The following is a 44836-nucleotide window of genomic DNA, read 5'->3' on the forward strand; positions in this document are numbered from 1 at the left end:
GGTGCCGTTTGTCTTTGACGCGGCGATGAGCACAATCCCCGGCAACAAGCTCAGCCTGGCCAACCGCCTCAAATCGCAGCTCATGCCCGGCTGGGTGGCCGCACCTGACGGCACCCCGATCATGGAGTACTCACCTGCTCCCCCGCTCGGGGCGGACGGCATACCGCAGGCCTACCTCCTCCCCCTCGGCAGCACTCGCGAGCTGGGATCGCACAAGGGGTACGGCCTCATAGCGATGGTGGACATTCTCGGTGGCGTACTGTCCGGCGGCGGGTACGGTCTTGTGCCCGGCCGGCCGAACTTCGGCCACTATGTAGCCGCCTACAGTATCGAAGCGTTCATGGATACGCTGGAGTTCAAGGACAAGATGGACGAGTTCCTCACGATGCTGAGGACGACGAAGACCGCTCCCGGCCACGACCGTGTGATTTACGCCGGCATCCTGGAGGCGGAGGCGATGGCCGACCGCAAGGCCAACGGCATACCCTACCACCCCGAAGTGATTGAGTGGTTCAAGGGCATCTGCAGGGAGCTGGGGATTGCGTACAACCTGACCTAACGCGTATCGCTCTTACCTCAAGGCCCAAAGGGCCGTAATGGCTCAGCCCAGGGAGGAGCCTCGTAGGCTCCGCGAAGGGGCGACCCTTTCGCTCCTAACCCAGGGCTACTGAGTCATCCCGGCCCGTTGGGCCTTGAGAGACTTACTTGGGAGACGCACCCTCTTGAACCGCCCGCTGAAGATCACTCTCATTGCCGCCGCCTCGCTGGCCGCGCTGCTGAGCTGTGGCCTCCTCGCGGGGGCGTGGTACGTATCGGGCATCCTCAAGCACGACGGGCTGATCGTGAGGGATGGTCCGCCAGTGTACGACCTCGCGGTGGTAGCCGTGGACACTGACTCTATACGCCTTCGCACGTCCGAGCTGACAGGCGACGCCATCCGGTGGAAGACTGCGGGCGAATCGGGCTTCAGGGAGAGAATGACTACGGCAGGGTTCGGGACGATTCTTGAGCTCACCGACTCCGAAGTTGAACGAGAATTCGAGCAGGTGCACGGAACGTTCGAGCCCGGAGACCGGGTCCGCATCGATAGGTTCACATACGACAACGATCCCCTGACGGCGCTTGGACTGGGGTACCAGGACGTCGAGTACGCGTCACCATTTGGCAGCTTCCCCGTGTGGTACTTCCCCGGGAGCCGCGACACGTGGGTCGTATTCGTCCACGGCAGAACGGCCAACCGCGAGGAGGCCTACCGCATGCTCCCGACTGTGCTGGACATGGGCTTCCCGGCTCTGGTCATATCGTACCGCAACGACCCCGACGGCATCGCCACCGAGAAGCGCCTCTACGAGTTCGGCCAGACGGAGTGGGAGGAGCTCGAAGGCGCAGTGAAGTACGCCACAGACAATGGCGCTGAGGATGTGGTGCTCGTCGGCTTCAGCATGGGCGGAGCAATAGTGACGAACTTCATGTACCAGTCCGACCGCACGAAGGACGTCCGCGCTCTGGTCATGGACTCGCCGATGCTCAACTTCAACGCGACTGTGGACAAGGGAGCGGAGGACCGCGGGCTGCCGGGGCCGTTCGCCTGGCTCGCAAAGTACGTGGCGCAGGTGCGGTTCGGCGTGCATTGGGGAAAGCTGGACTACCTGAGGGACGTGGACAGGCTGGAGGCGCCGATCCTCCTCTTCCATGGCGACGCGGATGAGACGGTGCCAAAGTCCACGAGCGACGCGCTGGCGGCGGCACGGCCGGACATCGTGACATACATCGAAACGCCCGGCGCGACGCACGTGGGGTCGTGGAACGTGGACAGAGCGCGGTACGAGGCGGCGGTGCGGGAATTCCTCAGCAAACCGTAGCCCGCGCGATTCATCGCGCCTGTTTCGTTCACAAGCCATGGCCGTCAGCAACCCGGGCGCGATGAATCGCGCGGGCTAAAACATCCCCTTCACCCCCACCACCACCTGCTCCTTTGCCACCGCCTCACCTTGGCCGTCCTTGCGCGCTTTGACCTCAACGACGCCCTGCTTGAGGTTGCGCGGGCTGACCACCAGACGTACCGGCAGGCCGATAAGGTCCGCGTCATTGAACTTCACGCCGGCGGACTCCACGCGGTCGTCATACAGCACCTCGACGCCTGCGGCCGTTAGCTCCCTGTAAAGCGCGTCCGCCGCCTCGGCCACTTCCGGCTTGTCGACGTTGAGCGCCGCCAGGTGGACCTGCCACGGCGCGACCTCGCGGGGAAAGACAATCCCCTTCTCGTCATTGTTCTGCTCTATCGCCACCGCCAGCAGGCGGCCGACTCCGATGCCGTAGCAACCCATGATTATGGGGTGCTGCTCCCCGGCGGCGGACTGGTCGGCGAAGACCGCGTTGAGCGCGTCTGAGTAGCGCGTGCCGAGCTTGAAGACGTGGCCGACCTCTATTCCGCGCTTCGTCGCAAGCGGGCCGCCGCACCTAACGCACTCGTCGCCCTCGCGCGCCTGGGCGATGTCTGCGATCAGGTCTACCGTGAAATCGCGATCGAGGTTCGCGTTCCTGATGTGGTAGTCCGGCCTGTTCGCGCCAACGACCCAGTTGGCGCCGAGCTTAATCGGGTCGTCCGCGATGACCCGAACGCCTGCCACGCCGACCGGCGACGCCGAACCGGCGACGATGCCGTTGGCCTTCACCTCTTCCGGCAACGCGATGCGCAGGTCCCTCACCTTGAGGGTGTTCTTGAGCTTGACCTCGTTAATGTCCAGGTCGCCGCGTATGACCACGAACGTGAACTTTCCGTCCGCCATGTAGAAGACGGCCTTGAGCGTCTTCATCGTCTCTATCTCCAGGAACTCCGCGAGCTCGTCTATCGTCTTCAGCCCCGGCGTGTGCACGTCCTCCAGCTTGCGCGGGCGCTCAATGAAGTCCGGCGGCGGCTTCACGAACGAGGCCTTCTCGGCGTTGGCGGCGTAAGAGCACCGCCCGCAGACGATCAGTGTGTCCTCGCCAGCGTCCGAGAGCGCCATGAACTCATTCGAGTCCTTGCCGCCGATCGCGCCTCTGTCCGCCTCTACCATAATAAAGTTGAGGCCGCACCGCCTGAAGATGTTGTTGTACGCCTTCACCATCGCCTGGTAGGTCGTATCCAGGTCCGCCCAGTCCGCATGGAAGCTGTAAGCGTCCTTCATGTCGAACTCGCGGACGCGGATGAGGCCGCCTCGCGGGCGCGGCGCGTCGCGGAACTTCGTCTGTATCTGGTAGAGCGTGAGAGGGAGGTCGCGGTAGCTGCGGACGTTCGCCCGCACCATCATCGTCAGCACCTCCTCGTGGGTGGGCGCAATGACGAGGGGGCGCTCCTTGCGGTCCGTGACCTGGAAAAGGTCCGGGCCGAACGCTGCCGTCCTGCCGGTCTGGTCCCATATCTCGCGGGGCTGAAGCGTGGGCATGCGCAGCTCCTGCCCGCCCTCGGCGTCCATCTCCTGCCGGATGATCTCCTCGATCTTGCGGAGGGAGCGCCACGCCAGCTGCAGGTAGCTGTAGACGCCGGAGGCGACCTGGTAGATGCCGCCCGCCCGCAGCATGAGCTTGTGGCTGGTTAATTCTGCCTCCGCCGGCTCCTCCCGCAGAGTCTTGCCGAAGAGTTTTGACAGGCGCATTGGCGTATGACCTCGTGCCGACGACGAATTGGTTCAGAGCAGTCTGCAACGTATGGAAGCGGTTACGCGAGGGAGCGTCCGAAATAGCCGGTGGCCAACCCCCTGCCACCCTGAGCGACAGCGAAGGGTCTAAGAACCGCACCTGGGATAGTGACCGCTATGACCTGCTACGCTCTTAGACCCTTCGCTGTCGCTCAGAATGGCAAATTGGGGTATTTATTCCGATGGTACCGTGGCCGCAGACGCAAAAAAGAAGCGGCCCATGGTGATGACAACATGGACCGCCGTGAATCTAGCGACTGACTACTTCGCGGCCGTCGCCAGCTCCCCTTCCGCCTTTTTGACCTCTTCCATGAGCGCCGTCAGCATGTCCGTCTCTTCCACGATGCGGGCCTTCTGGCCCTTGCGGAAGATGATGGCGCGGCCTGCCCCTGCGGCGATGCCCACGTCCGCGTCCTTCGCCTCGCCCGGGCCGTTAACCTCGCAGCCCATCACGGCCACCTTGATTGACGTCTTCGTGGTCTTGAGAAGGTCGCCGACGGTGTTGGCGAGCCTGCGGATGTCCACGTCGGCGCGGCCGCAGCTCGGGCAGGCGACGAGCACGGCGCCCTGCTTGCGGAGCTCCAGCGACTTCAGTATTTCGAAGCCGGTATAGACCTCTTCCTTGGGGTCGTCGCTCAGGGAGACGCGAATGGTGTCGCCGATGCCTGCGTACAGGAGCGTGCCCAGGCCGATGGCGCTGCGGATGCTGCCGGACTTTGCCGTGCCGGACTCCGTGATGCCGAGGTGCAGCGGGTACGGCACCAGGTCGGCCATGCGTTTGTAGGCCTCGACGGTGGTATCGATATCGAACGCCTTGAGCGATATCTTGATCAGGTCGAAGTCGAGCGCCTCAAGCAGGCCGATCTCCCAAAGGCCCGTCTCGACCATGTGGTCGACGACGTTGTACTCGCCCTCGACGGCGTCGCCGGCTTTCTTGAGCTTGTTCACTCCGTCGGTGTGGCGGGACTGGCCGCGCGCCTTGCCAATGCTGCCCACCGGAGGCAGGCTGCCGAAGTTGACGCCGATGCGGATAGGCACCTGGCGGGACTTTGCCTCGCGGACGACCTCTTTGACCTTTTCCGGGTCGCGGATATTCCCGGGATTGAGGCGGAGGCAGTCCACGCCGCTCCGGAGCGCCTCGAGGGCGAGCTGGTAGTGGAAGTGGATATCCGCCACGACAGGGATTTTGACCTGCTTCTTGATATCCGCCAGCGCCTTCGCGGCCTCCATGTCCGGCACGGCGCAGCGGATGATCTCGCAGCCGACCTCCTCCGCGCCCTTTATCTGGGCGACCGTCGCGGCCACGTCGCGCGTGTCGGTCTTGGTCATCGACTGGACGGTGATGGGCGCGCCGCCGCCGACCTTTACGCTGCCCACCTGTATCTGCTTGCTGATTCGCCGCTTTCGCACGATTGGACTCCCAGTTTGTCTTCGGCTTAATCCCCTTCCCTCTCAGGGAAGGGGCAAGGGGTTAGGTTGTCTTACCTCAGGAAACTTTCGCCGTTGATAATCTTGATTATGTCCCTGTAGCTTATCACCACGATGAGACCAATGAGGACGATAAAGCCGACCATGTGCACGAGGCCCTCGCGCTCGGGCGAGATGCGCTTGCCGCGCCGCACCCACTCTATCACAACAAACAGCAGGCGGCCGCCGTCCAGCGCCGGAATCGGCAGCACGTTGATGATGCACAGGCTGATGCTTAGAAGCGCCATGAGCTCCAGGATTGGCATGAGGCCGCCCACTTCTGCGACTTCACCGGTCACCTGGGCGATGCCGACCGGCCCGGCAAGGCCGGGGTCAGGGCCGCCTGCGAACCACTGCGTGAAGCCGTTCTTGGTGAGGACAATTACTTCCCACACCTGGCCGAACGCCATCGGGACCGATTCCCATATTGGGAAGCTCTCCTTCACCATGTGCACATTCGCCGTGCCGATCCTGACTCCTACGGCGCCTTCCTTCCACTTGTTGCCGAGCTTGACGTTCGGGTTGAGCCGCTGGGCTTCAACCAGCGGTATTTGCGTGGCCGGGTCGGTCACGGTCTCAACAACAGTCCTGGTCGGCGGGTTGAGCCTCGGAACAACAGTTACATTCTCTACCGGCGCGGTGTCCGGCGAGAACGGCAGGCCGGAGACGATGACGGTCCGGCGCACGGTGAGCTGGACTTGCTTGCCGAGGTTCGAGTTGATGACCTGGGCAAGGTCTATATGCGTCTTCACAGGCGCGCCGTTGGCCTCCAGGACTACGTCCTGGGACCGCAGGCCCGCCTGATGGGCAGGAGAGTTGGGTTCGACGCCGGTGATTACCACTGTGCCGACGGGGACATCGTGCGGGAGAGTAAACAGGGTCGTGAAGACGACGATGGGAAACAGAAAGTTCATAAATGAGCCGGCGACTAGCACCACGGAGCGTTTCGCCGGGTGCTGGCGCGCAAAGCTCTGGGGGTCGGTTGGGTCTTCTTCCCCGGCCATCTTGACGAAGCCGCCGAAGGGCAGCCAGTTCAGGGAGTAGATCGTCCCGCGGTAGGTGAAACCTACCATCCGCAGCGGGAAGCCGAATCCGAACTCCAGGACCTTGATGCCGAAGAGCTTGGCTGTGACGAAGTGGCCCAGCTCATGTATAAAGACCAGGAAGCCAAGGACAGGAAATATAAGGAGCCACGACGGCAGGCCAAAAAGCAATTATGCCTCCTCCACTACCTTGCGCACCCGTTCCCGCCCAATGGAGGCCGCCAGGAGCACGTCCTCTATCGACGGGTCATCACACGACTCGAAGTCCCACAGCGCCTCCCGGATGACACTGTGAATGTCAAGAAAGCCTATTTTCCGGGCGAGGAACATGTCCACAGCCGCATCGTCCGCGCCGCAGAGCGCCGCCGGCCAGGTGCCGCCCCGCTTCGCCACCTCGATGGCAAGCTCGAAGCACGGGTAGCGCTTCGGCCTCATTTCCTGGAACGTCAGCGCCGCCGAAACGACAGGGTTAAACCTGGTGATGTTCTTGTTGTACACCCTGTCCGGGTAGAGGAGGGCGTACTGGATGGGCAGCCGCATGTCAGGCGGGCTGATCTGTGCCTTCACGGAGCCGTCCACGAATTCCACCATGGAGTGGATGAGGCTCTGTGGGTGAATGACGACTTCAATCTGCTCCCACGGCACTCCGAAAAGGTAGTGCGCCTCTATTACCTCAAACGCCTTGTTCATCAGCGTCGCGGAGTCGATGGTGATCTTTTTGCCCATCGTCCACGTGGGGTGCTTGAGCGCCTGCTCGGGGGTAACGGCGGCGAGCTGCGCGGGGTCCAGGTTTCGGAACGCGCCGCCGGACGCCGTAATGATCAACCTGGATATGCTCATATCCTCGCCGCGCAGGCACTGCCAAATGGCGTTAGGCTCGCTGTCCAGCGGCAGGATCTGTACGTTTCGCCTGCGGGCGAGCTCGGTCAGCATGCCGCCAGCGAGAATTATCGACTCCTTGTTCGCAAGGGCGATGTGCTTGCCGGCGTTGATGGCGGCGATGGTTGGTGCAAGAGACACGTCGCCTACGGTGGCGGTGACAACCGTGTCCACTTCCGGGTCGCGGACCATTTCATCGAGGGTGGACTCCCGCGAGCCGTTGAGAAAGAGGGGGGCTTTCTCGTCCCGCGAGCCTTCGCAGCTGACGAGCCTGGGCCGGAACTCCCGTACCTGGGACTCCAGTGTGTTGAGGCTCCTCCGCGCCGCCAGGCCGACCACTCGGAACCTGTCCGGGAATGTCCTGACGATATCGAGAGTCTGGGTGCCGATGGAGCCCGTGGAGCCGAGTACGGCCAGTCCCTTAGCTATGGTGCCCATATGACAAAATAATACACCACGACCAAATTGAAGACAATTGAATCCAACCTGTCCAGGACTCCCCCGTGGCCGGGCATAATCCGGCCAGAGTCCTTCACGCCCGTAATGCGCTTTAGCCTTGACTCCGCCAGGTCCCCGAGCTGGCCCCACACGCCCATCACAGCGCCGAGCGCGACGGCCGACAAGGCAGGTACTTGCAAATCGAGCGCGTACATGGCCGCAACGGCCGCGAGGACCGCGCCGGCGAATCCGCCAAATGTTCCTTCCCACGTCTTGCCCGGGCTTATTTTCGGCGCCATTTTGTGGCGGCCGATGGCGCGCCCGACAAAGAACGCCGCCGTGTCAGTTGCGAACGTAACGGCGATGAGGAAGAAGACCCATTCCATCCCCTGGTCGAGGCCCCGGAGCAGCGGCGCGTGGGCGAGTGTACCGCCGACGTACAGCACAGCACCAACCGTAGCCCCGACGCCCCGGAGGCCGATGTTCACGCCTTTCATCAGCCTGAGGAGGGATATGGCCGCTGTTGCGCCAAGGGCTGCGAGCAATGCCCCGTACACCGTTCCCTGGTAGTCAGAGGCGTACAGGTAAGCGGTCCATACGAGCGCGACCGCCCATAGGCCGGAAATGAAGTCGGATGCGCGCCATCCGATGTTTCGCGCCATACGGGCCGCTTCAAACGCCCCCAGGCAGGCCGCAAGGGCTACCAGGAACGCGAACCATGCCCCACCGGCCAGGACGGCCACAGCAAGCACTGGAATGCCCACGGCAGAGGTCAGAAGACGGGGCTTCAGGGTGCCCTTCTTTGCGGGCGCGGGGAGAGGAGCGGATGGGGCCGGAGTGGCTGGAGTCATCTGTCGCTATCGGGCGGCGTCATTACCTTGCCGAAACGGCGTGTGCGGCGGCTGAAGGCCACGAGTGACCGGGTGACCTCTTCCTCATCGAAGTCCGGCCAGAACGCCTGGGTTGTATAGTACTCGGCGTAAGCGGCCTGCCAGATGAGGAAGTTGCTGAGGCGCATCTCGCCGGCTGTGCGAATTATGAGGTCCGGGTCTGGAAACCCGCCCGTATACAGGTAGCTGCCGAACAGCTCCTCAGTGATGAGTTCCGGCCGAATACCGTCCTGGACTACCCGACGAATTGCATCAAGAATCTCCGCCCTGCCGCCGTAGTTGAAGGCAACGCCTAGGGTGAGGCTGGTATTGTTCTTTGTGAGGGCCGCAGCGTCGTCGATCGCCTCGCGGAGGTCAGGAGGAAGGTCGTAACTGCGGCCGACGTGCCGTATGCGGACGCCCTCCGCGTGGAGCGGCTCGAGCTCCTTCTTGATGGTGTCCCTGAGAAGGTGCATGAGGGCGTTCACTTCGTCCTGCGGGCGGTTCCAGTTCTCCGTGGAGAAGATAAACAGGCTGACGTATTTCACGCCGTAGCGGGCGAAGTGGCGGAGGACGCGGCGGATGTTGTCCGTCCCGGCGCGGTGTCCATCTGTGCGAGCGAGGCCGCGTGCATTGGCCCAGCGACCGTTACCGTCCATGATAATGCCGACGTGGGCGGGCACTACCGGGAGGGGAACGATCTCTGCCTGGCTGCTGCCGCTTCGAGGGGACTGGGCCTTGAAGGGCTCCGGGCTCAAACCGCCATCACCTCGGCCTCTTTGTCGTGTCGTATCTTGTCCAGCTTCGCGATGTAGGAGTCGGTCAGCTTCTGGAGCTGTTCCTGGGAGCGGCGGCTGTCGTCCTGGGAGAGGGACTTGTCCTTCTCCATTTTGCGGATCTCTTCGAGGGCGTCCCTTCGGATGTTTCGAACGGCTACGTGCGACTCCTCGGTCTTCTTGCCGACCACTTTGACCAGGTCCTTGCGCCGCTCTTGCGTGAGAGGGGGCATCGTCAAACGGATGATTGCGCCGTCGTTGCGGGGGGTGATGCCAATGTCAGACTTCATGATCGCCTTTTCGATGGCGGCTAGGGCTGTCTTGTCCCACGGCTGGATGGCGATTACCCGGGATTCCGGCACGGAGATGGTGGCCACCTGGCTCAGGGGCGTCGGGGCGCCGTAATATTCGACCGGTATGCTTTCCACCAGTGCTGCGCTTGCGCGGCCGGTTCGAATGGAGTCCATGTCCTTTGACAGCGACTGGACCGATTTCTTCATCCTGTTCTCGGCTTCAGCCATCACTTCTTGCGTAGTAGGCATTTGAACATCCCCTGAGATTCACAGGGCCCCGATTAACGGGGCCCCGGATAAACTCTTTCGGAATTGCGGTCCGCTACGGCACCTTCTCCGCCACCAGTGACCCCAGCCTCTCGCCGCTGAGAATCCGCCTGAGATTGCCCTGGGCGAACAGGTCAAAGACCACGATAGGCATCTGGTTATCCATGCACAGCGAGAGCGCTGTGGAGTCCATGACTCCCAGCCTTCTCTCCTGGACGTCCCGATAAGTGAGGAACTCCAGCTTCGGCGCCGTTGGATCTTTTGCCGGGTCCGCGGCGTAGACGCCGTCCACCGCATGCTTGGCCATCAACAGCACCGATGCGTTAATCTCGATGGCCCTCAGGGCCGCTGCTGTATCAGTCGTCATGAACGGGTTGCCGGTCCCGCATGCAAATATCACTACCCTGCCGGTCTCAAGGTGGTGGATCGCCCTGCGCCGGATGAACGGCTCCGCCATCTGCTGGATGAGCAGGGCCGACTGCACCCGGGTCTCTACTCCGTAATTGCGTTCAAGCACATCCTGGAGCGACACGGAATTCATCAGAGTCGCCAGCATACCGGCGTAGTCGGCGGTGGCGCGGTCCATCCCGACCTGCGCCTCGGCATCAGCGCCGCGCCAGATATTGCCGGCCCCAACGACTATGCCGACCTGTACGCCCATGTCGGCGATGTCTTTGACCTGGGAGGCGATGTAATAGATAGCCTCCCGGTCTATGCCGAATCCCCTGTTGCCCTTGAACGACTCTCCGCTAAGCTTGAGCAGAACTCGCTTATACTTTGCGCCGTTTGTGGTCACTACCTATTCTCCGATGGAGAACCGGGTAAACCTTCTGACGCGGACATTCTCTCCAACCTTGGCCACTACCTCGTTGATGAGGTCCTGCACGGTCTTCGAGGAGTCTTTGATAAAAGTCTGTTGCAGCAGGGCGACCTCTTGAGGCTTGGCTGTGTCGCCCTCAGGGATCAGCGCCTTGTCTATGTAAAGCGGCGACATCGCAGCGACCTGCATGGCGATATCGTGCGCGAGCTGCTTGAACTGCTCCGTCCTGGCGACGAAGTCGGTCTCGCAGTTGATCTCGACGATGGCGCCAACGCGGCCACCACTGTGAATGTAGCAGTCAACCAGGCCGTCTTTGGCATCGCGGCTCGCCTTTTTGGCGGCCGTTGCAACGCCCTTGGCCTTCAGGATCTCCTGGGCCTTGGCGATATTGCCGTTCGCCTGCGCCAGGGCCTTCTTGCAGTCCATGATACCGGCGCCGGTAAGCTCCCGGAACTCCTTTATCTGATCGAGAGTCGCTTCCACTAAAAAGGGTCCTCCTACTGCTGCTGAGCGCCGCGAGGGGCCTTTCGCCTGTTCTCGGCGGACTCTTCATCTTCTTCGAATGAGATATCGGCGGCCTTGGCTGCCATGGAGCCGGGCTGGGGCCGGTCGGCGTCGCCGGGGGCAGCGGTTGTGTCCGACACAACCACGTCCCTGCGGTTTGTGCCTTCAATTACGGCGTCGGCCATGCGGCCAGTGACAAGCCGGATAGAGCGAATCGCATCGTCGTTCCCGGGGACAGGGTAGTCTATGTACGTAGGGTCGCAGTCCGTGTCCACGAGGGCGACGATCGGCACGCCCATGCGGCGGGCCTCTGCGACGGCGTTTGACTCTTTGCCCACATCGATGATGAACAGGGCCCCGGGCATGGAGGTCATCTCCTTGATACCGCCGAGGTACTTGTTCAGCTTCTGGATCTCTTCCTCAATTCCCTGGGCCTCTTTCTTGGAGAGGACATCGAGCTCGCCCTTGGCCTTGCGCTGCTCCAGGTTTACCAGATAGTCGATGCGCGACTGGATTGTGGTGAAGTTGGTAAGCGTGCCGCCGAGCCACCGCGTGTTCACGAAGAAGGAGCCGCTGCGCTGCGCCTCCGCCTGCACGGTGTCGTGGGCCTGCTTCTTGGTACCCACAAAAATGACCTTCTGCCCGCTTGCGGCAACCTCTTCCACAAACGCCCCCGCACGCTCAAGGTACTGGAGCGTCTGCTGAAGGTCTATAATGTGGATGCCGTTACGATGGGCAAAGATATACTGCTTCATCTTTGGGTTCCAGCGCCTGCGCTGGTGTCCAAAGTGAACGCCGGCCTCCAGCAAAGACTTCATCGTGATCTGAGTCCTTACCGGCTCTGCCCTGGTTTCCTCCAACTGTTGCACCATTTAGTCTGTTCACCCTCCTGCATTTCAGGGGCACAAATATCCTTCGAATACGAAACTGTATTCGCCGCAGTGCAGTATAGCACAGCGGGGCGCGCTGTGCTACAATCTTACGAAATAAACATAAAAGCAATGGGATGGTGCGTTTTTCGCATGGGACTGGACAAGAGCGTCAAGGACACGGTTATCGGCGATTTCAAGGCCCGCGATGGCGATACAGGCTCGACCGAAGTGCAGGTTGCTCTCATCACCAAGAGGATTGAGACGCTGAACAACCACCTTCGGTCCCACAAGCACGACGAAGCCACTCGGCGAGGCCTCTTCAAGCTGGTCGGCCAGCGGCGAAGGCTCCTGCGTTACCTGAATGCGGAAGATGTGGGGCGGTACCGCTCCCTCATTGCCAAGCTGGGCATACGCAAGTAGCACCCCTGCCCCCACCATCCGCGGGGCTACTTTGTCGCACCCAACCAGGAGGCTTTCTTTTCCAATGGTGTCTTCTTTTCAACGCCAGATAGGTAGTGACGTCTTCAATTTGGAGACCGGACGCCTGGCGCTACAGGCCAACGGCTCCGTCCTCGTTCGCCATGGCGATACAGTGGTCCTCGTAACCGCCACGATGTCCAGACCTCGTGAAGGGATAGATTTCTTCCCCCTCACCGTGGACTTCGAAGAGCGGATGTATGCCAAGGGCAAGATCCCCAACATTTACTTCCGCAGAGAGGGGCGACCGAGCACCGAAGCAACGCTCACCGCCCGCCTGACTGACCGACCGATTCGCCCGCTCTTCCCCAAGGACTTCCGCAACGAGGTCCAGATCATTATTACGGCTCTATCCACAGATATGGAGAGGCCGCTTGATATCGTCGCAATGGTGGGCGCGTCAACAGCTCTCAGCATATCGGACATCCCGTTCAACGGGCCGATCGGCGCGTGCCGCGTGGGCTACGTGAACGGCGAGTTCGTTGTCAACCCCACCTACCAGCAGATGGAAGAGAGCGAGCTGGACCTTATCGTCGCCGGCAGCCGCAATGGCGTCATCATGATCGAGGCCGGCTCATACGAGTTCCCGGAAGACCTCATGCTGCAGGCCGTCGAGATTGCCCAAAAGGCGAACCTTGAGGCAATAACCCTCCAGGAGGAGATGGCGGCGGCGGTCGGCAAGGCCAAGTCGTCCTACACTCCCTTCGGCCCGACGCCTGAGCTTGAGCGACTGGTTGCCGAGAAGGTCGGCACGCGCATCGCCGACGCTTTTGTTCGGGGCACAACCAAGGCCGAGCGCAACACGGCAATGGACAGCATCAAGCAGGAGTTGCTTGAGCAGTTCCAGGACGAGTACGAGCCGAAGAGTATCTCCGGCGCCTTCGAGGCGTATACGGAGAAGGAGTTCCGAAAGCGCGTCCTGGAGCACGGTGAAAGGCCTGACGGTCGCGGCGTCAAGGAGATTCGCCCCATTTCAGCGGACGTTTCACTCCTCCCCCGCACGCACGGCAGCAGCCTGTTCCAGCGCGGCGAGACCCAGGTCCTGGGTATTACCACTCTCGGCTCGGTTGGCGACGCGCAGAGGGTCGACGACCTGTTCCATCCCCCGGACTCCACGAAGCGCTTCATGCTCCACTACAACTTCCCGCCATACAGCACCGGCGAAGTGAAGCGCATCGGATCACCGGGCCGCAGAGAGATCGGCCACGGCGCGCTCGCGGAACGCGCGATCGAGCCCGTCCTTCCGAACGAGGACGAGTTCCCGTATGTCATACGCGTCGTTGCCGAGTGTCTCGGTTCCAACGGCAGCACCTCAATGGCCAGCACCTGCGCGGGCACGCTCGCACTTATGGATGCCGGCGTCCCTATCAAGTCCCCTGTCGCGGGCATCTCCATCGGCCTGATCACCGGCGAGGACGGCAAATTCACCACCCTGACAGACATCCAGGGCATGGAAGACCACTACGGCGATATGGACTTCAAGGTCGCCGGCACGGCCCACGGGATCACCGCCATTCAGCTAGACATCAAGTCCCAGTACATCACCCTGGCAGTCGTGGAGGCTGCGCTGTCCCAGGCGAAAGAGGCGCGAGACTCCCTCCTCGGGATCATGAAGAAAGCGATTGAAGCGCCGCGCTCGGACATAAGCGAGTTCGCACCGCGCATGACGCGCATCAAGATCCCGGTGGAGAAGATCGGCCTCGTCATCGGCCCGGGCGGCAAGATGATCCGCGCGATTATCGAAGAGACGAAGGCGACGGTCGACATTGAGGACGACGGCACGGTGACTATCGGGTCCACCGACAGGCTGGCCGCCAAGCGCGCAGTGGAGATCATCGAGGGCCTGACCCGCGAGGCGAAGGTTGGCGATATCTATACCGGCAAGGTTGTCCGCACCACCAACTTCGGAGCCTTCGTAGAGATCTTCCCCGGCCAGGACGGCATGGTCCACATCAGCGAGCTTGCCGACTACCGCGTTGGGGCAGTCGAGGATATCGTCAAAGTCGGCGACGATGTAACCGTCCAGGTTATCAACGTCGATCCCAGCGGCAAGATCGCACTCTCCCGGCGAGCGCTGCTGGAGGGCGACGGCGCCAAGGCCCAGGGCGAGGCCGCCGGCGACGGCGCAGAGGCCGGACATGGTTCCGGGTACAAGCCGCGTCCTCAAGGCGGGGGCGGACAGGGCGGCGGCGGACGGCGTGATGACCGCAGAGGCCCTCCCCGCTCAGGCGGCGGCGGGCGCCCAGGCGGCTTCGGCGGAAGGCGCTAGCCCACAGGGCTGAACACACGATACACATGACCGGGCGGGAAGCTTTTCCCGCCCGGTCCTTTTTTTCAGCGAAATTACCGGTCGGTAACGGGAGATCGACTAGTCCTTCAAGACTATTCAAGACAGTCACAAAAGACAGTCAACATTTTCGCCGAGAATCCTAATATAAGCGGAGTACTTTGCCGGAAGTAACGGAGGTCTCCGTGGGCACGGGTGCGGACCGAAATCAACACAAACGGTCGCAGGATAGCCTTGTCGAACCAGCCAACGCAGCCGAAGATGTTAACTCGGCGACCGGCGCCGCTTCGCCGCCGCATGCCAAGCCGCCTCCCGTGCCGGGGGAAGTCCCCGTGCGCATCAACTTGCGCGCCCGCTTCCCCTCTGCCGACCGCCGCACAGGGATAGACCAGGAGCTGGGCTAACTCGCCGCCAGGTCTCCCTCGGATGCCGTCCCCTGCCCGCCCAGCTACTACCCTTTACTTTCCATTGCCATTACCTTACTCTCTCTTTGCTCAATTTAGCCGCGGCACGCATGCATTGCAGGGGCCGCATAGATTACCCCCTCAAGGAGAGGGCAATGTCACCAACAAAGGTCGTAATTCAAGGCGTCCTCGGTAAGATGGGACAGGAGGTGCTCAAGGCGGTCTCGAAAGAGCCGGACATGAGGCCCCACGGTGCGGTGGACACCAACGCCGGGGCCGGCACTATAGCGCTCCCATCCGGCAGCGACTCTATCCCGTTGTCGCGGTCGATCGCAGACGTGCTTGAGGGCGCAGATGTGGTCGTCGACTTCACAAACGCTGAGGGCGCCATGCAGGCAGTCCGCGCCGCCGCGCCCCGGAAGGTCAACCTGGTTGTCGGGTCTACCGGCTTTGCAAAGGCCGACTACGAGGCCGTAGGCGCGCTTGCGAAGCAGCATGGCGTCGGCATCCTCATCGCGCCCAACTTCACCATCGGCGCAGTGGTAATGATGCACCTCGCGAAGATCGCCGCGAAGCACTTCGAGTACGCGGACCTCATAGAGTTCCACAGCGAGATGAAGCTGGACTCCCCGTCCGGCACAGCAGTCGCGATAGCCAACGCGGCGGTGGACGGCCACGGCGGCCCCTTCAAATCGCCGGAATCGCACAAGGAGCTCGTCAAGGGCGCGCGCGGCGGCGTTCAGGGCGGGATAAACATACACGCCGCCCGCATGCCCGGCACCGTGGCGCACCATTCGCTCGTTTTCGGCCACACCGGCCAGACGCTGACGATACGCCATGACTCGATCAACCGGGAGAGCTTCATGCCGGGAGTTATGCTGGGCATACGGCAGGTCCTCAAGACCCCGGGCCTGACTATCGGCCTGGACAAGTTCCTGGGACTCTAGGCTGGATTTGCCGGGGGATAGTCGCTATCATTTCTGTTAAATCGTAGCGGGGAGGAGAAGCCGCACGGCGGCTTTCGAAGACCATCGTGAGAAACTGTCGCATTGCAGTCGTGGGCGCAACCGGCGCCGTGGGCCAGGTCTTCCTGGATATCGTTCAGCAGCGCAAATTCCCCGCCAGCCAGATAAGGCTATGCGCGTCCGCCCGGTCCGTCGGCAAGAAGGTCACCGTCAACGGCGAGCAGATCGCCATCGAGGTGGCCACCCCCAAGCTCTTCAGCGAGGTGGACATCGTCTTCATCGCCGCCGGCAGCGACATCAGCAAAGCGATGGCGCCCATCGCAGTTGAAAAGGGCGCGGTCGTCGTCGACAAAAGCTCGGCCTTCCGCATGGACCCGAACTGCGCGCTCGTAGTTCCCGAGGTGAACGGGGACGACCTCGTCGGCCACAAGGGCATCACGAGCGTCCCCAACTGCTCCACGACGCCCCTGGTCATGGTTCTCAAGCCCCTGAACGACAGGCTCAAGGTCAGGCGCGTCATAGCGGACACTTACCAGTCCGTTTCCGGCACAGGCGTTGAGGCCATTGATGAACTCCGGACGCAGACTGCACAGATCGTGAAAGGCGAGCCTGTGACGAAACAGGTCTACCCGCACCAGATAGCCTTCAACCTCTTCCCGCACATTGAGACGTTCAAGGAGAACGGCTACACGACGGAAGAGATCAAGATGACGATGGAATCTCGCAAGATACTCCACCTGCCCAACCTGGCCGTCTCCGCCACCTGCGTGCGCGTCCCGGTCATGGTCAGCCACAGCGAGTCTGTGCACATAGACTTCGAGGGGAGGATCACCCCTGACGAAGTGCGAAAGATCCTTTCGAATGCGCCCGGCATCAAGGTCGTGGACGACCCGTCGAAGGGCGTCTACCCCACCCCGCTCATGGCGGAGGGCAAGGACGAGGTCTTCGTCGGCCGCATCCGGGAGGACGCCTCCAACCCGAACGGCATCGCCATGTGGCTGGTCTCAGACAACCTCCGCAAGGGAGCTGCCCTCAACGGCATCCAGATTGCAGAGGAGCTTCTGCGCAGGGACCTGGTAGGCCGGAAGGCGCGGGTGTAGGGTACGGGGTACGGGGTACGGAAGGGGTCATGGCATGGTCCGAAGCCCCTGCCAAAGCATCAGTTCCGTTGTAACAGTCGTCAAATCGACGCGCCAGCGCTTTCCACACCCGCCGGGCACGCCGCCATAATCGCCGCACAGGAGACTCCCATGGAAATCGGCAGACTTCTCACCGCAATGGTCACCCCGTTCGCCGACAACGGCGATGTCGATTACGGCCAGGCGCGAAAACTCGCGAAGGCGCTTGTAAAGTCCGGCAGCGACGGCCTCGTCATCGGCGGCACAACCGGCGAGGCCCCGGCGATGTCCGACGAAGAGAAGCTGAGGCTATTCGGCGAGGTCAAGGACGCCGTCGGCGTCACCGCGACCGTCATCGCCGGCACGACCGACAACAACCACCGCCGCTCCATCGAGCTGTCGCAGGAAGCGGAGAAGCTCGGCGTCGACGGCCTGCTCCTGACCGTCCCCGCCTACAACAAGCCCTCCCAGGACGGCCTGTACCACCACTTCAAGGCCATCGCCGCCGCAACGCGCCTTCCGGGAATCCTGTACAACGTTCCCGGCCGCACTGCGCTCAACATGACCGCGGCTACAACCCTGAGGCTGGCGCAGATCGATAACATCATCGGCATCAAAGAGGCCTCCAGCGACGCCGACCAGATCGCCCAGATCATCGACCAGGCCCCGCCGGGGTTCAAGGTCTGGTCCGGCAACGACAACGAGACATTCTCGATCATGTGCACTGGCGGCTACGGCATCGTCAGCGTCGCCTCCAACATCATCGGCCTGCAGATCAAGGGGATGATGGACTGCATCGTCGAGGGCAAGGTGGACCAGGCCGCCAAAGAGCACCTGCGGATGCTCCCGATCTTCAAGGCGCTCTTCTGGGTCACCAACCCCGTCCCCATCAAGTACGCCGTCAACCGCGCCGGCTTCCGCGCCGGCCCCGTCCGCCTGCCCATGTACGCGCCGGACAAAGACTTCAACACCCGCTTCGACGCGGTAATGGACAAGTACAAGATGGACGTCATGGGGTAGTAGTCCGATAGCGGTCGTATGATGGTCTGGTAACGGGTGACCTGGGCTTGAGGAGGAGACCATGCAGACCAAACTGACAATTCACCTCGATGAAGACCTGATCAAGTACGCAGAAGAGTACGCCAAGGAACACGGTACGTCTGTGTCTGAAATGGTCGCGGCATATATCGCGGTACTAAAGTCACGCCCAGAAAAGGCCCACTTAGACCTCCCAGAGGTGGTCAAGCGGCTTCGCGGCGCTGCAAAAGGCCCCGCTGACGAAGAAGACTACTACCGCTACCCGGAATCCAAGCACAGGTGAAAGTAGCTTTCGACACCAACGTCGATTTGGACGTCCTCCTGGACCGGTCACCGCATTCCGAAATTGCCTCGCAGTTGTTCGCGTATGTGGCCCGTTCCGAAATCACCGGCATCTTGTCGGCCACCTCGATAACGACCATACACTACGTATCTTCAAAGAACGTGGGTAAGTCCGGAGCCGACAAACTCGTCGAGTCTTTGATAGGAACGTTTGAAATCGCCGAGGTTAATGACGACGTTATCCGAAGTGCATTGAAGTTGAGTTTTGCCGATTTTGAGGATGCGGTCTTACACGAAGTAGCGCGGAATTGCGGTGCTGACGCCATCGTCACAAGAGACCCGAAGGGGTTTGCTAAAGGTTCGATTAGAGCATTTCAGCCGCAATCTCTGCTGGTGCTCCTGGAAAGCGGCGTGATCAATCTGTAGAGGCCTGACGAGGACCGGCTCACTCCAGAAACCCTTGCTCCCGCAGCCGCCTTATGCTCTGGTCCAGCGACTCCTCCAGTTCCTTCTCTAGCCCGTAGTAGTCCACTACTTGCATCGCCGCCAGGAGCAGGCCTTTCACCTCGCCAGCCAGCTTCACGCGGTCCGGCCCACCGTACTTATGGCGCTTGCTGCCGCTCCCCTCGAAGTGGTTCACCTGCTGCGCCAGCTCGCCGCCCTCTTCCAGTATGCGAGTCATTATTTGGAACGGGTCTTTGCCGTTCGGGAACCGCCGCTCGAGGCCCTGGTTGACCAGCTTGACCTTGTCGAACATACTTACCCCCTGATTGCCGTAAAACAAAAGCGCCGAGGCTCTTCACCCCGGCGCTTCTCTCTTCCGTCTTTACCCTAAACCCCAAACTCTACACCTTCATGAGGTCTCTAACCATAACTGTCTCGTCGCGGTGGGGGCCGGTGGAGATGACGTCTATGGGGACGCCGACCAGCTCTTCAAGGCGGTCAACGTAGCGGCGGGCGTTCTTGGGGAGGTCCTCCAGGCGGCGCGCGCCGGCTGTGGGTGTGTCCCAGCCCCTGTGGTTCTCGTAAATCGGCACGCAGCGGCTCAGCTCCGTCGCGCTGCCGGGGAAGTCATGCACGATCTCCCCGTCCAGCTCGTAGCCTACGCACACCTTGATAACATGGTAGATGTCCAGCACATCCAGACGCGTGAGAACGATCGATGTGTACCCGTTGATGCGGCTGCTGTAGCGGCCGGTGACGGCGTCGAACCAGCCCACGCGGCGCGGGCGGCCCGTGGTGGCGCCGAACTCCTGCGCGCGGTCCCGAATCGAGGTGCCCGTTGCGTCCAACAGCTCGGTCACGAAGTTCCCGCCGCCGACACGGGTGCTGTACGCCTTGTAGACGCCGACTATCGAGTTAATCTGCCGTGGCTGCAGGCCAAGCCCGGTAAGGGCGCCACCGATAGTCGGCGAAGACGAGGTCACAAACGGGTACGTGCCGTGGTCGATATCCAGCATCGCGCCCTGTGCGCCCTCAAGGAGCACATTCTTGCCCGTATCCGCCGCGTGGCTGACGATGTGCTCGGCCGGCCCTATGTAGGGGGCAAGTTTGGACGACCACGCCTTGCACTTGTCTAAGACATCTTTGAGGTCTACAGCCTTGTGGCCGTACACCTTGGTGATGATTGCGTTGTGGTGGCTGAGCACGCTCTCAAGCCGCGGCAGCAGGCTCTCCAGGTCCTTCAGGTCCGCCGCGCGGATGCCGGTGCGAGCGGCCTTGTCCATGTACGCAGGTCCGATCCCGCGTCCTGTAGTGCCTATTGCGTCCTTGCCCTTCGCCTTCTCAGAAAGCTGGTCGAGAAGGACGTGGTACGGCATGACAATGTGGGCGCGCTCACTCACGATCAGTCGGCCGGTGACATCCACGCCCTTGGTTGCGAGGCTTGAGATCTCGTGGAGGAAGACGTCGGGGTCGACGACGACTCCGTTTCCGATGATGCCGAGGGTCTGCGGCCAGAGGATGCCGCTGGGCACGAGGTGAAGGACCAGCTTGCCCTTGTCCGTGATGATTGTATGGCCGGCGTTATTGCCCCCGGAAAACCTGGCGACAATATCGGCATTCCTGGAAAGGAAGTCTACGATCTTTCCCTTTCCCTCATCGCCCCACTGGGCGCCCAAAACGGCACTGACCGTCATCACAACTCCCCTTGATTCGAAGTTGGCGCAACTGTCCTGATTTTGACCTTCGCGAGTATATCATAAACGGCAGCAGCGGGCAGTCGGATAAGGCAGTAGTTGGTAGTAGGTAGTTAGTAGTTGGCCAGACCAAATTCGATCGGCTGTTGGCTTGGCTGACTACCTACTACCAACTACTAACTACCCGCCACCGGCGATCTGGTCCGTCTTCGCGGCCATGATGAAGTCGTTGCGGTGGAGTCCCTTGATCTTGTGCGTCCACCAGCCGACGCCCACCCTACCCCACTCCACCACGAGGCGCGGGTGGTGGCCCTCCTCTTCGGCGGCCTGGCCCACCTTGTTGGCAAATGCCAGCGCCTGAGCGAAGTCTTTGAACTTGAACGTGCGCTCAAGGTGCTTAACGCCCTGCTCCTCGGTAAGCTCCCAGTTGGGCACCAGCGGCTTCAGCTCAACGATTTCCGCATCCGTAACTTTCGGTGAGTCCCTCCTGCATACACCGCATTTCTCGCGCCAGAGTGTCATATACAGGCCTCCTGGGGACCGGGATTGACCGGTTGGTCAACATAAATATCCTAGCACAGGTAGTAGAGTCAGTTGGAATGTGTTGCTATACTCGGTTAGAAGCGAGTTCCCCATCCTCTCAAGCTGCAACTTCCAGGAGGCCCCATTGAAGGTACGAAAGGCTGTAATCCCCGTCGCAGGCTTCGGCACGAGGTTCCTGCCGGCAACGCGCGCCGTGCCCAAGAACCTACTGCCCGTGCTGGACACACCCGTGATCCACTTTGCGGTGGAGGAGGCGGCAAAAGCGGGGATAGAACACATCGTCCTCGTCATGTCTCAGCGTCAGGAAGCGATGGGCTACTACTTCGGCAAGTACACCGAGCTGGAGCTGGCACTGGAGAAGAAGGGCAACAAGGCGATGCTGGAAAAGATGCTCGCTATCCCGAAGATGGTGGAGATCAGCTATGTCTACCAGCACGAGCAGATGGGCCTTGGCCACGCCGTGAAGACTGCAAAAGCGGTAGTGGGCAGGGAGCCGTTCGCCGTGTTCCTTCCAGACGACATCATCTGGTCAGAGAAGCCGACTATCGGATCGATGATCGATCTCTACAACCAGTACCAGTCAATCGTCCTGGCTATCAAGCAGGTGCCGGACGAGATGGTGCCTAACCTGGGGATCGTCGCCGGCAATCAGATCGCCGACCAGGTGTACCAGGTGACGAAGATGGTGGAGAAGCCGAAGTTGGCGGACGCTCCGTCGAACCTGGCCATAATCGGACGGTACGTTCTCCCGCCGGAGATATTCGACGTGCTGGACCGCACGAAGCCGGGCGCCATCGGCGAGATACAGCTAACGGACGCAATGGCCACGCTTATGTCCTCCACCGGCAAGGCCTACGGCTACAAGTTCCACGGCGCACACTTCGATACCGGCGTTCCGCTGGGCATGCTCAAGGCCTCCGTCTACGCCGCCATGAAGCGGGAGGACCTGGCCCCGCAGCTCAAAGAGTGGCTGAAGAAGTACCAGTAGTAAGTAGTGGGTAGTTGGTAGTTGGCCAGACATACAGCCGGCTGTTGGATTGGCCAGCTACTAACTACCTACTACCAACTACCATCCCTCTGTGTTACCCTTTCGCCCAGCCCTTCAGCGACGTTCCCAGGAGGCCTCATGCGACTTATTCTAGCCGGCTGCGAGTACTCGGGGACCACTACCCTTGCCTACCGCCTCCGCGACTGGATCCACACGGTCATCGGCGGCAACGTCAACCGGATCCACGACCACTTCAAGATACCTTACACGTTTGTCCATATGCCTGAGTACACTCCCACCCCGGACGCTACTCCGGACGAGGTGAAGAGCTTCCTCTCGCTCAGCCCGCGCATAATGGATACGGTGATGCGGCATAACTGCGTTTACCACTCCAAGGCCATCAAGGGCATGGAGGACAAGATCATCATCGGCATGCACATCGATGAGCTTGTCTACGGCCCTCGCTATTTCAACTACGGGCAGGCAGGCACGAATGGGGACAGGCGGGCGTTCGGCCTGGGCATCGAGCGGACGGTCCTGGCAGAGGCCCCTGATACCATCCTGGTCCACGTTCACGCCACCCCGGATGTGATCGCAAAGCGCATGAGGCAGAACCCCCACCCGAACGGACTTGTGAAGGAGAATGACATCCAGTTCGTCCTGGGCAGGTTCGCGGAGGAGGTCGGCCACTCCGTGCTTCGTCGGAAGATTGCTCTGGATACGAGCACGATGTCTGTGGAAGAGACCTTAAACGAATTCGTTCGCAAGGTTGAGCCGCTCATGGCGGACAACGATCGGCGGCGAATGCTCCTGCGCCAGGTCTGGCTCAAAGACGGCGCCGCGGCCGGGAAGTAGGTGCGCCAGTGAGACTGCTAATTGTCGGCTGTGAATACTCCGGCACCACCACGTTCACCTGGCAGGTGATGACGTGGGCCAAGAAGCACCTGGGAGCGCCGGACCTCGGCCCCCACGACCACTTCAAGTGGCCGCACATCGCACATCCAAAGGCCTCGTCCACCGAAGCGCACGACAAGTACTTACACGATTGGGAGGCCGGTCGCGGACCGGACCCCACCACCCACGCGCTAACGCTGGAAGAAAAGATGCAGCTTTTGGACCTCCCGCCGACGATCCAGGAGATGTTCATGCGCTACCTGATCCAGTACCACCTCCAGGACGCCTTCTACTCCGACCCGGACATGGTGATGGTGGGCATGCATTTCGACGAGGCAATCTACGCGCCGCTCTTCTACGGCTACGGCGCCGTTGGACAGTACGCGGCCCGTAACCACGAGTCGCGAATCGTGGAGCAGCGCCTTTACGACGTCGCGCCGGACCTGGTGCTTATCCAGGTCAAAGCGACTCCAGAGACGATTGCGAAGCGGCTAAAGGCAAAGCCACACCCGCACGGGATCATCAAGGAGAAGGACATCGAGCTCGTCCTTAAACGGTTCCAGCAGGAGTACGAAGACTCGTCAATCTACCGCAGGTTCACAATCGACACGACGAGGGCGTCACCTGCTGAGTGCCTTGAGCAGTTTGTGGAGAACATGAAGCCGCTCTGGACCGAGTCGGACAGGATGCGGATGATGGCGCACAGGGAGCTTGCAAAGCAAGGGTACGGGGTGTAGAGATGCGACTGCTGATAACCGGCGCCGAATACACCGGCACAACGACCCTCTCGTGGGCGATTGTGGAGTGGATGCGGGAGAACATGGGTGTTGCCAACCTGTGGACGCACGACCACTTCAAATGGCCCCACCTGTCGCATCCCCGGGCGAGGTCTGCTGCGCACCAGGACGAGATGTATGCGGACTGGCTGGCGGGGAAGGCCGAGGACCCCACGCGCCTTGGCCTTACGCTGGAAGAGCAAAAGAAGATCATGGCGCTCAGCCCGCGGCTGAGGGAGATGTTCCAGCGCTACCTCGTCAGCTACCACGTGATGCCGGCCTTCTTCCAGGAGCCGGACTACATAGTCATTGGCATGCACATTGAAGAGGCGGTCTACGCGCCCATGTACATGGGGTACGGCCGCAATGGGGAGTACGGGGACCGCGCCGAGATGGCCATGGACGTCGAGCAAGCGCTATTCAAGTACGCCCCGGACCTGGTCATGGTAATGCTGAACGCCTCGCCGGAGGTCGTCTCGAGCCGTATGAAAGCGACGCCCCACACCAACTCGATTGTGCCAGAACGCGACGTGCCCACCGTTCTGCGCCGGTTTGAAGAGGTATACGCAGCCTCTTCCATCCACCGGAAATTCAAGATCGACACGAGCAAGGCGACCGTGCAGGAGTCGCTGGCCGAATTCCTTCAGAAGATGGAGCCGCTGTGGTCTGACACGGACCGCCTCCGGATCATGTCCCACAAGCAGCTACGGAGATTCGGCCACAAGGTGTAGGGCATCGTACGCGCGTGTAGCTGCACACCATGCTGTGCCCGGTATTAATGCACAGCATGCTGTGCAGCTACACAGATACCTCGACTTCGTCTACCCGCTCCTGGTGCCGTCCGCGTCCACCTCGTCCGCCCCGTGAGCGCCACCGTTCTGCGACGTCATGACGCCGGGCAGGTTCTTGAGGGTCTTGATTATGTCTATGCCTGTGAGCGACTCCACGAGAGCGGGCAGCTGAGCGATCGTGTTGGAGACGTCGCGCGTGACCTTGCTCGCGCCCGCACCGTCACCGTTACTGCCTCCATTGCTAATTACGACAATGCTGTCCGTCTTTGCCAGTGGCTCAGCGACGGCCTTTGCGAGCTCAGACAACGACTGGAAAATCTGTTGGACCAGGGCCGCCTGCCCGTACTCCTTCCAGGCCTCGGCCTTCTTCTGCATCGCCTCGGCTTCTGCGAGTCCTCTCGCACGGATGGCGTCCGCCTCCGCCTCGCCGCGCAGGCGAATGGCGTCCGCGTCTGCCTGGCCGTGCAGGCGTATCGACTGGGCCTGGGCCTCCGCCTCTGCGATCGCCCGGGCCTTGTTGCCCGCGGCGAGCGCCTCGAGCTGGTACTTTTCTGCATCGGCGCTGATCTCCACGCGCCGCTTGTTGCCCTCGGCGACGATCATCAGCTTGTCGCGCTCCGCCTCCGCCGGCCTTCTGACCGTTGCATCCAGCTCGCGTTGCCGGCGCAGTATCTCCTGGTCCTGTATCTGAATCTGCTTCTGGCGTTCGACAACGTCGATCTGCAGCTCTTCGGACCTGATCGTCTGCTTCGTTTTCGCCGCCTGGAGCTGGTACGCCAGCTCGGCCTCGACCTTGCTGGCGTTTACCTCCTGGTCGTACGAAGCCTTCTGCGTTGAGAAGTCCTTCTGCGATTCAGCGATCTGCGTGTCGGCAGCGAACTTGGCCGCCTGGCGCACCTGCTCGGCCTGGGCGGCCTTGATGCCCGCGTCGCGCGCGGCCTCAGCCTCGCCGATGGCGGCATCGCGCTTCACCTCCGCGGTGCGCTTCTTGCCCAGCGCCTCCAGGTAGCCGTGGGAGTCCTGGATATCGTGGATGGTAAAGCTCACGATCTCCATGCCCATATTGGTCATGTCGGTGTGGGCAACTTCGCGCACCTTGTCGGCGAATGTGGCGCGGTCGCGGTAGATCTCCTCAACCGTCATTGTGCCCAGGATGGCGCGCTGCTGGCCCTCAAGGGTCTGCAGAGCGATGCGCGCGACTTCCTGCGGGACTTGCCAAGAAACTGCTCCGCCGCCGTCCTTATCGCCTCCTCGCTCCTGCCAACCTTCACCTGCGCCACGCCGTCCACGGAAACCGCCACGCCTTCTTGAGTGTAGACGCGCTCGGTGACGACGTTCAGCGTCATAACCTCCAGCGACAGCACCTGGGGCTTCTCAAGGATCGGAATGACAAATGAGCGGCCACCGACCTTGATCTTCCGCAGTTTTGTACCGCCGGATACGATCAGGGCCTCGTTTGGACCTACCTTGTGAAAACCGGCCATCGTGCGTCTCCTTCTGCCAGATTAGGGCTTGCCTTGCGGGAGCCTGGGCTCCTTGACCATCCTCTCAACCTTCAGGACGTCGCGGTAGACGCCTGTTACCTGGATATGCTCGTCCTTGGGAATGAAACCCTCGGTGTAGTCCGCCGCCGCTACGTACTCGCGACCGTTGACCATTACCTTGCCGGAGGGACGCAGGTCCGTTAACGATATGCCCCATTCCCCAATGATCTCCAGTTCGGAAGGGTCAATGTTCCCCGTGTTGCTGCCGACGTCCTGCCTTGCGAACCTGAAGAACACGGCGAAAGTGGTCAGCGCGATTGCCGCCATGGCGCCGATTATCCACAGGCTTACGCGGAGGCTTGGCTCAGGGAAGTCCGGGGCCGAAAAGTAGCCGCCGAACAGGAGCAGCCCCCCGAGGACCAGGGCAACCACGCCGCCGACGCCGAGGACCGTGTGGCCGTCGATGTGGACTTCGAGGTAAAAGAGGACCATTGCGAAGACCAGAAGACCCACGGCTATCCAGTTTACGGGGAGGTTGCCGAAGCCGACCAGCCCCAGGGCGATGCATATGCCGCCGACAATTCCCGGGCCGATCAGACCCGGCGTGGCGATCTCGATGATGATGGCAACGCCGCCGATCACGAAGAGCAGAAATGCGATGTTAGGGTTCGCGAGGAAGCCGATGATGTTGTCCAGTATCGTCGGCTCGACACTGCTGATACTCGCTCCCGCGACGCTCACCGTCACCTCGCCCGAGGCCGTCCGCGCCGTGCGCCCATCGACCAGCGCCAGCAGCTCGTTAAGGTCGTGGGCGGTGAAGTCGATGATCCCGGCGTCCAGCGCCTCGGTGGTGGAGAACGACCACGCGAGCGAGACCGTCTCCTAGAGCGCGGCACCGTTTCGGCCCCGCTCCTGAGCTATGCTGCGGATGAAGGCGCGGGTGTCCTCGTTTACCTTCCGGCCGAGTGTTCCCTCAATGTCGCCCCCGTCGCCGTTTATGGGAGATGCTGCGCCAATGTTGGTGCCGGGGGCCATAACGGCGAAATTGGCGGCGGCGGTAACGAATGTGCCGGCGGATGCTGCCTGCGCCCCGCCGGGTGCCACGAAAACCGCCACCGGAACATCGGAGGCAAGTATGGAGGCCACGATATCACGTGTCGAGACGACAAGGCCGCCGGGCGTGTCCATCTGGATGACGACAAGGCGCGCGTCCTCGGACTCTGCGCGGTCTATGCCCCGCGCAACGCGCTTGGCGACCATGGAGTCTATTGGGCCGTCTATCTGAACGAGATACACGGTGTTGGTGGCAGTGGAGGATGTCGCCGCGCCGATGAAGACCGAGAGCAGGCCCAGGGCAAACGCAAGGAGCCCTGTTTTCCTGACCATGACGCGCTCCTTTCCGGTTGTTTCGCAGGGTGCCGGCGGCCATCCGCGTCGGCCGTCCTGCATGTTGTCCATAATATTCATGGATGATAGCGAAAAGTCGCTGCAACGCGCATCACATGACGCTGTGATTTCGAAACGCGCCGGACATGAGCCTTATTACACGGGGCTGTTATTCGGCGCGGGCGCCTGTGCCTGAGTAACCATGAGTCGCACTGTCCGGATTTCATCGAAAGTATACGTTTCACCAAGCAGCTCCCGCACAGGCGTGAGCGTCGGAGTCCCGGTGGTCTTGAAAGCCTCCACGATCCGCGTGACCCGGTCCCGGGGTGGCAGGAGGTGGTCGATGCGGACCTGCACACCCTGCCTCACGAGCGTCTCCAGGTGCTCCATGATGGTTGCCGGGCTTCGCCCCCGCCGCGATGCGACTTCCTGTATGGAGAGCCCCTGTTCGATCAGGGCCCGCGTTTCCATGTGCCGTTCGCTGGGCCCGGAGTCCGGGCGTCCCTTTCGCTCCGGTCTGGAGCGGTTGGGACGCTCCTGCAGGCCGTGCTCGGCGGCGTAGCGGCGTATCTCGCCTAAAAATGCGTCGCCAAGCTGCGCCAGCTTCTCCCGGCCCACGCCGCTGATCATCGCAAAACTGTCATGGCTTTGCGGCACATAGAAAGACATCTGCTGAAGGGCCACGTCTCCAAAGATGACGAATGGGGGAACACCACGCGACTCCGCTATCTGCTTTCGGAGGCTCCGCAGGCGCTCGAACAGGCCGCGGTCGAAGGCGACCTCCGCCACGGGCGCCGCCGAATGCGTCGGGGCCTGGCGGGGGCGGACCAGGACCATTCTTTCGCGATTCTTCAGGAACGACCAACCGGACGATGACACTCTGAGGACCGGGAACTCGTCCGCGCTCTTTTCCAGGATGCCCTTGCGGAGGAGCTGCTGGACAATCGTCACAAGGTCTTCCCTTGAAAAGTCCTTCACGATGCCGTAGACCGACAGCTGGTCGTGTCCAAAGTCCCGTATCTTCTTCGTGTTGCCGCCGCGCAGGACGTCTATTACGTGGACAGCGCCGAAGCGCTCGCCGGTGCGGACGACGGCAGAGACCACCTTCTGGGCGATCTCGGTGCCGTCGAACTCCTCGGCAGGGGCGAGGCACACGTCGCAAGACTTGCAGTTATCCTGGTCGTAAGTCTCGCCAAAGTACTCCAGCAGGTACGCCCGGCGGCACGACGTAGACTCTGCCAGCCTGACCATCTGACCCAGCTTAGCGCGGGCGTTTCCGCGCTCCGCTGGATCCTCAATCCGGTCGATGAAATACTCATGCTTCGCGCTGTCGCCATATGAGTAGAACAGCAGGCACTCGGCCGGCAGGCCGTCGCGCCCTGCGCGGCCGGTCTCCTGGTAGTAGCCTTCAAGGCTTTTGGGCAGATCGTAGTGAACCACAAGTCTCACATCCGGCTTATCGATGCCCATGCCGAACGCGATGGTGGCGACGACTACGGGCACCTGGTCGCGGATGAACTTTTCCTGGTTGTCCTGGCGTACGGCGGCGTCCAGCCCTGCGTGGTAAGGCAGGGCGTTGTGCCCGCGCGCGACCAGGTCGGCGGCGAGCGCATCGGTATCCTTTCGGGAGAAGCAGTAAACGATTGCGGGCTCACCCCTGTGTTTTTCCAGGAGCGTGAGGAGCGTGGTAAATGGTTCTCGCTTCGGGACGACCTCATAAGAGAGGTTGGCCCGGTTGAAGCTGGACTGGAAGGTGCGGGCCGCGCCGATTGCGAGCTGTTCGATGATATCGTCGCGCACGCGAGGAGTCGCGCTGGCGGTGAGAGCTGTAACGGGCACCCGCGGGAACTCGTCTCGCAGCCCCTTGAGGTTGCGGTAGTCCGGCCGGAAGTCGTGGCCCCACTCGGAGATGCAGTGCGCCTCGTCGATGGCGACGAGGCTGATTTTAATCGCCCCGAGGAAGCGCCTGAAGTCGGGGATGGCGAGGCGCTCGGGAGCGACGTACAGAATCTTCACCCGCCCCGCCATTGCCCGTCGCTGGACGCCGGCGATATCGGCCGCGCGCATCGTGCTGTTCACGAACTCGGCGGCGATGCCGTTCGCCTTCAGCGCGTCCACCTGGTCCTTCATCAGCGATATCAGCGGCGAGACGACGATGGTAACACCATCCAGGCACAGCGCGGGAAGCTGGTAGCACAGCGACTTGCCGCCGCCGGTAGGCATGAGGACAAGCGCGTCTTTGCCGGCGAGGACGTGGCCGATAATCTCTTCCTGTAGCGGCAGAAAGCGGTCATAGCCGAAGTGGGACTTGAGGGCCGAGAGGATGTCGTGTGCGGAGACCGGCATAGGACCCTCCCGGCAAATTCAGGGGCAGGGACGACGTTTCGATTAGAACGCAAATATACCTGAATCAGAACAAACAATCAACCTGCCGATTTGCGCGCTTTCTTACGGGCGGGCCTGACATCGTACTCCGCCTTCGACTCCGCCACCATAGAACGCTTCACCGGCGCTACGCCGTCCAGCCGTGCCTCGATCTCATCCAGCCGCCGCTCTATCCGCGCCTGCACGTCCCCGCGCGAAAGTATGTCCACCACATACTGGTTGAGGCTCACATCCTGCTTCTTCGCAGCCTCCGCCAGCGACCGGTGGAGGGACGTCGGCACGCGGACGTTGAACTTGCCGCTGTACTCCTCGGAGTAGGAGGGTTCAGGAATGTCGTGGCCACGTTCGTATTCGACCTCTATCCAGAGCTCCCGGGCTTCTCTGGCCATTTGCGGGAGCTCCTCAAGACTATCTGCCTGCGTAAAGCAATTGGGCAGGTCAGGAAAAACGACAACGTACGCCCCGTTTGGCTGGTCCGGGTCGACAACAACCTCAAAGGGATAGTTGAGCTTCAGATAGTAGTCGAGAGGCTTTCGGTCCAGAGACGCCTTCTTAAGCATCTTTCCCGTCCAGAATCACCGACTTGATAAAAAGAGCCAGGTACGGCCGCGCCACGTACCTACCCGACTGGAGAGGAACCGGAAGTGTCCTCCGTCCAGGCTTGGTAAACGCAACGTGGCTGCCTCGCTGTCTCTCCATGGTCCATCAGAAGTGTTCCATAACTTTACGAACATCTTCGAAGTCCATATCGGGAGGCTTTGACATCAGCCTCCGTATTAGCTTCTCAATCTGCGTCATTTCGCCTCGCTTATAGTACCACAGGCGGTACTAGTTCGCACTCTGTTCTATTGCTTGCCCAGGCTTGCCTCCACCATCTCAATGAGGTCCTTCGCCTGCTTTTGCTGGGCGTTGGGGTTGGACTGGATGCCCTCGTTGAACATCTGGAGGCAGAAGGGGCAGGAGACGCCGACGGTGTCCGCCTTCGTCTCCAGGAACTGTTCAGTGCGAACGTGGTTGACCCGCCGTCCCCTGCTCTCCTCTATCCACATGTGGCCGCCGCCCGCGCCGCAGCAGAAGCCGCGGTCCTTGCACCGCGTCATCTCCACCAGCTTCAGGCCGGGAATGACGTTAGCAATGTCGCGCGGGGCGTCGTACACGCCGTTGTGGCGGCCCAGGTAGCAAGAGTCGTGATAGGCCATTGTCGTGTTCAGCTCGACGACCGGTTTGATCTTCCCCTGCGCGATTAGGCCGGCGACGAACTGGGTGTAGTGGACGACCTCGTAATTGCCGGCCAGGTGCGGGTACTCGTTCTTGATGACGTTGAAGCAGTGGGGGCAGATAGTGACGATCTTCTTGACGTTGTACTGCTTGAAGACCTCGATGTTCTGCTGGGCCATCGTCTGGTACAGGTACTCGTTACCCATGCGCCGCGCCGGGTCGCCTGTGCACTCCTCTTCGTTGCCTAGAATGGCGAAGTCCACGCCCGCGCGCTTGAGGACGGACGCCATCGACCGCGCGATCTTCTGGCTGCGCTGCTCCAGCGCGCCGGTGCAGCCGACCCAGAACAGAATCTCCGCCGTTGGGTGGTCTGCCAGCGTCTTGATTTCGAGGCCGTTCGCCCAGTCGGTGCGGCTGAAGGTGGTGCCGCGCCATGGGTGGCCACGTTGCTCCATATTCATCAATGCGTTCATCGCCGTCTCCGGCATCTCCGACTTCTCCATCACCAGGTGGCGGCGCATGTCGATGATGCTGTCGATGTGCTCCACGCCAACGGGACACTCCTGCTCGCACGCGCCGCAGGTGAGGCAGTCCCACAGCGCCTCCGGCTGCACGAGACGACCGATAAACGGCGTCGGCCCGGGTCCGCCTTCATAGTTCTTGAGGATTCGCCCGCCTTCCTCGATAAGCTGATCCTTGAGCCCTTCGGCAACGTGCATGGGTGAGAGGATCTTGCCGCTGATATTGGCCGGGCAGCTATCGGTGCAGCGGCCGCAGACGGCGCAGGCGTAGCCGTCCAGGAGCTGCTTCCACGTGAACTGCTTCACGTTCTCCGCGCCGAAGGTGTCCATCGTCTCAAGGTCTTTCGGGGTGGAAAGCGTGCCCATCGGCGCAAGATCGCGCATGAAGAAGCTCAGGGGGGTCCCGAGCAGGTGCATGTGCTTGGACATGGGTATGTAGACCGCGAACCCGAGGATGATCCCCAGGTGTGCCCACCAGGCGACGGCGTGGAGCGTCCCGGCGGCGCCATCGCTCAGGACGCCGCTCAGCGCCTCTCCTATTGCGTGGCCTACGATGGTCTTTCCTGCCGGCCCGGTCCCGCCGGATGCGACGTAGAGCGCGTCGGTCAGGAGCGTCAGCACCATGAGCAGCGTTATGAGTCCCAGAATGATCGCGGCTTCGGGCTTCTGTGTGAGATCAAAGGAAAGCCGCCGCGGGGTGAAGACCCATCGGCGCAGCGCCGCCCACCCCAGGACGATCAGGAACCCGACTGCAAGAAGGTCAAGGTAGGTCGCGTACAGGCGTACGCCGGTTTCGGTGAGCAGGGTGCGGGAGAAATCCGGCCATAGGGAATCGGCGAAGATGAATATGGCGTAGCTTAGCGAGAACGAGAGGAAGCCCCAGAAGATGAAGAAGTGGGCCAGCCCTGCCCTGTCGCGCTTGATGTCCGTGCGCTGCAGCACCTTCTTCTGGCCGAAGACGAGCGGCATTGCGCCGAGAAAGCGCTCCATTGGCCGGTCAAAGCGCCCGGAAGGCTCGCCCAGCAGGATCAGCTTCACGACGCGCCCGTAAAGCACAATGCCGGCAAGGCCGAACATCAAAACAGTGAGCAAATAGACGCCTGCCCATGTGGGTACGAGGCCGAAAATTTCACCTGGAGGGACCACGGGTTACACTCCATCGCTGGACTATGGGGGAGAGTGTAGCATAGGAGCGGGCGGAGAGGCTAAACAGGCGCTAGCGGAACACCGCGAGCACGGCCGCGGCGGTGCCGAGCCACAAAACGACGGAGATGATCAGCGGCTTGTCTGTGATTATGATGTCCTCGGGGTTTTCGCCCACGCCTCGCGCGTGCACCAGATACAGGTACCGGAAGAGGCCGTAGACTACGAATGGGATGGTCAACATCATGGCATGATTGGCCGGCAGGTTCGACGCCGTGAAGGTGTAAAGCGTGTAGGCCAGCAGGGTGGACGGGGCAACGATGGCGATGAACTGGTCCAGAAGGTGTGGCGTGTACATCTCGAGTGTCTGCCGCTGCTTGCTCGCGCCCTCCCCGGCCGCAACCAGCTCGCTGCGGCGCTTGGCCAGCGCGATCAACAGCGCGCCCAGGCCCGTGCAGGTGTACAGCCATGGCGATATCGGCACCTGGAGGACGGCGGCGCCCGCTACGGCGCGAAGGACGAATCCGGCGCTGATTGCAAACACGTCCAGCAGGACCACGTGCTTGAGCCACAGCGAGTAGGAGAACATGAGCACAAGGTATCCAAGGGCTACCCACGCGAACTCCATCGCCAGCAAGAAGGAGAGTGCGACGCTCGCCACTGAAATAATCACCGCGGCCGCCAGTGCAAGCGAGACCGGCACCCGGCCCGAGGGTATTGGCCGGAAGCGCTTCTTAGGGTGCGCGCGGTCCTTATCGACATCGAGAATATCGTTGACGATGTAGACGGCGCCGCTGATCATCGAAAAGAGGACAAACGCCAGGAACGTCCGTATCACCAGGTTGGCCATAATGGCCGGAACGGACGGGTCCCAGTGCTCATCGATCGTGAAGAAAAGGGCGAAGAAGACCAGCAGGTTCTTGGTCCACTGCTTCGGTCGCATCGTGAGCAGCAGTCCGGGAAGGATGCCGACCAGCGATGGGGATGATAGAGGTGCAGAGGCCGCAGCTTCTCGCTCGGAAATATCCATGAACCGATGATACGGCTGCCCTCACTGACAGTCAACGCAACGCTAGCCTCTTCTCCTCCCGGCCGTTCGGCCTACTCCGGCGAATACGCCCGCCTGCCCGCCGTACCCGCCGCTCAACCATATTTCACGGACCCGGATGGCGAGACTCGTGTCAAGAGAAAATTCACGATTATTCCGAGACTTCTCCTCTTGCTGGTTCGTAGCTGCGCCACTGCTATAATGTTTGCCCCTGCCAGGCCAATCTTTTACACTCAATTGAGAGTAAAATGGGCTTGTAACGGTATGGGGTATGGTGTCGGTAGGCGCCTGCCTCGAATTGATTTCCGCTCTGCCCGGAGGTCCCGTGTCGTTCACTCACCTGCATGTCCACACTGAGTACAGCCTCCTGGACGGCCTGTGCTTCTTGGACAAGCTGGTGGACCGCGCAAAGCAGCTTGGAATGAACGCCCTCGGCATGACCGACCACGGCGGCCTCTACGGCGCAATCGACTTCTATCGCATTGCCAAGAAGGCGGGGGTCAAGCCGATCATCGGCTGCGAGATGTACGTCGCCCCCGGCAGCCGGCACGACCGGACGTCGCAGGAAAAGCCGTACCACATGACGGTGCTGGCGCACAACAACACCGGCTACGCCAACCTCGTCAAGCTCGTCACAAAGTCGCACCTGGAAGGCTTCTACTACAAGCCCCGCATAGACCGCGAGCTCCTGGAGAAGCACCTCGAAGGCCTGATCATCCTCTCCGGCTGCCCCAGCGGCGAGGTGCCGCGCCTGATTACCCACGGCCGCATGGACGAGGCGAAGAAGGTCGCCGCCTGGTACCGCGATCGCTTCCCGGCCTACCACCTTGAGCTGATGGAGCACACCGGCGTGCCGGAGCTCCCGGAGATCAACAAGGGCCTCCTGGAGATCAACAAGAGCGTCGACATCCCCCTGGTTGCTACTAATGACGTGCATTACATCAACAAAGAGGACGCCCGCCTGCAGGACATCCTCATCTGCATCCAGACGAACACCAACGTCAATGACCCCAAGCGGATGCGGATGGAGGACGACTCTTACTACCTCAAGAGCCCGCAAGAGATGTCGGCGATGTACCCGGAGCTGCCGGGCGCCATCTCCAACACGATGAAGATTGCCGAGATGTGCACGATGGAGCTGGACTTCACCAGGCTCCACCTGCCCCAGTACAAGGTCCCGGGAGGTCTGACGGCCCAGAAGTACCTTGAAAAGATCTGCGAGGAGGGGCTGGCGCGCCGGATACCTAACGCCTCTTCAGAAGACCTCAAGCGGCTGGAGTACGAGCTCAGCGTCATCAAGTACACCAAGTACGCCAACTACTTCCTCGTCGTGTGGGACATCGCAAAGTTCGTCCGAGACCGCGATATCGCCTTTGCCGTTCGCGGCAGCGCGGCCGCCAGCCTGGTGCTCTACTGCCTGGGCGTGACGGACGTTAACCCAATGACCTACCGGCTCGTCTTCGAGCGCTTCCTGAACATCGAGCGCAAGGAGATGCCCGATATCGACATGGACTTCCAGGACGACCGCCGCGAGGAGGTCCTGAACTACGTCGTTGAGCGGTACGGCCGCGAGCACGTTGCGCAGATCATCACCTTCGGCACGCTCGGCCCCAAGGCCGCCATCCGCGACGTGGGCCGCGCGCTGGCGATGCCGTACGGCGACGTGGACCGAATCGCCCGCCTTGTGCCGAACAAGCTCAAGATCACCCTGGACGACGCCCTCGCGACCTCCACCGAGCTCAAGGAGCTGTACGACGCTGATGAGGGCATCAAGAACCTCGTCGACACCGCGCGCTCCCTTGAGGGCGTGACCCGCAACACGAGCACCCACGCTGCGGGCGTCGTCATTTCCGAGGACCCGCTCGACGACTTCGTCCCCCTGCAGCGGCCCGCGAAGGCTGAGGAGGACAGCACCGTCGCGACGACGCAGTACGCGATGGAGCCGGTCGCGGCTCTCGGACTGCTCAAGATGGACTTTCTGGGTCTCATCAACCTCTCCATCCTCGCAAAGACCCGGAAGCTGATCGAAAAGACGCGCGACATCAAGATCGACCTCAAGGACATCCCGCTCGACGACCGAAACACGTTCGACCTCCTCTCGCGCGGCGACACCGTAGGCGTGTTCCAGCTTGAAGGCTCGGGGATGACCCGGTACATCAAGGAGCTCAAGCCAACCTCCCTGGGCGACGTCGCCTCGATGATCGCGCTCTACCGCCCTGGCCCCATGGAGCACATCAGCACGTTCATCGACGCCAAGCACGGCCGCGCCCCTGTCACGTACGTCCACCCTGCCCTCAAGGACATCCTTGAGGAGACATACGGCGTCATTGTCTTCCAGGACCAGGTGCTGCTCATCGTCCGCACCTTCGCAGGATACTCCCTCGGCGAGGCCGACATCGTCCGCAAGGCGATGGGCAAGAAGAACCCGGAGATCATGGCCAAGGAAAAGGACAAGTTCCTGAAGGGCGCCGTGAAGCTCGGCTACACCCAGGAACTGGCCGAGCAGATATTCACGCTCATAGAGCCGTTCGCCGGGTACGCCTTCAACAAGGCGCACAGCTACAGCTACGGCTTCATTTCCTACTGGACGGGCTATCTCAAGGCGAACTACACGCCGGAGTACATGGTCTGCCTGCTCAACGCATACTCCGACCTCTCGGAAAAGGTGGCGGCGACGATCGTGGAGTGCCGCCGCATGGGCATCCCTGTCCACCCGCCGCACATCTGGAAGAGCCAGGCGCAATATGCCATCGAAACACAGGAAGACGGTACTGTGGCGCTGCGCGTCGGCCTCTCCTCTATCAAGAACGTGGGATCGGCGGTCATCGATTCATTCATCGCATCGCGGGCGAAGGCGGAGCAAAAGCCGTCGACGATTGAGGACCTCTGCCGCTCCGTGGACATTGGCGGAATGAACCGCAAGACTCTGGAGAGCCTCATCAAGGCGGGCGCGTTCGACGACTACGGTGACAGGGGCGCGCTGCTGGAATCGATCGGCCGCATCCAGGGGCTGGCCCAGAGCGAGTCCAGCCTGAAGTCGTCCAACCAGACTTCGATGTTCGGGATGTTCGGCGATTCCACGCCGGCCGCCTCAGCGGGGCTGGCGAAGATCGACCTTCCGGCGATCGCGACGCCTTCAGCGGAAAAGCAGGCGTGGGAGGTGGAGCTGCTCGGCATCCCGTTCTCCGGGGCCGACATGCTAAACCTCATGGCCTATTACAGTGGCTCCGAGGCAATCATGTCGCGCTCGGACATCACTCCGGAGATGGACCGCAACAAGGTGATCGTGCGAGGTCAGGTGTCCGGCGTGGAGCAGCGCGCCACCAGGGATGGTAAGCAGTTTCTTAAGGTCAGCCTGGCGCTGCTTGGAGGCAATCTGGAAGTGCTGGTCTGGGAGAACGCAGTTGAGCAGGTGCGAGCGGTGATGCAAACAGGCAACCTGGTCACGGTGAACGGGACCGTACGGGTCCGGGATACTGAGACGAGCATTTCATGCCAAAGCGCGCAGATCTACAAGCTGCCAGTGGAAGAGGGCAGCAGTCAGCAGTCAGTAGTCGGCAGTCAGCTAAGGGCCGCCGATCCCAAGATGGCAGCAGCCGAGGCGAAAGTTGCGCCGCATTCGGAGGAGAGGCCGCGAGAGAAGGTCGTCGCGCCCCCGCCTGCGGCGGCCAGTCCCGTGAACGGCGCAAATGGATTCCACAAGCCGAACGGTAACGGCAACAGCGCTCCCAAGCCCTACACCAACGGCGGAACTAACGGCGCGCGCCCGGCTGCTAGCCAGTCCCCATCCCCCAGCCCCCAGCCCCACTCCCCCCGCCTGCTGACCGTTCGTATCCGCGAGTCCGCCCAGACGGACGCCGACCAGATGCTGCTGGACGATATCCGCCGCCTCCTCCTCGAGCACCAGGGCCAGGACCCCGTAAACCTGGAAATCGCGACGGACGGCCGCATAATCACGATGGAGTGGCCGGTCCTTCGGGTGAACATCAGCGAGACACTTGAGCGCGATCTCCAAAACATCCTCGGCACGGCAGGCCGCTGCCTGGTCCGTCCGCTGCTGATGTAGAGATCGGCTTCCCCGGGTCAGCTCGATCCTTGTCATTTGGGGACGCACTGCTGTTTTTGTAGGGGCGCACAGCAGTGCGCCCCTACACGATACGGCATTCTGAAGCTGCCCCGACGATTAAGGCTTGCCTGGGTCACCAGCAGCGAGAGGACCAGATCTGGTGCGTGGTTTGCCGGGGCACGCTGCTGCGCTTCGGCCATGTCTATCGAGACCTGTCCGACGTTGCAGGCGGGGTTGGGGCAGTGGCAGGTGAAGCAGGTGACGTCGCCATCGTCGTGAACCTAGAAGCGCCGTCCGCTCCCCTGCTCTATCGCCAACAGCTTCGCCTTGAGGTCCAGTTGAGTCGCGCCTTTGCCGAAGCCGTGGAGCGCGCCGCTGGAGGCGAGGACGCGATGGCACGGGATGACGATGGGTATGCGGTTGCGGGCCATGGACTGGCCTGCTGCGCGGAGGGCGCGGGGGTTGCCGGCTTGCTCGGCCAGCCATTTGTAGCTGCGGGTCTCTCCATAGGGAATGGACCGGCACGCGGCCCACGCCGCGGCCAGGAAAGGAGGCGCGCCGGCCAGGTCCAGCGGGATGTCTTCGAAGGCGGGCCGATCGCCGCGGAAGTAGGCTTCCATGGCATGGCGAAACCCGTTGAAACCCTCCGGCGCGTAGCTAGAGCCTATCGCCTCCGGGCCAAGCTGCGCGACGGCCTCGTCCGGCGTGTGCTGCGGGAGCGTCGCGCGGCGAATGCCCAACGGCGATGCAAGCACGCCTATCCATCCAAACGGGGTATCAAAAATGTCGTGGTTGAGAGGCATTGGCCGTTAGAAGAAGAGTGAACGTTATTGAGCGCCCTGATTGACGATGAACGGTCTCAAAGTCCGTAATCCCCGTCAACCAGAGCGTTCGGGTGACACTACGTTGAGGCGGGCTTCGCCGTCGCCGGCCTCCTTGGCACCATGCGCTTTATCATGCGGCCGAGGAGGCTGCGGCGAATTGCTTTCCAGTGGCCGTTAAGCTCCCTGGCCTTGTCGCTCTGTTCCATATCGATGCCGCCAATTCCGATCTGGTCGGCGGTGCGAGCGGCCGCCTTGGGCCCGTACCTTCCGGCCGCGTAAGACACAGCGACAGTGGTCGCGGGCGCCGAGGCGCCGGGCAGCAAAATGCCCATTGACCTTGCGTATTCCATCGGGGTCTGGTGCGGCCTGCGACGGATGCCGGCTATAGCCCCCAGGCGTCCCATCTTGATATACGCGCGCTCTGCCGGGGTGGCCTTGCCAAGGCCTCGCGTCCACATCAGCCAGCCCGCCATCCAGACCGCCGCTATCATGGCCAGCATAATGGCGAGCGGCCGCGCCATATCTGCAAGTTGAATTCCAGCCGCCTGATCGCCTTCCAGGCTGTTCTGCAGCTCGGCAAACTCCTCCGGCGTTAGGCACTGGGCCGGGTCCACTATGTCCTCGATGAAATCGTTCGGTCCCAGGAGGCAGTTCTCCATCCATTCAGGCTGCCCGCTGCCGATTGACGTGCTCGGGTTCGGCAGGGTCTGGGGACGCCCTTCTTCGGGCGCCCTTTCTGCCAGCGCCGAGACCGGACCGCGGTTAATTTGAGGCCAGTGAGTCGTGGGCTCGAAGTCCAGCCAGCCGTGTCCGGGGAAATAGACCTGCACCCAGCCGTGGCTATCTGAGTCTTTCACGATACGCTCGTTCGGGTTCACGCCGGCAACGCCGGGCGCATACCCGGCAGCCATCCTGGCGGGAACGCCGACCGAGCGCGCCATGACGGTCATGGCGGACGCGAAATAGTCGCTGTACCCGGTCTTCGTGGCGAAAAGGAAGTGGTCCACGCCGTCTGCGCCCATTGGCGGCGCGCTTATATCCTGCGAGTAGGTTAAGCCGCCGGTCTCGCGCAGGTAGCTCTCGATGGCGAGCGCCTTGTCCAGCGGCGTCTCAGCGCCGGCGGCGACCTGCGCCGCCAGGTCTTTCACGCGCTGCGGAAGGGAGGCCGGAAGCTGCAGGTAACGGTCCGTTATAGTGTGCGGGTAGTTCTCCCCCGCCTCTCTCAGCTCGAGATTCATCACGTTCGATACGTAAGAGTACATTGTGTAAGGTGTTTGCGCCGGCAGCTCGCCGTCAAACCGCCACGCGACCACGTCCGGCACCTGCGGCTCCTTCCGGGCTATGGTTACGGTCTCCTGGCGTGTCCAGTCTTTCGCATCGCTGCCCGGAGTCACCTTAACAAGCTGCAGGTCTGCGGGCAGGACCTCAATGACGAGCGATTCCACGAAGCGGCTCGGCGGCGATACCAGCCTGTTGCGGATATCGCGGGCGATCTCGCGAACGTCCTCAGGCAATGCGCCGTCCCCGGAAGGGTCATGAATCTTGATCGTGAACTCTTTCGGAGGGAGCGTCTCAACTATTGCGTTGTGGCTCACCCAGTCGACATTGCCGCCGGAAAAGAGCTCCTCCGAAGCAAATGTCAGAACGACGGTCTGAAATGCCAGCTCCCTGCGAGACGATTCGTGAGGAGGTGGAGGAAGCCCTTGCGGCCCCACCAGCGTCTTCTTTGTTGGGCTGGCAACCCAGCCCTGCGACGAGTAGGTGTCGTACGTCCGGGACAGCCAGTACGCCGGCAGCTCGGACGCCGTAACCATAACGATGTCGCCCCCGAAAGACATTTTGCCCTGAAAAGGCAGAGTATCCCCGAAGAAACGTCCGTTCAGGTCTTTTTTGGAAGCGATCCCGGAGAAGAGGCGTGAGAAGTCGTCCTCCAGCCCTGTGATCGGCTCACGCCCGGTGTTCCAGACAGAGACCGCCGTGTTCCAGACATAGGCGCGCAGTGGCATAACGGCCGCGAGGGTGAGCAACAAGGCGCTGACGACCATGAGCATTGGAAGCGAGAACCACCGGACTGCAACGTTTGGCACCACTCCGACTCTTGCGCGTCGCCACCTTTCCTGCTGTTGCACCCAGCTTACGCGAGCGACCAGGACAATTGAAATGAACAGGAAGATGAAGAAGCGGGGTGCGTAGTTGTCAGGAAGGAAGCTCAGCGTTGTGAGAATGGCCACTCCGGACAGGACAAGGCCAATCCACACATTAGAGTACCGAAAGAGAAACCAGGAGCTTGTGAAGCCAAGCGTCCATGCGATGAGCAGCAGATAGAGCGTGGACGGTAGCAGGTCGGTGTTGATCCTGCCGGTACGGGCCGCATCCAGCCAGGCATACGTACGGTCCCATACATCCACGAAGCCCAGGACCAGGTCCTTGCCGACAACGAGCGTGGCGGCGTTCCACGCTGCCACAGAGACGCCTATGAGGCCGCCTGCGATCAAAAGGAGCGGCCACCAGACCTTCAGCTTGGCCAGCCCCAATGCAGTAAGGGCCGAAAGGACAAGTACCCAGTACAGTCCGGGCGTGGGCACCCAGTTCGCCTCCCTGACTGTCCAGGCGCTGACACCGATGGCAGCGACCAACAACACAAAGCAGTCCCAGCCCTCTTTCGGGGAGGCCCGTGCGATCCATTTCAGGGGAGAGCCGCTCTTCGCGGCGGCGTCCGCCCCTGGAGAATAAGAAACAGTCGGGTTTGCCGTACTCATGCCCGTCTCCTCTGCTACCCTCGCCGCGCCGTGCCGTTTCTGTGAACGCCGTCCTTCCTGTTCGCAAAGCCAAGGGCGATGGAAATTTCGTCGCCTTTCTTAACGATGTAAGTGGGCACGCCCGATGCGTAGAGGCGGTCCGGCACCTCCGGGCTGCCCTCCTCGCCCTTGAACGTCGCCGCGTCCAGCCATACGGCCGCCAGCCTTACCCCCCTCCGGGACAGCTCGGTCGCCGCCACGACCCATTCCGGGTCGGGCGAAGAGGTTATGACCAGGACGGAGCTATTATGGCGGAAGAGGCTCTCGTAGTTCGCCAGCGCGACGTTAATCGCCGTGACTCCCTCCGCCTTGGCAAGCGCAAGGTACCGGAGCATCCTGTCCATCTGGGCGCCGCCGGTCTCGGCCGGGAGGAAGTACCGCTCGTCCCCGAAGGCCACCATGCCCACCGGGAGGTTGCCGTCGAGGTAACGCTTTGCCAGGGATGCCCCGATTGAGACGGCGTACTCGTCCGTGCTCTCCTCCATATCGCCGGCCTGCACGCTGGCGTCCAGGTCCACAACTACCCACGCCTCACTCGCCCTTCCCAGGTCGAACTCCTTGGACATCAGCTTGCCCACCTTGGCGGTGCTGTTCCAGTGAATGCGGCTCAGGCTGTCTCCGAAGGCGTACTCTCGCACGCTGGATGCGTGTGGCGACACGTGGTGGGACCTGCGGCGGGTGGCGGAATCGCCGTAAAGGGCTGCGGAGGGTACCTCGAAGTTAGGAAGCGGGTGCACGCGGGGATAGACAGTAAGGTGCTCAACCGTGCCGAATTGCTTGTCCCTGGCAAACAGGCCGAAGGGGTCCGTGCTCCGGACATTCATCGGCCCCATAAAGAACGTGCCACGACGGCGGGCACGGGTCTGTATGCTCCACGTGGAGGAGCCCTTTGAGCCAAGGCTCAGGCCCATGCCACCCAGGCTGCCCGGGAGGTCGGTCTGGTCCTTGAACTCCAGGGCCAGCTTGGGTATTACACTGTGGTTCCGGGCTGTGATCGTTTCCTCGATAACGTCCCCGACGCGCGCCTCCCGGCTCCGGCTTTCAACCTTCACTTCGAGGCGCTTCAGCATCAACCACGTCCACACGTAGCCCAGAACGGCCGCGAGCACCAGCACATAGAGCAGCCTGTAGAATAGGCTGAAGCCCGTCGCAAGGCCGGTGCCGAACGTGATAACCATGAGGACGATGACGAGGTATAACCTCATCAGCAATTGCACCCGGAAGCGGTGCAGCTTCATCGTCTGATCCACCCTTTCGCCTGGGCCCCGGGGACTGCAACCTCCTCGATCAGGCCCTTCACAACATCCCTGCTCTTCACTCCCCTCATCCTCGCGGACGGTGAGACGATGATTCTGTGGCCGAGCATCGGCACGGCCAGATCCTTCACGTCGTCCGGCAGAGCGAAGTCGCGCCCGCGTATCAGTGCCAGCGCCTGAGCGCCCCTGAATAGCGCGAGCGAGCCCCTGGGCGAGGCACCCAGCGCGACATCCGGGTGGACGCGCGTCGCCTCAATGAGGGTCACGATGTACTGCCGGATGAGGTCATCCACATAGATCGATTTTACGGCATCCTGTATACCAATGATATCTTGAGGGCCGGCGACCGCATGCAGACCCTCGATCGGATGCTTCTGCTGCTGGTTGCCGACGATTGCAAGCTCTTCCTCCAGCGTGGGGTAGCCGAGCGTGATCATCAGCAGAAAGCGGTCGAGCTGGGCCTCGGGAAGAGGGAAGGTGCCCTCGTACTCAATGGGGTTCTGCGTGGCCATAACAGTGAACGGGCGCGGCACCGGGTACGTTACACCTTCAACTGTGACCTGCCGCTCCTCCATTGCCTCCAGCAGCGCCGATTGCGTCTTGGGAGTGGCCCGGTTGATCTCGTCCGCCAGTACCACCTGGGAAAGGATGGGGCCTTTCTTGAACTCGAACTCGGAGGTCTTCTGGTTGAAGACGGAGACGCCTGTGATATCGCTGGGGAGGAGGTCGGGGGTGAACTGAATACGCTTGAAGGACCCGCCCGTCGAGACGGCGAGGCTCTTCGCAAGCATCGTCTTGCCGACGCCCGGGACGTCTTCTATCAGAATGTGGCCCTGGCAGGTGATGGCCACCACAGCAAGCTCAACTGCGCGTTCTTTCCCTACAATCACCTTCTTGACGTTGTCGACGATCTTCTGAGCGCCGGCTCTGGCCCGCTCCGCGTCTTCCAAATGGCCCTCCTTGGCAAGAGGCGAGTTCCCAGTGGAAAAGGGTAGCCCTCAGTATATTTACTGATGTCTTATAACGCAAACCCGCCCCTTGCGTTAGCTTTCGTACCCATTTGGGTGGCCGAATTCGAAAAACGAAAGCCTGCAGAGTGCGGGTGAGCCTGGGAGCTACGAATGCCGTTCAATCACCGTGGTTTGAGGCAATATTACCCAAGTTTCGTTGTAACGGCAACCATGTGCAGCGTTGGTAGCACACGGGGCGCTTAAATAGGTGACAAGGGAGGACCTTGTTTGAGCCTCTGGTGGGGGGTAAAGGACTCGAACCTTTGACCCTCTGCGTGTAAAGCAGATGCTCTAACCAACTGAGCTAACCCCCCACGGGGTTGCGCGGCGTTCTGGATGGGCCGAGGATTGACGTAGATGGTGCGCTTGGCGGGACTTGAACCCACGACCTCAGCCTTCGCAGGGCTGCGCTCTATCCAACTGAGCTACAAGCGCCGGTGATACAAGGCCCCATCCATTTCCTCTTCTCCCTGAGGGAGAAGATGTCCCGCTTTGGGGACAGATGAGGGCTAAACTTACTGGTGCCGAAAGAGGGATTTGAACCCACACGTCCTTGCGGACACTACGCCCTGAACGTAGCGCGTCTGCCAGTTCCGCCATTTCGGCATGCATTCATGCGGCTGCTTTCAGTGGTGGGCGGTAATGGATTTGAACCAATGACCCCTTGCGTGTGAAGCAAGTGCTCTAACCACTGAGCTAACCGCCCGTGAAGCCAAACGCCTGGGACTCCGCCGCGAGACCGGCTCCTCAGGGTAGCTGAGACGCCCTCACAACGGAAGAAAAGTTGGTGGCGACGATAGGGGTCGAACCTATGACCTAGCGCTTATGAAGCGCCCGCTCTAACCTCTGAGCTACGTCGCCACATCAATTAGCCCAGACGTAAATGATATCCCACTGCTGGGCCGAGTGTCAACGCAAAGTGTATCTGACTGTCTTTGCTCAGTGATATTGTCAGTAGGTAACTGCTCAGTGAATATGTCAGTCCATGAGAGGACTACATTTGACCGAGCGAGAAGCGAAGAGAGCACAGATACTGAACCTTGTTCTGGAGGGGCGTTGCGAGGCAAGTAAGGCCGCTGAGCTGATGG

Annotated in this window: 40 protein-coding genes and 5 tRNA genes (1 of these 45 running past the window's edge); 15 read left to right on the forward strand and 30 right to left on the reverse strand. The window is 61.6% G+C overall.

Annotated features, from left to right (window positions below; all coding sequences use genetic code 11):
- Together FJ319_00880 and FJ319_00885 are read left to right on the forward strand one after the other, a co-directional pair.
- Positions 1-559, forward strand: the 3' portion of a protein-coding gene (locus FJ319_00880; protein MBM3932856.1) for an Ldh family oxidoreductase. Its footprint begins 542 nt before the window's first position; 559 of the gene's 1101 nt are visible here — the last part of the coding sequence; its start codon lies beyond the left edge, outside the window; its stop codon occupies positions 557-559.
- A gap of 163 nt (positions 560-722) precedes the next feature.
- Positions 723-1862, forward strand: coding sequence for an alpha/beta hydrolase (locus FJ319_00885; protein MBM3932857.1), 1140 nt, complete (start codon positions 723-725; stop codon positions 1860-1862).
- 75 nt (positions 1863-1937) lie between these two features.
- On the opposite strand, the gene FJ319_00890 is transcribed toward FJ319_00885, so the two are convergent.
- The 10 genes from FJ319_00890 to rpsB form a co-directional block, all read right to left on the reverse strand.
- Positions 1938-3638: a proline--tRNA ligase gene (locus tag FJ319_00890; GenBank protein MBM3932858.1), complete on the reverse strand. Its 1701-nt coding sequence runs from the start codon at positions 3636-3638 to the stop codon at positions 1938-1940.
- 303 nt (positions 3639-3941) lie between these two features.
- Positions 3942-5090 carry a flavodoxin-dependent (E)-4-hydroxy-3-methylbut-2-enyl-diphosphate synthase gene (ispG, locus tag FJ319_00895; protein MBM3932859.1) on the reverse strand — a complete coding sequence of 383 codons (1149 nt, stop codon included), beginning with the start codon at positions 5088-5090 and terminating at the stop codon, positions 3942-3944.
- Positions 5091-5161: 71 nt separating this feature from the next.
- The gene (locus tag FJ319_00900) at positions 5162-6361 is read right to left on the reverse strand and encodes a PDZ domain-containing protein (GenBank protein ID MBM3932860.1); all 1200 of its coding nucleotides are present in this window, start codon (positions 6359-6361) and stop codon (positions 5162-5164) included.
- Complete coding sequence (locus FJ319_00905) at positions 6362-7507, reverse strand: 1-deoxy-D-xylulose-5-phosphate reductoisomerase (protein ID MBM3932861.1); 1146 nt, start codon at positions 7505-7507, stop codon at positions 6362-6364.
- Entirely contained in the window at positions 7495-8358 is an 864-nt protein-coding gene (locus FJ319_00910) for a phosphatidate cytidylyltransferase (protein MBM3932862.1), read from the reverse strand. Before FJ319_00910 ends, FJ319_00905 begins: the two co-directional genes overlap by 13 nt.
- Positions 8355-9059 (reverse strand): di-trans,poly-cis-decaprenylcistransferase, encoded by a 705-nt coding sequence (gene uppS / locus FJ319_00915; GenBank protein MBM3932863.1) that lies wholly within the window; start codon positions 9057-9059, stop codon positions 8355-8357. The genes FJ319_00910 and uppS overlap by 4 nt, the downstream gene beginning before the upstream one ends.
- 71 nt (positions 9060-9130) lie before the next feature.
- A complete protein-coding gene (locus FJ319_00920) occupies positions 9131-9694 on the reverse strand; it encodes a ribosome recycling factor (GenBank protein ID MBM3932864.1) in 564 nt (187 codons plus the stop codon).
- Positions 9695-9767: 73 nt separating this feature from the next.
- The gene (locus FJ319_00925) at positions 9768-10508 is read right to left on the reverse strand and encodes a UMP kinase (GenBank protein ID MBM3932865.1); all 741 of its coding nucleotides are present in this window, start codon (positions 10506-10508) and stop codon (positions 9768-9770) included.
- Between the two features lie 3 nt (positions 10509-10511).
- Entirely contained in the window at positions 10512-11015 is a 504-nt protein-coding gene (tsf, locus tag FJ319_00930; GenBank protein MBM3932866.1) for a translation elongation factor Ts, read from the reverse strand.
- Positions 11016-11029: 14 nt separating this feature from the next.
- Positions 11030-11854, reverse strand: a complete 825-nt coding sequence (rpsB, locus tag FJ319_00935) for a 30S ribosomal protein S2 (GenBank protein MBM3932867.1) — start codon at positions 11852-11854, stop codon at positions 11030-11032.
- Between the two features lie 204 nt (positions 11855-12058).
- Between rpsB and rpsO the strand changes: the two genes are divergently transcribed.
- The 8 genes from rpsO (at position 12059) to FJ319_00975 (ending at position 18905) form a co-directional block, all read left to right on the forward strand.
- Positions 12059-12328, forward strand: coding sequence for a 30S ribosomal protein S15 (gene rpsO / locus FJ319_00940; protein ID MBM3932868.1), 270 nt, complete (start codon positions 12059-12061; stop codon positions 12326-12328).
- A gap of 64 nt (positions 12329-12392) precedes the next feature.
- Complete coding sequence (locus tag FJ319_00945; protein MBM3932869.1) at positions 12393-14654, forward strand: polyribonucleotide nucleotidyltransferase; 2262 nt, start codon at positions 12393-12395, stop codon at positions 14652-14654.
- 179 nt (positions 14655-14833) lie between these two features.
- The gene (locus tag FJ319_00950) at positions 14834-15076 is read left to right on the forward strand and encodes a hypothetical protein (protein ID MBM3932870.1); all 243 of its coding nucleotides are present in this window, start codon (positions 14834-14836) and stop codon (positions 15074-15076) included.
- 86 nt (positions 15077-15162) lie between these two features.
- Complete coding sequence (locus tag FJ319_00955) at positions 15163-16023, forward strand: 4-hydroxy-tetrahydrodipicolinate reductase (protein ID MBM3932871.1); 861 nt, start codon at positions 15163-15165, stop codon at positions 16021-16023.
- 86 nt (positions 16024-16109) lie between these two features.
- Complete coding sequence (locus FJ319_00960; protein MBM3932872.1) at positions 16110-17141, forward strand: aspartate-semialdehyde dehydrogenase; 1032 nt, start codon at positions 16110-16112, stop codon at positions 17139-17141.
- 150 nt (positions 17142-17291) lie between these two features.
- Positions 17292-18179 (forward strand): 4-hydroxy-tetrahydrodipicolinate synthase, encoded by an 888-nt coding sequence (gene dapA / locus FJ319_00965; protein ID MBM3932873.1) that lies wholly within the window; start codon positions 17292-17294, stop codon positions 18177-18179.
- Positions 18180-18240: 61 nt separating this feature from the next.
- Positions 18241-18480 carry a hypothetical protein gene (locus FJ319_00970; GenBank protein MBM3932874.1) on the forward strand — a complete coding sequence of 80 codons (240 nt, stop codon included), beginning with the start codon at positions 18241-18243 and terminating at the stop codon, positions 18478-18480.
- The gene (locus tag FJ319_00975) at positions 18465-18905 is read left to right on the forward strand and encodes a PIN domain-containing protein (GenBank protein MBM3932875.1); all 441 of its coding nucleotides are present in this window, start codon (positions 18465-18467) and stop codon (positions 18903-18905) included. The genes FJ319_00970 and FJ319_00975 overlap by 16 nt, the downstream gene beginning before the upstream one ends.
- Positions 18906-18924: 19 nt before the next feature.
- Here FJ319_00975 and FJ319_00980 read toward each other — a convergent pair whose 3' ends face one another.
- The 3 genes from FJ319_00980 to FJ319_00990 all read right to left on the reverse strand — a co-directional run bounded on the left by FJ319_00980 (position 18925) and on the right by FJ319_00990 (position 21139).
- Entirely contained in the window at positions 18925-19236 is a 312-nt protein-coding gene (locus FJ319_00980) for a hypothetical protein (protein MBM3932876.1), read from the reverse strand.
- A gap of 88 nt (positions 19237-19324) precedes the next feature.
- Positions 19325-20617, reverse strand: coding sequence for an adenylosuccinate synthase (locus FJ319_00985; GenBank protein ID MBM3932877.1), 1293 nt, complete (start codon positions 20615-20617; stop codon positions 19325-19327).
- Positions 20618-20797: 180 nt separating this feature from the next.
- Entirely contained in the window at positions 20798-21139 is a 342-nt protein-coding gene (locus FJ319_00990) for a 4a-hydroxytetrahydrobiopterin dehydratase (GenBank protein ID MBM3932878.1), read from the reverse strand.
- A gap of 145 nt (positions 21140-21284) precedes the next feature.
- Here FJ319_00990 and FJ319_00995 point away from each other — a divergent pair, with 145 nt between their 5' ends.
- From FJ319_00995 to FJ319_01010, 4 genes are all read left to right on the forward strand, one after another.
- Complete coding sequence (locus FJ319_00995; protein ID MBM3932879.1) at positions 21285-22148, forward strand: UTP--glucose-1-phosphate uridylyltransferase; 864 nt, start codon at positions 21285-21287, stop codon at positions 22146-22148.
- A gap of 138 nt (positions 22149-22286) precedes the next feature.
- Complete coding sequence (locus FJ319_01000; GenBank protein MBM3932880.1) at positions 22287-23003, forward strand: hypothetical protein; 717 nt, start codon at positions 22287-22289, stop codon at positions 23001-23003.
- A gap of 8 nt (positions 23004-23011) precedes the next feature.
- The gene (locus FJ319_01005; GenBank protein ID MBM3932881.1) at positions 23012-23779 is read left to right on the forward strand and encodes a hypothetical protein; all 768 of its coding nucleotides are present in this window, start codon (positions 23012-23014) and stop codon (positions 23777-23779) included.
- Positions 23780-23781: 2 nt separating this feature from the next.
- On the forward strand, positions 23782-24549 hold the full coding sequence (locus tag FJ319_01010) for a hypothetical protein (protein ID MBM3932882.1): 768 nt from the start codon (positions 23782-23784) through the stop codon (positions 24547-24549).
- A 90-nt stretch (positions 24550-24639) separates the two neighbouring features.
- On the opposite strand, the gene FJ319_01015 is transcribed toward FJ319_01010, so the two are convergent.
- From FJ319_01015 to FJ319_01050, 8 genes are all read right to left on the reverse strand, one after another.
- A complete protein-coding gene (locus tag FJ319_01015; GenBank protein MBM3932883.1) occupies positions 24640-25752 on the reverse strand; it encodes a flotillin family protein in 1113 nt (370 codons plus the stop codon).
- The gene (locus FJ319_01020) at positions 25749-26093 is read right to left on the reverse strand and encodes a flotillin family protein (GenBank protein ID MBM3932884.1); all 345 of its coding nucleotides are present in this window, start codon (positions 26091-26093) and stop codon (positions 25749-25751) included. The genes FJ319_01015 and FJ319_01020 overlap by 4 nt, the downstream gene beginning before the upstream one ends.
- A 21-nt stretch (positions 26094-26114) precedes the next feature.
- On the reverse strand, positions 26115-26834 hold the full coding sequence (locus tag FJ319_01025; GenBank protein MBM3932885.1) for a hypothetical protein: 720 nt from the start codon (positions 26832-26834) through the stop codon (positions 26115-26117).
- A 141-nt stretch (positions 26835-26975) separates the two neighbouring features.
- The gene (locus FJ319_01030; protein ID MBM3932886.1) at positions 26976-27560 is read right to left on the reverse strand and encodes a hypothetical protein; all 585 of its coding nucleotides are present in this window, start codon (positions 27558-27560) and stop codon (positions 26976-26978) included.
- Positions 27561-27635: 75 nt separating this feature from the next.
- A complete protein-coding gene (gene recQ, locus FJ319_01035) occupies positions 27636-29825 on the reverse strand; it encodes a DNA helicase RecQ (protein MBM3932887.1) in 2190 nt (729 codons plus the stop codon).
- 77 nt (positions 29826-29902) lie between these two features.
- Positions 29903-30424, reverse strand: a complete 522-nt coding sequence (locus FJ319_01040; protein MBM3932888.1) for a toxin-antitoxin system HicB family antitoxin — start codon at positions 30422-30424, stop codon at positions 29903-29905.
- A gap of 285 nt (positions 30425-30709) precedes the next feature.
- Complete coding sequence (locus FJ319_01045) at positions 30710-32695, reverse strand: (Fe-S)-binding protein (GenBank protein MBM3932889.1); 1986 nt, start codon at positions 32693-32695, stop codon at positions 30710-30712.
- Between the two features lie 124 nt (positions 32696-32819).
- A complete protein-coding gene (locus tag FJ319_01050; protein MBM3932890.1) occupies positions 32820-33776 on the reverse strand; it encodes a decaprenyl-phosphate phosphoribosyltransferase in 957 nt (318 codons plus the stop codon).
- Positions 33777-34065: 289 nt separating this feature from the next.
- Between FJ319_01050 and dnaE the strand changes: the two genes are divergently transcribed.
- Positions 34066-37860, forward strand: a complete 3795-nt coding sequence (gene dnaE, locus FJ319_01055) for a DNA polymerase III subunit alpha (protein ID MBM3932891.1) — start codon at positions 34066-34068, stop codon at positions 37858-37860.
- 281 nt (positions 37861-38141) lie between these two features.
- On the opposite strand, the gene FJ319_01060 is transcribed toward dnaE, so the two are convergent.
- The 9 genes from FJ319_01060 to FJ319_01100 all read right to left on the reverse strand — a co-directional run bounded on the left by FJ319_01060 (position 38142) and on the right by FJ319_01100 (position 44609).
- Positions 38142-38663, reverse strand: coding sequence for a methylated-DNA--[protein]-cysteine S-methyltransferase (locus tag FJ319_01060; GenBank protein MBM3932892.1), 522 nt, complete (start codon positions 38661-38663; stop codon positions 38142-38144).
- A 98-nt stretch (positions 38664-38761) separates the two neighbouring features.
- Positions 38762-41443, reverse strand: a complete 2682-nt coding sequence (locus tag FJ319_01065; GenBank protein ID MBM3932893.1) for a hypothetical protein — start codon at positions 41441-41443, stop codon at positions 38762-38764.
- 14 nt (positions 41444-41457) lie between these two features.
- Positions 41458-42732 carry a DUF58 domain-containing protein gene (locus tag FJ319_01070; protein MBM3932894.1) on the reverse strand — a complete coding sequence of 425 codons (1275 nt, stop codon included), beginning with the start codon at positions 42730-42732 and terminating at the stop codon, positions 41458-41460.
- The gene (locus FJ319_01075; GenBank protein ID MBM3932895.1) at positions 42717-43688 is read right to left on the reverse strand and encodes a MoxR family ATPase; all 972 of its coding nucleotides are present in this window, start codon (positions 43686-43688) and stop codon (positions 42717-42719) included. The genes FJ319_01070 and FJ319_01075 overlap by 16 nt, the downstream gene beginning before the upstream one ends.
- Before the next feature lie 297 nt (positions 43689-43985).
- Positions 43986-44062 (reverse strand) — tRNA-Val (locus FJ319_01080).
- Between the two features lie 44 nt (positions 44063-44106).
- A tRNA-Arg gene (locus FJ319_01085) sits at positions 44107-44183 on the reverse strand.
- Between the two features lie 84 nt (positions 44184-44267).
- A tRNA-Leu gene (locus tag FJ319_01090) sits at positions 44268-44354 on the reverse strand.
- A 24-nt stretch (positions 44355-44378) separates the two neighbouring features.
- Positions 44379-44454, reverse strand: a tRNA-Val gene (locus FJ319_01095).
- 79 nt (positions 44455-44533) lie between these two features.
- Positions 44534-44609: transfer RNA gene (locus FJ319_01100), tRNA-Met, on the reverse strand.
- Positions 44610-44836 lie beyond the last annotated feature (227 nt).

This window comes from SAR202 cluster bacterium (assembly GCA_016872355.1).
Lineage (GTDB): Bacteria > Chloroflexota > Dehalococcoidia > Lucifugimonadales > VGZY01 > VGZY01.

Coding starts and splice junctions, on each gene's coding strand:
- FJ319_00890 (MBM3932858.1), bottom strand. CDS start 3,638: ATGCGCCTGTCAAAACTCTTCGGCAAGACTCTGCGGGAGGAGCCGGCG.
- FJ319_00905 (MBM3932861.1), bottom strand. CDS start 7,507: ATGGGCACCATAGCTAAGGGACTGGCCGTACTCGGCTCCACGGGCTCC.
- FJ319_00910 (MBM3932862.1), bottom strand. CDS start 8,358: ATGACTCCAGCCACTCCGGCCCCATCCGCTCCTCTCCCCGCGCCCGCA.
- FJ319_00920 (MBM3932864.1), bottom strand. CDS start 9,694: ATGCCTACTACGCAAGAAGTGATGGCTGAAGCCGAGAACAGGATGAAG.
- rpsB (MBM3932867.1), bottom strand. CDS start 11,854: ATGAAGTCTTTGCTGGAGGCCGGCGTTCACTTTGGACACCAGCGCAGG.
- rpsO (MBM3932868.1), top strand. CDS start 12,059: ATGGGACTGGACAAGAGCGTCAAGGACACGGTTATCGGCGATTTCAAG.
- FJ319_00945 (MBM3932869.1), top strand. CDS start 12,393: ATGGTGTCTTCTTTTCAACGCCAGATAGGTAGTGACGTCTTCAATTTG.
- dapA (MBM3932873.1), top strand. CDS start 17,292: ATGGAAATCGGCAGACTTCTCACCGCAATGGTCACCCCGTTCGCCGAC.
- FJ319_00970 (MBM3932874.1), top strand. CDS start 18,241: ATGCAGACCAAACTGACAATTCACCTCGATGAAGACCTGATCAAGTAC.
- FJ319_00980 (MBM3932876.1), bottom strand. CDS start 19,236: ATGTTCGACAAGGTCAAGCTGGTCAACCAGGGCCTCGAGCGGCGGTTC.
- FJ319_00985 (MBM3932877.1), bottom strand. CDS start 20,617: ATGACGGTCAGTGCCGTTTTGGGCGCCCAGTGGGGCGATGAGGGAAAG.
- FJ319_00990 (MBM3932878.1), bottom strand. CDS start 21,139: ATGACACTCTGGCGCGAGAAATGCGGTGTATGCAGGAGGGACTCACCG.
- FJ319_01000 (MBM3932880.1), top strand. CDS start 22,287: ATGCGACTTATTCTAGCCGGCTGCGAGTACTCGGGGACCACTACCCTT.
- FJ319_01010 (MBM3932882.1), top strand. CDS start 23,782: ATGCGACTGCTGATAACCGGCGCCGAATACACCGGCACAACGACCCTC.
- FJ319_01015 (MBM3932883.1), bottom strand. CDS start 25,752: ATGACGGTTGAGGAGATCTACCGCGACCGCGCCACATTCGCCGACAAG.
- FJ319_01020 (MBM3932884.1), bottom strand. CDS start 26,093: ATGGCCGGTTTTCACAAGGTAGGTCCAAACGAGGCCCTGATCGTATCC.
- FJ319_01030 (MBM3932886.1), bottom strand. CDS start 27,560: ATGAATATTATGGACAACATGCAGGACGGCCGACGCGGATGGCCGCCG.
- recQ (MBM3932887.1), bottom strand. CDS start 29,825: ATGCCGGTCTCCGCACACGACATCCTCTCGGCCCTCAAGTCCCACTTC.
- FJ319_01040 (MBM3932888.1), bottom strand. CDS start 30,424: ATGCTTAAGAAGGCGTCTCTGGACCGAAAGCCTCTCGACTACTATCTG.
- FJ319_01050 (MBM3932890.1), bottom strand. CDS start 33,776: ATGGATATTTCCGAGCGAGAAGCTGCGGCCTCTGCACCTCTATCATCC.
- dnaE (MBM3932891.1), top strand. CDS start 34,066: ATGGTGTCGGTAGGCGCCTGCCTCGAATTGATTTCCGCTCTGCCCGGA.
- FJ319_01060 (MBM3932892.1), bottom strand. CDS start 38,663: ATGCCTCTCAACCACGACATTTTTGATACCCCGTTTGGATGGATAGGC.
- FJ319_01065 (MBM3932893.1), bottom strand. CDS start 41,443: ATGAGTACGGCAAACCCGACTGTTTCTTATTCTCCAGGGGCGGACGCC.